Genomic DNA, 55,760 nt, shown 5'->3' on the forward strand with positions numbered 1-55,760 from the left:
GAGCCATTGGCCGTCGATGGACTCGACCAGCGGGCCGCCGGCTTCGCCGCGGGGCTCGGCCCAGCCGGCGGACTTTTCCTGCGAGGGGCCGCAGGGCTCGAAGCGGTGCTTGCCCAGCCCCTCTTCCGCCTCGGCCAGCGTTTGGGACCAGGCAGGTTCGATGCGATAGACGATGACGTTCTTGAATACGGACACGGAAACCCTTTTTCCACTGGTTTGCACAACCGGCCATTGTCGGGCACCCCGTTCCGGGCACGGTCGTAAAATCGAAAGCTTTTGCGACTTCTCCCCCCGTCGCACCCCCCACACCGCTCCCAAAGGAATCAGGAAATGAGCTCGATCCCCCCCTCGCTGGACGACCGTGACGGCAAGATCTGGATGGACGGCGAACTCGTGGACTGGCGCGACGCCAAGATCCACGTGCTGAGCCACACGCTGCACTACGGCTGCGGCGCCTTCGAGGGCGTGCGCGCCTACAAGACGGCGGACGGCAGCACCGCGATCTTCCGGCTGGCCGAGCACACCGAGCGCCTGTTCAACAGCGCCAAGATCCTGCGCATGAAGATCCCCTTCTCGCAAGAGCAGCTGAACGAAGCCCAGAAGCAGGTCGTGCGCGAGAACAAGCTGGAGAGCTGCTACCTGCGCCCCCTCATCTGGATCGGCTCCGAAAAGCTCGGCGTGAGCCCCAAGGGCAACAAGATCCACGCCATGGTCGCGGCCTGGTCCTGGGGCGCCTACCTCGGCGAGGAAGGCATGCGCCGCGGCATCCGCGTGAAGACTTCCAGCTACACCCGCCACCACGTCAACATCACCATGACGCAGGCCAAGTCGGTGAGCAACTACACGAACTCGATCCTGGCCAACATGGAAGCGCTGGACGACGGCTACGACGAAGCGCTGCTGCTCGATGCGAGCGGATTCGTCTCCGAAGGCGCGGGCGAGAACATCTTCGTGGTCAAGGGCGGCGTGGTCTACACGCCTGACCTGTCGGCCGGTGCCCTGAACGGCATCACGCGCAACACGATCCTGCACATCTGCAAGGACCTTGGCATCGAGCTCGTGCAGAAGCGCATCACGCGCGACGAGGTCTACATCTCCGACGAAGCCTTCTTCACCGGCACCGCCGCTGAAGTGACCCCCATCCGCGAACTCGACCGCATCGAGATCGGCAACCGTGGCGACGGTGGCTCGCGCGGCCCGATCACCGAGAAGATCCAGTCGGCCTTCTTCGACATCGTGAACGGCAAGAATCCCAAGTACGCCCACTGGCTCACGAAAGTCTGAATCCCATGTCTACCAATGCAGTCGTCGAACTCCTGGCCAAGGAGCTCAACCATCAGGGCGGCGTGTTCTGCCCCAGCCCCAAGGCGGACATGCAGCTCTGGGACAACCATCCCAAGGTCTACTTGGACGTGGCGCGCACCGGCGAAGCCAAGTGCCCGTACTGCGGCACGGTGTACCGGTTGAAGGCCGGCGAGACGGTTTCATCGCGCCACTGAACTGACGTGACGCTTCGCGGCCTGCTGTGGCGCTTTGCTGCGGCCTACATGGTGCTGCTGGTCGTCGTTGCCTTGGCGCTGAACCTTGCGGGCGCCAGTTCGAGCACGAGCGGCAACGTGGCCGCCTTGCTCGGTGCCGTGATGTGGGTGTGCATGGACTTCGGCAAGAAGAACGGCCGCTACTTCACGAGCGAAGAAAAAAAGCGCGCCATCGCGGGCATGCTGGTCATCGACATGGCCATGCAGGCCGTGTTGACCGTCTCGGTCGGCCTGTCCTCTGGCGCGCCGGCCCTGTCGCTGGGGCCGATGTCGATGGTGCTGCTGTTCATCGGCGTCCTGCACGCCCTGGTGATCTGGGCTTTCGTCGGCATCGCCGGCAAGCAGTACGCCGCGGCCGAGGCCAAACGCAACAGGAACGGCTGAGGCCGAGGCCGATCAGGGCGCCAGTACCAGCGGCAATTTCTTCTGCCCGCTGATCCATTCGCCGCGCAGGCCCGCGCCATCGGGCGCGAGCCGCAGGCGCGTGTCGCTGGATTCCTCCAGCAGCAGCACGCCGTCCCGGTACTTGCCAAAAACAGAAAGCGGCTTGCGGTAGCGGTCGTAGAAATACGTGGCGGCGGCGGAGCCGTCGTTGCGCAGCGGCTCCAGTCGCAACGTGACCGGCAGCTTGCCGTCGATGGACCCGTGCAGCACCTGGTCGAACGGCGATGCCGGCGCGGGTGCCGCGCCTTCGCCCAGCAGCAGTGCGCGCCCATAGGGCGTGAGCGACGGCCCGAGCTGCGCGGGAGTGAAGCGGGTGCTGAAGCCGTCGAGGTCGTCCAGCGCGCGCATTGCGTGGTTGCTGCAGCGACCCTGCGAGAACATCACGCCCTTCGCATCGATCTCCATGCGGCCCATGGCCTCGATCTTCTGGTAGGCCGGGTCCTGGCGTGAGGTCAGGCATTCGGTGTAGAGCGCGATCTTGTCCTCGCGCTCCTCGTCCTTGCTGCGCGCCTTGCTCCCGAGCGCCGCAATCTCCTTGCGCAGCCTGGCGGCGTTGTTCGCATGGACCTTGCGCGCGATGTCGGCAAGCCCCTCGGCCGTGAAAAGGTCGCCCGGCGAGAGATGGCGCCCGGTTGCCGCGTCGAACGCGTGTCCGGCGGTGAAGCTCTCGCAGTACGCGCCGCAGCCTTCCCCTTCGACACGCAGCGACAGCACCCGGCCGTCGTTGCGCAGCACCACGTAGCCGAGGTTCGGCATGCGCTGCCAGTTCTGAGCTTCGATGCCGCGCAACCCGTCCCCTGCGCGCGCCGGCGCCATGGCCTCGAAGGTGTCGATGAAGAGAAACTGGTTGATCCGATCGGTGGCCTTGGCGTCGTCGGTGCGCACCCAGGGGAAGCGCTGCGCTTCCGGGCCCGTGCCGTGAACGAGACCCTGCACGACGGCAGGTGCCGCGTGCACGCCGAAAGCGCAGGCCAGGAGGAAGGTGGCGAGGATGCGTCGCATGGGTTATGCCGTCGGGTTCGTGTTCGGGTTCGGCCGCCGCGAGGGCCACAGGTCGCGCCAGGGCGCGGGGTCGTGCGTTTCCTGGGCCAGACGCAGGTACACCATCGCGATCCAGAGCAGCGCCAGGCCGATCTGCGCATCGCGCATGGCCGAGTTCACGCTCGATGCGATCAGCGCGATCAGCGTTGCGGCCAGGGCATAGCGGCCCGCGATGTCGGGGCGCTTCCACGCCTGCCAGACGGCCGCCACCATGATCGCCAGGAGGCTCAGCAGCGCGGGCAGGCCGCCCTGCGCGCCCACCCAGAGGAAGTCGTTGTGCGGCATGTTCGACTCCGCGAACATGGCCGGGCCGCGCTTGTGCCACTGCTCGGTCCACCCGCCGATGCCCCAGCCGGTGAGCGGCCGGTCGGCGATCATGCGGCCGGTGTCGCGGTACATGTAGTAGCGGATGACCCAGCTGCCCTTGAAGACGGCGCCGGCCTGCGCCTCTTCGAGCTCCTGCACGCCGGTCTCGACCTTGTGCTGCAGCTGCGGCAACTGGTAGAGCCCGGCGCCCAGCACCACGGCGCCCAGCACCAGCGCGCTCACCAGCATCTTCAGGTGATTGCGCCACTGGTGGATGCACACCACCGGCACCACCAGCAGCAGCGCGAGCACCGAGGTGCGCGAGGTCAGCGGCAACGCGACGACCAGGCCCAGCCCGAGCATCAGCACGAAGGCCGGAATGGCGCGCAGCGGCTTGTGCGCGGCAATCTGCGCCAGGCCCCACACCGCGGCCGTGGCGGCGACCACGCTGAACAGCAGCGCGTTGCTGATCGACTTGTTGCCCACCTCCATGACCACCGCGCGCAACGGAGACCAGATCGGAAAGCCGATGGCGTAGTAAAGGACGATCAGCAGGATGTTCAGCGCCGCGATCAGCAAGAAGCCGCGCAACGCCCAGATCGCCTCTTCGCGCGTGAGCGCCATCGCCATCAGGATCGTGAGGCCGATGCGCAGGCCGTGGAACAGGTTGGAGCCGGTCTCGGGGTAGTGCCGCCCGAAGGCCAGCACGAGGAGCGTCCAGGCCAGGTAGGCGACCATCGGCCACCACAGCGGGTTGGCGCGCAGGCGCGCGAAGCGTTCGCCATAGCCGCCGGCCAGCAGCATGGTGGCGAGCAGCAGCAGCGCGGAAAGGTAGGTGACGCCGACCGGCATGAACACCACCAGCCCCCAGAACATGGCCGCGGGCCGAACGATGTGCGATCTCTGCATAGGGGCGGGATTTTAGGTTGACGGGCTTGGTACTCCCCCAGGCTTCGCGCACTTGGTGTCGCTTCTCCTTCCCCCTCGCCGGGGGCGATGCCTGCGGCCCGGCGAAGCCGGTTCCGCGGCATCCCGCGAATCGGATCGGGGGGTCAGTGCGCGGGAGCTGCGACCGGCAGGCGGATCACGAAGCTCGCACCGCCTTCCGGCGCGTCTTCGCAGCGCACCGTGCCGCCGTGGCGCTCGGCGATCGACTTCACCAGCGCGAGCCCGAGGCCCACGCCGCCGTTGCGCTCGCTGGCGCCAGGCAGGCGGTAGAAGGGCTCGAAGATGCGCTCGCGCAATGCCGGCGGCACGCCGGGGCCGCGGTCGTTCACGCGCACCGTGGCAAAGCCGTTGGCGCTGCCCAGCTCCACGCTGATCTCGCCGGCGCCGTAGCGGCGGGCGTTCTCCAGCAGGTTGCGGATCGCGCGGCGCAGGAGGCGCGAGACGCCGGGCACGGTGAGCGCCGCGTTGTCGGTGCCCTCGGCCAGGTCGAGTTCGGCGTTCACCTGCGAGCATTCCTCGGCGGCCAGGCCCGTCAGGTCGACGGCCTCGACGGTGCCCATGTCGGCCTCGCTCGCATCGAGCCGGCTGGCCAGCAGGATCTCGTCGATCAGCTGGTCGAGTTCGCCGATGTTGCGCGAGATTTCTTCGCGCGCCTTGGGGCTCGGGTGCTCGCCCATCAGCTCCAGCCCCATGCGGATGCGGGTGAGCGGCGAGCGCAGTTCGTGCGATGCGTTGGCCAGCAGCGACTTGTGCGAGCGCACCAGCTGCTCGATGCGTTCGGCCGACGCGTTGAATCGTTTGGAGAGATCAGCCACTTCGTCCTGCCCTTCTTCGGTCACGCGCACCGAGAGATCGCCTTCGCCCCATCGCTGTACGCCGCGCTGCAGCGACTCGAGCCGCTGCGTGATGCGCCGCACGATCGGGTAGACGCCCAGCGCCACCGCCACGCCCACCAGCGCGATCATCCAGCCCAGGCCGAAGGGCGTGCGCCACGGCGCGAAGCCGCCGCTGCCGGTGGGGCGCTCGCGCGGCGCCACGCGCAGCGTGATGGCCTTGCCGTCGCTGAGCGTCACGTCGAATTCCAGTCCCTGGCCCGGTACGCGCAGCGCGGTGCCCGAGCCGATCGTGCGGTCCTGCGCATCGAGCACGACCACGTTGCGCGGCACCGGCGCCAGGCGCTCGCGCTCGGCCTCGGCGGCCTCGCGCACGATCCAGTTGGCCATCAGCGTCAGGATGACCACGCCGCCCACCACCGCGAGCCAGATGCGCACGTAGAGGTGGCGCGAGTACAGCTTGTGCAGCATCCCTCGGCGCACTCGTCAATCCTGCTGCTTGGCGAACACGTAGCCCACGCCGCGCACGGTGAGGATGCGCTTGGGGTTCTTGGCGTCGACCTCGATGGCCGCCCGGATGCGGCCCATGTGCACGTCGATCGAGCGGTCGAAGGCTTCGAGCTCGCGGCCGCGCACGGCTTCCATGATCTGGTCGCGCGTGAGCACGCGGCCCGCGCGCTCGGCCATCGCGACCAGGAGGTCGAACTGGTAGGAGGTGAGGTCGGCCAGCGCGCCGGCCACCGACACGGTGCGCGCATTGCGGTCGATCTCCAGCGTGCCGAAGCGCATCACCGTGGAGGCTTCGCTCTCGGTGGCGTTCTCGCTGCGCCGGCGCAGCACGGCGCGGATGCGCGCGAGTAGCTCGCGCGGTTCGAACGGCTTTGGAAGGTAGTCGTCGGCCCCGATTTCCAGGCCGATGATGCGGTCCATCGGGTCGCCCTTGGCCGTGAGCATCAGCACCGACACCTTGGAGATCGGGCCGGGCAGGGAGCGGATGCGGCGGCAGACTTCCAGCCCGTCGGTGTCGGGCAGCATCAGGTCGAGGATGACGAGGTCGGGGGCGTGCTGCTGCAGTTGCTCCAGGCCGCTGGCGCCGTCACCGGCGTGGTTGAAGGCGAAACCCGACTGCGTCAGGTACTCGCCCACCATCTGCGCCAGGCGGGCGTCGTCTTCGATCATCAGGAGTTGGGGGGTGCTCATGCGCTTCATGGTCGTCCACAGGGAGCAAGCGGGCTTGAACGCTCCGTAAAGTTGGGTAAACCTCAGGCATGCGTGTCAACCTGAGGTGCTGCGAAAAGCATAGCGCCAGGGCCAGCGACTGCGGCCGGTACCTCGGGTTTTTCTTCGAGAAGGGCCTGCAGGGCGCCGGCCTCCACGTTCGGGTCGGATGCGCGCGCCCGCGCGAGGATCTCCCCGGCCAGCTGCCGCAGCATGACCGTGGAATCCTGGATGCGTGTCTTGAAGGCGGCATCGTCCAGCGTGTCCTTCAGGCTGCGGTTGAGTTCGGCGAACCACGGCATCGCAGCCTGGTCGAGCATCACGGCCGGGTTGCTCTTGTCGCTCGATGCCGACCACTCGCGCATCAGCCGCTGCACCGCCAGGTTGAGCTGCTGGCAGTGCTGCAACTCGTCCTTCAGGGCGCCGAGCGCCGTCAGGTCGGTCAAGCGCCGCTGGAAGAAGATCTGCGCGAGCACGCCCCAGTAGTAGGCGTAGTCCCAGATCACCTTCACCGGCAGCACCTCGGGGTCGCCGAAGAGCGGGTACTGGTCCTGGTAGAGGGCGAGCGTGCTCACGTAGAACGAGTGGTAGAGCTGGTCGTAGACCTGCGCCCGCGCCTCCAGCGGACGGCCCGCGCGGTCCTGCGCGATGAGGTCGGTGATGTAGGTGTTGCCGATCGCGATGAAGTCGCTGCCGGGCGAATAGAAGGGGTCGAGAAAGAGCCCCGCCTCGCCGGTCATCGCCCAGCGGTCGCCCGAAAACACCTGCTTGCAGCCGTGCGAGAAATGCTTGAGGAACGCGAAGTCCTGCAGCAGGTGGCGCTTGCCGTCCAGCGCCTCGTACAGCCGCGGCTGGTAGGTGGCGAACCACGCCATCGACTTTTCGAAGGTGTCGATGGTGTCCAGCGGATGCAGCTTCGGGTCGGCCACGATGCCCACCGAGTGCGAGCCCGAGGCCAGCGGAATCAGCCAGGCCCAGTAGCCCGCGCCCACGAAATGGTTGGTCGAGAGCCAGCGCGCCTGCGGGTTGCAGCGCTCGCGCCATTCGGCGTTGTCGCTCCAGTCGTCCACCGCGATGCGCTCGCCGATGCGGAACCACACCGCGTTCACGTCGTGCGCGTTGGGCTCGGCCAGGCCGAGTTTGCGCTTGAGCATGCCGGCGCGGCCGCAGGCGTCGATGAGCCAGCGCGCCTGCGTGACGTGCTTTTCCTCGCCTCGGGTCCACTCGATGCGGTGGGGCGCCCCGGGATTTTCGGAGTTGCTGGCCAGGTCGATGCGCCGCACCAGCGCGCTGTCGATAAAGCGCACGCCGCAGCGGGCGGCCTCTTCGGCCAGGAAGTTCTCGAAGATGCCGCGGTCGATCTGGTAGCTGGGCACCGCGAGATAGCGGCTCGCGCCGATCTCGGTGACGTTGTCGATGTCGCTGCGGCCTTCGCTGAAGAAGAAGCGAAAGCCGAACTTGCGAAGCTGCGCCTCGTCCATGTGCGCCTTCAGGCCCAGCACCGTGTCGAAGTAGTGCGCCCCGATCTCTACCGACGACTCGCCCACCTTGTGGGCGGCGTGCGGCACCGGGTGCGTACGCCGCTCCAGCACCAGGACCTTGAGGTCGCCGAAGCGCTGGCGCAGTTGAATGGCCAGCGTGAGCCCGGCCAGACCGCCCCCCATGATCACCGCGTCAAAGGAATCCAGCGCAGTGTCGGTCATGGTGTGTCGGTCCTTCAGGTCAGCAAACTTAGGGGGGAGGCCGCAGTTGCAGTCGCAACGACAGGGTCGGCGAGAGCTGCAACTCGACCGGCGGGGCCGCGTCATCGTCCAGGTGGGCGAGCGCTTCGAACAGGCCGAGCGCCTGCGCCATCGGGTTGATGCCGGAAAGCGACTTTGCAGCCTCCGAGCACGGCAGCGTGTAGGTGGAGGCCGCATCCCCGCCATTGCGCGCGCGGTCGGACAGCGACCATTCGAGCGCGGCCACGGTGCGTTCGCTGCGTTCCGGCGCGATCACCATCGCCACGGCCAGCAGCCCGCGGCTGTCGGTCACCGAGGTCAGCGGGCCGACGGTGGGCGTGTCGTAACCCACCACGAGCACCGGGCTGTGGTCGGCGGCGCATTGCACGGCTGCCTCGAGCAGGCCGGTGGCAAAGCTGAACTCGAAGGCCGAGACCGAATTGCTGGCCGCCATGCAGCCCGTGCCGATGGTCCAGTAGCCCACCGCCGCGTTGTGCACCGAGTTGTGAAAGCGCGTGGGCGACAGCACCGTGGGGTCGGTCGCCAGCGTGCTGCACATGTAGTCGTTGATCGTGAGGTCGCCGTGCGCGGAAATGAACACGCAGGGCACGTCGGCCGCGTTGCGGCCGGAGGCGCTCATGGCGGCGGCGGCCACTTCGAGCGCCAGCGCCACGGTGTCGGGGGCGCGGCGGCGCTCGGCCGGGGCCAGCACCTGCGGCGCCGGGCGCTTGGCCGGCGGATCGGTCAGCGTGCCTTCGCCGCGGAAGGCCGCGCGCGCGGCGTCCCAGCCGGGGAGGGTGGGCGTCCAGAAGGCGGGGCCTTCGATGTAGAGGGTCGGGGGCGTTGCGGTGGCGCTCATGCCGCGTCCGCCTTGCCGAACACCAGGGAGCAGTTGTTGCCGCCGAAGCCGAAGGAGTTGGAGAGCGCGTAGCGCACCTCGCCGTGCGCGGGCGCGAGCCTGATCTGCGGACCGAAGCCGTCGTCGATCGCGCGCGTGTTGACGGTGCCGGGCTTCAGGCCGCGCTCGATCGCCAGCAGGCTGATCACAGCCTCGACGATGCCCGCGGCGCCCAGCGTGTGGCCCATGAAGCCCTTGGTGGAACTGGCATGGGTGGTGGGGGGGAAGCGCCTTGCCACCAGCGCACCTTCGACTTCGTCGTTCTTCTGGCTCGCGGTGCCGTGCATGTTGATGTAGTCGATGGCCTCGGGCGCGAGGCCGGCGCGGGCCAGCGCCTCGTCCAGGGCGCGCTCGGCGCCCAGGCCCTCGGGGTGCGGGGTGGACATGTGGTGCGCGTCGCTCGCCTCGCCGTAGCCCAGGAGGTGCAGCGGCGACGCCGAAGCGCCCGTCTGCACGCGCTCGACCAGCGCGAAGCCCGCCGCCTCGCCCAGGCTGATGCCGTTGCGGCCCGCGTCGAACGGGCGGCAGGGCTCGTCGGACACCAGCTCCAGCGAGTTGAAGCCGAACAGCACGCTGCCGCAGAGCGTGTCGGCCCCGCCCACCACGGCCGCGTCGGCCAGGCCCAGGCGGATCAGCCGTTCGGCCGAGGCGAACACCTTGGCGCTCGACGAGCAGGCGGTCGAGATCGTTTCGCTCGGGCCTTCCAGGCCCAGCACCTGCTGCACGAACATCGCCAGCGAATGGGGCGTGTGCACTTCGGCGCGGCGCTGGTCCTGCGGGAACATGCCGCCTTCGTCCAACTGGGTGTAGGCCAGCTCGGTCTCCCCGATGCTGGAGGTCGAGGTGCCCAGGATCAGCGCGACGCGCGAGGCGCCGTACTTTTCGCGCGCCGCGGCCACCGCCTCGACGAAGCCGTCGGCCTGAAGGCCCAGCCAGGCCAGCCGGTTGTTGCGGCAGTCCCATGAAGCCAGCGCCTCGGGCAGGCGGATGTCTTCGAGGCCGTCGACGCGGCCGATCCAGGTGGGCAGCGGCGCATCGCCGAAGTCGTTGGCGCGCAGGCCGCTGCGCGAGTTTTCGAGCGCCTCGGCGAGCGGCGCCTTGCCGACGCCGACGGCCGAGGTGGCCGTGTAGGCACTGATCTGTAGGGGGGAAATACGGGAAAGCACGATGGATCTTGGGGCTGACGGCAAGCGAAAGAACGTCAATGTGACGACTAGCGTAATTTTCACGCAATGAATGTCATGCAGCCTACCAGCAGAGGGCGCGCCCCAGCGTCGGCTGTTGCCCACAGGTGCAGCCTAAGGCGCGGGCCCTATTGACGGTCGGCGGCGCCTGTGTTCGTGGTCGCCTTCGCGGCGAACCGCGAGGCCAGCGCCACCAGCACCAGCACGGGCAGCCCCAGCAGGGCGGTGCTGGTGAAGAACTGGCTGTAGCCGTAGGCATCGACGAAGGCGCCCGAATAGCCGGCAATGAACTTCGGCAGCAGCAGCATCAGCGAACTGAACAGCGCGTACTGCGTGGCCGAGTAGCTGACGTTGGTCAGGCTCGACAGGTAGGCGATGAAGGCCGCCGAGGCGATGCCGCCGGCCAGGTTGTCGGCCGAGACCACCGCGATGAGCGCCGTAAGGTCGTGCCCGCGCGAGGCCAGCCAGGCGAACAGCAGGTTGCTCGCGGCACTGAGCACCGCGCCCAGCATCAGCACCCGCATCACGCCCAGGCGCATCGACAGCACGCCGCCCACGAAGGCGCCGGCCAGCGTCATGACCACGCCGTAGATCTTGCTGACCGTGGCCACCTCGTCCTTGGTGAAACCCATGTCCACGTAGAAAGGGTTGGCCATGATGCCCATCACCACGTCGCTGATGCGGTAGATGGCAATGAGCGAGAGGATCAACGCGGCCTGCCACTTGTAGCGGCGGATGAAGTCGGCAAAGGGGTCGTAGAAGGCCTTGTCGATCCAGGCCGCGAAGGGCACCAGGCGCGGGGGCGCGGGCACGCGCAGCCCCCTGCGGGCGGCCCACAGCATCAGCAGCACGTAGAGCACCAGCACCGGAAAGAACACCGTGCCCAGGAAGCGCAGCAGCCCGGTGTCCGCCGGCCGCAGCTGGAACAGGGCCACGAAGAGGAAGGTGCCGATGAACATCAGCACGCCGTACACCGGCAGGCCGGTGGCCGAGAACAGCGCCCGGCTGGCGGCGATTTCCGCGGCCGAATGCCGGCCTTCGTTCGGCGCGGGCTCGGCCGACAGCAGCACCGTGAGCACGCCCACGCCCATCGAGGCGGCCATCACCAGGTAGGCGGTCTTCCAGGCGCCGTTCTGGTAGGCGGCCGCGCCGCTCGCCGCACTCGCGGCCCCCGCAGCGACGGCGGGCGCCACCTCGGCCCAGGCCGCGACCCACAGCACGCCGGCGCCGGCCCAGATCATCGCGAGGCGGTAGCCCGTCTGGTAGGCGGCGGCGAGCGCGGCCTGCTTGCGCGTCTCGGCCGATTCGATGCGGAAGGCGTCCAGCGCGATGTCCTGCGTGGCCGAGCCGAAGGCCGCCAGCAGCGCGCACCACACCAGCGTCGCGAGCCCGTCGCGCGGATCGTTCAGCGCCATGCCCACCAGCCCCGCGATCACCATGCACTGGGCCAGCAGCAGCCAGCCACGGCGCCGCCCGAGCAGCGTGGTCAGCGGCGGCAGCGGCAGCCGGTCGACCAGCGGCGCCCAGACCCACTTGAAGCCGTAGGCCAGGCCCACCCAGCTCAGGTAGCCGATGGTGGTGCGGTCCACGCCCGCTTCGCGCAGGCGAAAACTCAGGGTGCCCAGCACCAGCAGCAGCGGCAGCCCGGCCGAGAAGCCCAGCGCCAGCATGCGCAGCGTGGCAGGCTCGAGATAGACCTTCAGGACCTCGCGCCAGGGCGGTTTGGGAGCGATGGGGGTTTCGGGCGAGGGGGCGGACATGAGCCCCGGATTGTCCATGAGCCGCCGGGGTCATCGGCCTGTCCCTTTGTCTTCATTTGTTCCTATGATCCGCCCCCATGTGCACACGCTGCGAAAGCTCCACCTCCGCCCTTTCCCCCGCCTCGCCCTGGCAGCCGCGTAGGGCCTTCCTGCTCGCCGCGGCCGGCGCGGCCACCGCAGCGCTCGGCGCCCCGGCCTTGGCGCAGGTCAACGTGGGCAACGCATCGGTGGCGCGCAACCTCGTGCCGGCGGACAAGATCGAGGCGGCCGGCGTCCAGCAATACGGCCAGTTGCTCGCGCAGGCCCGTGCCAAGAATGCGCTCGCCGGCGACAACAACGCGCAACTGCAGCGGCTGCGTGCCATCGCGCAGCGGCTCATTCCGTTCGCCACGCCCTGGAACACGCGGGCGCGCGAATGGAAGTGGGAGGTCAACCTGATCGGCAGCAAGCAGATCAACGCCTTCTGCATGCCCGGCGGCAAGATCGCCTTCTTCACCGGCATCCTGGAGCAGCTCAAGCTGAGCGACGACGAGGTCGCGATGGTGATGGGCCATGAAATGGCCCACGCGCTGCGCGAACACGCCCGCGCCCGCATGGCCAAGAGCGCCGGCACCGGAGCGGCGCTGTCCATCGGCGCGCAACTGCTGGGGCTCGGGCAGGTCGGCGATCTTGCGGCGCGCGCCGGCACGCAGCTCATCACGCTCAAGTTCAGCCGCAGCGACGAGACAGAGGCCGACCTCGTGGGGCTCGAGCTCGCGGCGCGCGCGGGCTTCGATCCGAAGGCCTCGGTGTCGCTGTGGAACAAGATGGCGACCGCCTCGAAGAACCAGGGCGGATTGAGCTTCCTGTCGACGCACCCGAGCGGGACGGACCGGATCGCCAAGCTCGAGGCGAACATCCCGAAGGTCGAGAGCCTTTACCGCAACGCCAAGCGCAGCTGAGGTCGGCTCCCTGCGCGACTCCCGCTCGCCTGGGAGCGGGTGAGGGCAGTGGCATTCATATAAGAGAGTGGCCGCGTTTTATCGGCGGCACCTCTCCCTCACCCCAACCCTCTCCCCGAGGGGAGAGGGAGCAAATCCCTCCACTCCCGGTCTGCGCTGCAGCCCTCGTCCCGGCTGGCACATTGCTTGCATCTCGACTTGTACACAAGTTTGGATGCCTGATGATGGTGCATGAAACCGACCCGCTGACCGCCGCTGCCTGGATCGCGAAATTCGCGGCGCCCATCGCCGGTGCCGAAACCGCCGACACCCCGGGCGTGGCCCTGCCGCTCGCCGGTCTGCGTTTCGCGGTCAAGGACAACATCGACGTGGCCGGCGTGCCCACCACCGCCGCCTGCCCCGCCTTCGACCGCAAGCCGACAGCGCACGCAGCCGTGGTGCAGCGGCTGCTCGAAGCCGGTGCATCCCTTGCCGGCAAGACCAACCTCGACCAGTTCGCCTGCGGCCTGAACGGCACGCGCTCGCCGTATGGCGAAGTGCCCAACGCCTTCGATGCGCGCTACGTCTCCGGCGGCTCCAGCTCCGGCTCCGCCTATGTGGTGGCTGCGGGTGAAGTCGACTTTGCCCTCGGCACCGACACCGCCGGATCGGGCCGCGTGCCCGCCGGCCTGAACAACATCGTCGGCCTGAAGCCTTCGCGCGGCCTGCTCAGCACCTTCGGCGTCGTGCCCGCGGCGCAGAGCGCGGACTGCGTATCCATCTTCGCGCGCACTGTGGCGCTCGCTGTCGAAGTGATGCTCGCCGCCGCCGGCCACGACCCGCGCGACCCGTACTCGCGCGACATCGCGATGCGCCGCCGCCCGCTGCCCGCGCGCTTCTGCTTCGGCGTGCCCGACACCCTGAGCTTCTTCGGCGATACCGCGGCCGAAGAAGCCTTCCGCGATGCGCAGGCGAAGCTCGTCGCGCTGGGCGGCACGGCCGTCACCATTTCCTATGCGCCGCTCGCCGAGGCCGCCGCGCTGCTCTACGAAAGCGCACTCGTCGCCGAACGCTACGCCGCGGTGCGCGGGTTCTTCGATGCACACGCCGACGAGGTGATCGAGCCGGTGCGCAGCATCCTGGCGAGCGGAAAAGGCTATGTGGCCGCCGACGTGTTCGAGGCGCAGACGCGCCTGCGCGCCATCGCGCAGCAGGTCGAGCCGATGTGGCGCGACATCGACGTGCTGCTGGTGCCCACCGCGCCCACGCACTACACGCGGGAAGCGATGCGCGCCGACCCGGTCGCGCTCAACCGCAACCTCGGCGCGTACACCAACTTCGTCAACCTGCTCGACTACGCGGCGCTCTCGGTACCGAGCAGCCTGCGCGCGGACGGCCTGCCATGCGGCATCACGCTGATCGGCCCGAGCGGCAGCGACCTCGCCCTGGCCGAACTGGGCCAGCGATACCACCACGCGAGCGGCCTCGCGCAGGGCGCGACCGGCCGGCCGCTGCCCGCGCCCCGCCCCGTGCCCGGCCTCGCGGCACCGGCGCCGCAGACGCTCGCCATCGCCGTGGTCGGCGCCCATCTCACGGGCATGCCGCTCAACGGCCAGCTCACCGAGCGCGGCGCCACGCTGCTGCGCACCACGACCACATCGCCCGCCTACCGGCTCTTCGCGCTTCCCGGCACCACGCCGCCCAAGCCCGGCCTGCAGCGCAGCGCGGAAGGCGGCGGCGCCATCGCGCTGGAGGTGTGGGCGATGCCCATCGCGCAGGTGGGCAGCTTCCTCGCGTTGATCCCGCCGCCGCTGGGCCTGGGCAGCGTCGAGCTGGCCGACGGCAGCTGGGTGAACGGCTTCATCTGCGAAGGGCACGCGCTGGCCGGGGCGCAGGACGTGACCCATCACGGCGGCTGGCGTGCCTACGTCGCGAGCCGCGCCACCGCTATTTCCAACTGACCGACTGATCCAGGAGTCCCGATGAGCACACTCGAAAAATCTTCCGCTTCGCGCCGGCAGCTGTTGCAGGCCGGGATCGGTGCAGCGGGCCTGGCCGTGCTGGGCGCGCCGGCCATCGTTCGCGCGCAGGCCGCGCCCAAGCTGCGCATCGGCTTCTGGCCCGTGGCCGCGGGCCTGCCCTTCTTCGCGGCGGTGGACCGCGGCTACTTCAAGGAAGCGGGGCTCGACGTGGAGCCGCTCAAGTTCGCCGGCGCGCAGCAGGTCATGGAGGCGATGCTCGCGGGCCGCTGCGACGGCAGCGCCAACGGCACCGGCTCGGCCAACCTCGCCATCGGCGAGATCGCGCAGCCCGGCCTCTTCAAGATCTTCTGCACCAACCCGAGCAACGCGAAGTTCGTGCTCGACGAGTTCATCGTCGCCAAGGACAGCCCCGTCAAGACCATGGCGGAGCTGGCCGGCAAGAAGATCGCCTCGGGCCCCGGCATCCAGAACGTCACGCTGTGCAAGACCATGCTGGAGCGCGCGGGCGCCAAGGGCGCGGTGGTGAGCGAGCTGCCCATCGGCCAGCACGTGGCCGCGCTCGTCGCGGGGCAGGTCGATGCCTGCTACACGCTGGAGCCCACCGGCACCGTCGGCCGCATGAACGGCACCACGCGGGTGATCGAGGCCGGCGTGGTGGCCAAGTACATCCTCGGCGACCCGATGGCGCCATGGCACGGCGGTGCGGCCAGCCTCACGACCGAATCCATCAAGAAGAACCCCGAGGTCGCGAAGAAGTACATCGCGGCGTATGCGCGCGGCGTGGAGCTGGTGCGCACCAAGCCCGACGATGCGCGCCAGCACATGAAGGGCTACACCGCCATCGAAGGCAAGCTCACGGCCGAGGTGCCCCTCGCCTCGTACATGCTCTACAACGAGTTCAAGCCGAGCGACGTCGCGTACTTCCAGAAGTTCTACGACCTGTTCACCGAGAAAGGCATCTTCGAGAAGAAGGTGCTGGTGGACGCGCTCCTCTACAAGGCATGACCATGGCCGACGCAAGCACGACCACGGCCGCGCCGTGGACACCGCCGGCCAGTCTCAACGCCGTCGCGCCCAGGGCGCCGTTGCGCGAGCGCCTGCTGCCCTTCATCGGCCCCGTGGTGCTGTTCATTGTGTGGGACCTGGTGGTGCGCCTGGGCTTCATCAAGCCCATCCTGCTGCCCACGCCGGCCGACACCATCGCCGCGCTGATCACCGGCCTGGCGGGCGGGCCGCTGCTCACCGACTTCGCGATGACGGTGTGGCGCACCTTGCAGGCCTTCCTCATTGCGGCGGTGGTCGGCGTGCCCCTGGGCGTGCTGCTCGGGAGCAACGAGAAGGCGTACCGCAGCGTCGAGTTCCTGATCGACTTCTTCCGCTCGACGCCGTCGTCCGCGCTGATTCCGCTGTTCCTCCTGATCTTCGGCGTGAGCGACGTCAACAAGATCGCCATCGCGGCATTCGGCGCGCTGCTCATCGTGGTGTTCAACAGCGCCTACGGCGTCATCAACGCGCGCAAGCAGCGCGTGATGGCGGCCAAGGTCATGGGCGCCTCGGGCTGGCAGGTCTTCAAGGACGTGCTGATCTGGGAGAGCCTGCAGCCCAGCTTCGTCGGCCTGCGCTCGGCGGTGTCGATGGCGCTGGTGATCGTCATCGTGGCCGAGATGTTCATCGGCTCCGACACGGGGCTTGGCCACCGCATCATCGATGCGCAGCAGGTGCTCAACGTCAAGAGCATGTATGCGGCGATCCTGGCGGCCGGTGCGCTCGGATATGCGCTGAACATTCTTTTCCTTGTCGCCGAACGCCGCATCGTGCACTGGAGCGGAAGGTAATGGACCACCCCCAGGCTTGCTCGCTTCGCGTAGCCGCCAACCCCCTGCGAGGGGGCGCAGCCTGCGGCCCGGCAAAGCCGGTTCCGCGGCAGCTCACGTACAGACCCGACCAGGAGCGCAACCATGCGAGCTTCAACTGAAACCGTGTTGAACGGCCCGGTGTACGCCGACGTGCCCAAGCCGGTCTTCAAGCCCGGCCCGGCCGGCACGCACATCACCATCCGGGGCCTCACCAAGTACTTCGCGGGCTGGCCGCTGTACGAGAACTTCGACCTCGACATTCCCAAGCACAAGATCGTCTCGGTGTTCGGTCCCAACGGCTGCGGCAAGTCCACGCTCATCAACATGATCGCGGGGCTGGTTCCGATCGACGCGGGCGAGATCCTGTTCGACGGCAAGCAGCGCAAGGACACCAAGATCGGCTACGTGTTCCAGAACTACCGCGAGGCGATGTTCCCGTGGATGCGCACCATCGACAACATCGCCTACCCGCTGAAGCTCGAAGGGCGCAGCAAGGCCGAGGTCGACCGGCGCATGGAAGAGCTCGTGGCGTCCTTCGACGTGAAGTTCGACCTGAAGCGCTTTCCCTACGAACTCTCGGGCGGCCAGCAGCAGACCGCATCGATCATGCGGGCGCTCGCGCCCAACCCCGAGGTGCTGTTCCTGGACGAACCGTTCTCCGCGCTCGACTTCGAGATGACGCTCTTCATCCGCGAGAAGCTGCAGGAGGTGTTCATGCAGACCGGCACCACGATGCTGCTGGTGTCGCACGACCTGGAGGAGGCCGTGTACCTGGCCGACGAAGTGCTGCTGCTGACCAAGCGGCCCACCAGGGTGGCGGAGATCTTGCGTTATGGCGATGCCCGCCCGCGCACCGTGGAGACGCTGAGCACCGAGAGCTTCGTGGCCATGAAGAAGCTCAGCCTCGACATCTTCCAGCGCGAAGTCCGCCGATAGGGCATCGACAGAAGGAGCCGCCCCATGACACCCATGCAGATCGAAAGCTACGTCGACGCCGCAGCCGCGGCGCTCGCGCTGCCCCTGTCACCCGCGCACCGCCCCGGCGTGCTGCGCTACTTCGCGCTCGCGGCCGACTTTGCCGCGGTGGTCGAGTCCGTGCCGCTGGCCATGTCGGCCGAGCCGGCGGTACATTTCTCGCCGGTCTCGCCGCAGGAGAAAGAGGCATGACCGCGGCGCAGCTGCTGGGGCGCGACGCCACCGCCATGGCCGAAGCGGTGCGCACCGGCGCTGCGAGCGCCACCGCGTTGGTGCAGGCCAGCCTCGACCGCGTGGAGGCCACCGACGGCAAGGTCAACGCCTTCACTTCGGTGCTGGCCGAGCGCGCGCTGCGCCGCGCGGCGCAGGTCGACACGTCGCTGGCATCGCCGAGCGGTCCGCGCACCCGCGAGTTGCCGCTGCTCGGTGTGCCCTTCGCGGTGAAGAACCTGTTCGACATCGCCGGCCTGCCCACGCTCGCCGGCTCGAAGATCGAACGCCAGACGGCCCCCGCGCGCGCCGACGCCGCGCTGGTGCGCCGGCTCGAACGTGCCGGCGCGGTGCTGGTGGGCGCGCTCAACATGGACGAGTACGCCTACGGCTTCACCACCGAGAACAGCCACGAAGGCCCCACGCGCAACCCGCACGATCTCACGCGCATCGCGGGCGGCTCGTCGGGCGGCTCGGGCGCGGCCGTGGCCGCGGGCCAGGTGCCGCTCGCGCTGGGCTCGGACACCAACGGCTCGATCCGTGTGCCAGCCTCGCTGTGCGGCGTGTTCGGGCTGAAGCCCACTTTCGGCCGGCTGCCGCGCACCGGCAGTTTCCCCTTCGTGTCGAGCCTGGACCACCTCGGCCCCTTCGCCCGCTCCACGCGCGACCTGGCATTGGTCTACGACGCAATGCAGGGGCCCGAAGACATCGCGCTCCCGCACGACCCCGGCTGCGCACAGCGCGCCGCCGAGCCGGTGTCGCCCGTGCTGGCGCATGGCACGCGCGGGCTGCGCATCGGCGTGCTCGGCGGCTATTTCCACGAACGTGCCAGCGCCGAGGCGCTGGCCGCGGTCGAGCAGGTGGTCGATGCGCTGGGCGCGGGCGTGGCCCGGGCCAGCGTCGAGCTGCCGCTGGTCGAGGCCGGGCGCGCCGCGGCCTTCCTCATCACCAACGCCGAAGGCGCAGCCCTGCACCTGGACGACCTGCGCCGCCGCGCGCACGACTTCGAGCCGCTGTCGCGCGACCGCTTCCTGGCCGGCGCGCTGCTGCCCGCCGCCTGGGTGTCGCGCGCGCAGCGCGTGCGCCGGGTGTACGCCGAAGCGGTGGCGCGCCTGTTCGGCCGCTACGACATCCTGCTGGCCCCGGCCACGCCCAGCGCGGCCACGCCCATCGGCGCCGAGACCTTCGAGGTCAACGGCCACACGCTGCCGGTGCGGCCCAACATGGGCCTGCTGACGCAGCCCTTCTCGTGCATCGGACTGCCTGTGTGCGCGGTGCCGGTGTGGGGCGCCCACGCGAGCCTGCCGATCGGCGTGCAGGTGATCGCCGCGCCCTGGCGCGAAGACCTCGTGCTGCGCGTGGCCGCGGCGCTCGAAGCCGCTGGCGTGGCGCACGCCCCGGTCGCCGCACTGAGCCAGGAGAAGACCCCCGCATGAACGCCACCGACATCAACCTCCCCGACGTTCTGGCCGAAGTCAAGGCCGCCTTCGCCCGCTATGAAGACGCGCTGGTGAACAACAAGGTCGAGGTGCTCGACGAGCTCTTCTGGAACAGCCCGACCACGCTGCGCTACGGCGCTACCGAAAACCTCTACGGCTACGACGAGATCCGGGCCTTTCGCGCATCGCGCCCCTCGCAGGGACTGGCGCGCGAACTGCTCGTGACCGTCGTCACCACCTACGGGCGCGACTTCGCCACCGCCAACTGCGAGTTTCGCCGCGAGGGCGCAACGCGCACCGGCCGCCAGAGCCAGACCTGGATGCGCACGCCCGAGGGCTGGCGCGTGGTCTCGGCGCACGTCAGCCTGCTCGGCTGAGACACGCACCGCCCGCGCGCCACAGCACATCGCTTTTTCTTCCAGTCCTTCAACTTGTATCCAGCAACGGAGTACGTCATGACCAGCTCTTTCAATCGCCGCGATTCCCTCAAGACCCTGGCCGCTCTGGGCGCCGCCGGCTCGCTCGGAAGCTGGAGTGCGCTGGCCAGCGCACAGGCCAAGCCATTGACCGTCGGCGTGATCTACGTCGGCGCGCGCGACGACTACGGCTACAACCAGGCGCACGCCATGGCGGCCGCCGAGATCAAGAAGCTCCCCGGCATCAAGCTGGTCGAGGAAGAAAACGTGCCCGAGACCGCGGCCGTGCAGAAGACCATGGCCGGCATGATCTCGCAGGACGGTGCGAAGCTGCTCTTCCCCACGTCGTTCGGCTACTTCGATCCGCACATCCTTGCCGTGGCGCCCAAGTACCCCGACGTGCGCTTCTCGCATTGCGGCGGCCTCTGGACGGAAGGCAAGCACCCCAAGAACGCGGGCAGCTTCTTCGGCTACATCGACGAGTGCCAGTTCTTGAACGGTGTGATCGCCGCGCACATGACCAAGAGCAACAAGATCGCCTTCGTCGCCGCCAAGCCGATCCCGCAGGTGCTGCGCAACATCAATGCCTTCACGCTCGGTGCGCGCTCGGTCAAGCCGAACATCACCTGCAGCGTGATCTTCACGGGCGACTGGTCGATGGCCGTGAAGGAGGCTGAGGCCACCAACAGCCTGGCCGACCAGGGCTGCGACGTGTTCACCATGCACGTGGACGGCCCCAAGGTGGTGGTCGAGACCGCAGCCAAGCGCGGCAAGATGGTCTGCGGCTACCACGCGAGCCAGGCCAAGCTCGCGCCGAACGCCTACCTCACGGGCGCCGAGTGGAACTGGCTCACGGCCTACAAGACCATCATCGACGCGGCCCAGGCTGGCAAGCCGCACCCCAACTTCCTGCGCGGCGGCCTGAAGGAGGGCTACGTGAAGATGTCCGCCTACGGCCCGATGGTGCCGGACGCCGCGAAGAAGCAGGCCGACGACATCAAGGCGAAGATGATCGCGGGCACCTTCGACATCTTCAAGGACGGGATCAAGGACAACAAGGGCGCAATCGTGGTGCCGGCCGGCAAGGTCCTGAAGCAGACTGACCTGGAGCTGGAGAAGATGAACTACCTGGTCGAAGGCGTCATCGGCCAGGCCTGAGTTCCAGCTTCATGCCCATGCCATCGCCCATGCGCAGTGCGCTCAAGGAATTCGCCCTGCCGGTGTTCGCCATCGCGGCGGCGCTGCTGGTGTTCGGCGTGCTTGTCGCCTTCGCGGGCGTCGACCCGGTGGAAGTGTGGGCGACGCTCTTCAAGGGCGCCTTCGGCGACTGGTTCTCCTGGCAGAACACCCTGCAGCGCGCCGCGCCGCTGATGCTCACCGCGCTGTGCGTGGCGCTGCCCGCGCGCGCGGGGCTGATCGTCATCGGCGGCGAAGGCGCGCTGGTGCTGGGCGGCCTGGCCTGTGCCGCGCTTGCGCATGCGGTGCCGCTGCCGGGCAATGTCGTGGGCACGGCCATCGTCTGCATCGCCGGTGCGCTCGCCGGCGCGCTGTGGATCGTTCTCGCGGGGTGGCTGCGCCAGTACCGCGGCATCAACGAAACCATCAGCAGCCTGCTCTTGGCCTACATCGCCATCGGCATCTTCAAGCACCTGGTCGAAGGGCCGCTGCGCGATCCGGCGAGCCTGAACAAGCCATCGACCTATGCGCTCAACGACGGGCTGCTGATCGGCGGCATCGGCGGCTCGGACGTGCATTGGGGCCTGGCGATCGGCGTCGTGGCGTGCCTGGGGCTCGGCTGGTGGCTGCGCGCGACCGCCTCGGGTTTTTCGGTGCGCGTGGTGGGCGGCAATCCGCGCACCGCGCAACTCGTGGGCCTGCCGGCCACGCGGCTCATTCTCGGCAGCTGCGCGCTGGGCGGCGCGTGCGCGGGGCTCGCGGGTGCGGTCGAGGTGGCGGCGGTGCACACCAATGCCAACGCCTCGCTGATCGCGGGGTACGGCTACGCGGGCATCCTCGTGTCGTTCATCGCGCGGCACAACCCGGTGGCCATCGTGCCGGTGGCGATCCTGTTCGGCGGCTTCGGCGCGGCGGGCAGCCTGCTGCAGCGGCGGCTCGGGTTGCCCGATGCGTCGGTGCTGGTGCTGCAGGGCATTGCCTTCGTGCTGATCCTCGCGAGCGAGGGCTTGCGCATGGTCGACTGGAAGGCGCTGCGCGCGCGCCTCTTCCGCGCTTCGGGGCGCCCGGCATGACCGCCGACCAGTGGATCGCGCTCGTGGCCGGCATCGTCGGCGGTGCGTTGCGCGTGGGCGCGCCCTTTCTCTTCGTGAGCCTGGGCGAATGCCTCACCGAGAAATCGGGGCGCATCAACCTCGGGCTCGAAGGCGTGCTGGTGCTCTCGGCGATGGCGGCCTTCGGCGGCGCCTACCTCACCGACTCGGCGTGGCTCGGCGTGCTGATCGGTGCGCTGGCAGGCGCGGTACTCGCGCTGCTGCATGGCCTCCTGTGCTCGCTCGATCGCGTCAACGACGTGGCGACCGGCATCGCGTTGATGCTGCTCGGCACGGGCCTCGCGTTCTATCTCGGCAAGCCGCTGATCCAGCCGCAGGCGCCGCAGATCCCTGCGATACCGCTGGGCTTCTGGAGCGACAACACGGTGGTGCGCTCGGCGCTGCAACTCAATGCGCTGGTGCCCATCGGCGTGGCGCTCGCGGTGCTGCTCTGGTGGGGCTTCGCGCGCACGCGTGCGGGCCTGCTGGTGCGCATGGCCGGCGACTCGGCGCAGGCCACGCGCGCGCTCGGCTACTCGGTCTCGGGCCTGCGCATCGCGGCGACCACGGCCGGCGGTTTCATCGCCGGCCTCGGCGGCGCGTCGCTCACGCTGTTCTATCCGGGCAGCTGGAACGAGGGCATCTCCAGCGGCCAGGGCCTCATCGCCGTCGCGCTCGTGATCTTTGCGCGATGGAGTCCGCTGCGCTGCGTGGGCGCGGCCTTTCTCTTCGGCGGTGCGGGCGCGATCGGCCCTGCGCTGCAGTCCATCGGCATCGGCTGGGGCTACCACCTCTTCAACACCGTGCCCTATGTGCTCACGCTGGTGATCCTGGTGCTCACCTGCAAGCCGGGCAGTGCAGCCATCGGCAGCCCCGGCGAACTTTCATCGACAAGGAACTGAACACCATGAGCGGTCTGGGTGGCCTCAACAAATCGGCGCACGGCGTGGTCGTCGGGCTGGTGCAACTGCAGTTGCCGAACGTGAAGACGCCGGCCGACCTGGCCGCGCAGGCGCGGCGCATCTGCGAGATGGTGGGCAAGGCGCGCCGCAACCAGTCGACCATGGACCTCGTGGTGTTCCCCGAGTACGCCTTGCACGGCCTCTCGATGGACACGAACCCCGAGATCATGTGTTCGCTCGACGGCCCCGAGGTCGCGGCCTTCAGGAGCGCGTGCATCGAGCACCGCATCTGGGGCTGCTTCTCCATCATGGAGGCCAACCCCGGCGGCAACCCGTACAACAGCGGCCTCATCATCGACGACCAGGGCGAGATCAAGCTCTACTACCGCAAGCTGCACCCGTGGGTGCCGGTCGAGCCGTGGGAGCCGGGCAACCTGGGCATTCCGGTGTGCGACGGGCCGAACGGCAGCAGGCTCTCGCTCATCATCTGCCACGACGGCATGTTTCCCGAGATGGCGCGCGAGGCCGCGTACAAGGGCGCCGACATCATCCTGCGCACGGCCGGCTACACCGCGCCGATCCGCCACGCCTGGAAGATCACCAACCAGGCCAACGCCTTCTGCAACCTTGCCTACACCGCGAGCGTGTGCCTGTGCGGCAGCGACGGCAGCTTCGACTCGATGGGCGAGGGCATGTTCTGCAACTTCGACGGCACGGTGCTGGTCGAGGGCGGCGGGCGCGTCGACGAGATCATCACCGCCGAACTGCGGCCCGACCTCGTGCGCGAGGCACGCACCGGCTGGGGCGTGGAGAACAACATCTACCAGCTCTACCACCGCGGCTACGTCGCGGTGAAGGGCGGCGCGCAGGACTGTCCCTACACCTACATGCACGACATGGCCGCTGGCACCTACAAGCTGCCATGGGGCGCCGACGTGAAGGTGACCGACGGCACGAGCTGCGGCTTCGCGCCGCCGGAACGCAACTACCGAGGATGAGCACCGCCATGACAACCGTCGCCGCCGAGCCCTACGCCTGGCCCTACAACGGGGACCTGCGGCCCGAGAACACCGCGCTGGTCGTCATCGACATGCAGACCGATTTCTGCGGCAAGGGCGGCTATGTCGACGTGATGGGCTACGACCTCTCGCTGGTGCAGGCGCCGATCCAGCCGATCGCGCGCACGCTCGCCGCATTGAGGCCACTGGGCTTTCACATCATCCACACGCGCGAAGGCCATCGGCCCGACCTCGCAGACCTGCCGGCCAACAAGCGCTGGCGCTCGCGGCAGATCGGCGCCAACGGGGTGGGCATCGGCGACGACGGGCCGTGCGGCCGCATCCTCGTGCGCGGCGAGCCGGGCTGGGACATCATTCCCGAGCTGGCGCCTCTGCCCGGCGAGGTGGTGATCGACAAGCCCGGCAAGGGCTCGTTCTATGCGACCGACCTGGAGCTGATCCTGCGCACTCGCGGCATCGAGAACCTGATCCTCGCGGGCATCACCACCGACGTGTGCGTGCACACCACGATGCGCGATGCCAACGACCGCGGCTTCGAGTGCCTGCTGCTTTCGGACTGCACGGCCGCCACCGACCACGGCAACCATCTCGCCGCGCTGAAGATGATCACGATGCAGGGCGGCGTGTTCGGCGCACACACCACCTCGCAGCAACTGCTGGCCGCGCTGGGCTGATCGCAATTGATGAGCACCCCTTCCCACGCCATCGGCGCGCTGCCTGCGGGCAGCGGCGCCCTCGCGCTCGACACCTACGAGCTGACCAAGCGCTTCGGCGCCTTCACCGCGATGGACCGCGTGACGATGCGCGTCGAGCCCGGCACGGTGCATGCGCTGCTCGGCGAGAACGGCGCGGGCAAGAGCACGCTGGTGAAGTGCGTGGCCGGTTTCCAGCGCGCGGAGGAGGGCAGCATCCTCATCGATGGGCGCGAGCAGGACATCGCCAATCCCATCGTCGCGCGCGCGCTGGGCATCGGCATGGTCTACCAGCACTTCACGCTGGCGCCGGGCATGACGGTGGCCGAGAACCTGTTGCTCGCTGGCGGCAAGACGCCCGCGCTGATCGACTGGAAAACGAAGCGCGCGGAGCTGAAGGCGTTTCTCGCGACCACGCCCTTCAGCCTCGACCTGGACGTGCGGCCATCGGAGCTCGCGGCGGGCGAGAAGCAGAAGCTCGAACTGCTCAAGCAGCTCTACCTGAAGCCGCGCCTCCTGATCCTGGACGAGCCCACCTCGGTACTCACGCCGCAGGAGGCCGACGAGGTGCTGGGCCATGTGCGCGAGTTCGCGCGCAGCGGCCTGTGCACCGTGCTCATCATCACGCACAAGTTCCGCGAGGTGATGGCGTATGCGGACAGCGTGACCGTGCTGCGCAGGGGCAAGGCGGTGCATCACTGCCGCGTGGCGGACACCAGCCCGGCGCAGTTGGCGCAGGCCATGATGGGAGGGGAAGATGCAGCGGTTGTCGCACCGGCGTCATCGCCTGCCGCCAGGAAGCCCGTGGCCGATGCGGCACCCATAGCGTTGAAGGTCGAGGGCCTCAAGGCCCAAGGCGACCGCGGCACGCTCGCGCTGCATGACCTGAGCCTGTTCGTGCGGGCCGGCGAGATCCTGGGCGTGGCGGGCGTCTCCGGCAACGGCCAGCGCGAACTGGTCGAGGCCCTGGTCGGGCAGCGCCCGCGACTGGCCGGCCGCGTGACCGTCATGGGCCAGCCCTACAACGCACGCCGCGCCGAGAACCGCAGCCTCAAGGTGCGCAGCCTTCCCGAAGAGCCGCTGCGCAACGCCTGCGTGGGCGACCTCAGCGTGGCCGAGAACATGGCGCTGCGCGACTTCGACAGGACGCCCCTGTCGCGCGGCGGCGTGCTGAACTTTCCGTTCTGGCGCAGCCGTGCGCGCGAGTGGATCGCCGAATACGGCGTCAAGACGCAGGGCGAGGGCGCACCGATCCGCAGCCTCTCGGGCGGCAACGTGCAGCGCGCGGTGCTCGCGCGCGAACTGGCCGGCGACATCAACGTGCTGATCGCCGCGAACCCCGTCTTCGGGCTCGACTTCGCCGCCGTCGCGGAGATCCACGAACGCATCGTGCAGGTGCGCGAAAAGGGCGGGGCGGTGCTCTTGATCAGCGAAGACCTCGACGAGTTGCTCGAACTGGCCGATCGCATCGTCGTGATGAGCGAGGGGCAGATCGTGTTCGAGACCCCGGCCGCCGGTGCCGAGCGCCACGTGATCGGCGCGCACATGGGCGGTGGACATCACGAGCCGGAGCCAGCATGCGCATAGAAGAAGCCAACCCCTTCGCCTACGAGTTCGAACTGAAGAGCACGGCGCTGGTCCTCATCGACATGCAGCGGGACTTCATCGAACCGGGCGGCTTCGGCGAGACGCTGGGCAACGACGTGTCGCTGCTCGAGGCCATCGTCCCCGCGACGAAGGCGGCGCTGGCGGCGTGGCGCCAGGCCGGCGGCCTGGTGGTGCATACCCGCGAAGCGCACAAGGCGGACCTCTCCGACTGCCCGCCCGCCAAGCGCAACCGCAGCAACCCGACCCTGCGCATCGGCGACGAAGGCCCGATGGGCCGCATCCTCGTGGCCGGCGAGCCCGGCAACCAGATCATCGATGCGCTCGCGCCGGTCGAGGGCGAACTCGTCATCGACAAGCCCGGAAAGGGCATGTTCTATGCGACCGGCCTGCACGAGTTGCTGCAGCAGCGCGGCATCACGCACCTGCTGTTCGGCGGCGTCACCACCGAGGTCTGCGTCCAGACCAGCATGCGCGAAGCCAACGACCGCGGCTACGACGGCCTGCTCCTCGAGGACTGCACCGAGAGCTACTTTCCAGCCTTCAAGGCGGCGACGCTCGACATGATCCGCGCGCAGGGCGCCATCGTCGGCTGGACAGCGCCGAGTGCGGCCTTGCTCGCCGCGTTGAACCACACGGCATGAAGCCGGCGCCAGCGACTACCATCCTCCACGTGTCTACCGTCCGAACCCGCCCAGCTTCCGCCGCGCCTGCAGCCGATGCGGCCGTTTTTCGCACGCGCGCCGACGAGGTCTACGCGCAGCTCAAGCGCGACGTGGCCGAGTTCATCCTCGTGCCCGGCGACCGCTTCACCGAGAACGAGATCAGCGACCGGCTCGGCGTGTCGCGCACGCCCGTGCGGCAGGCGCTGTTCCGGTTGCAGCAGGAAGGCTTCGTCGAGGTGCTGTTTCGCAGCGGCTGGCGCGTGCTGCCCTTCGACTTCGACCAGTTCGAGCAGCTCTACGATTTGCGCATGGTGCTGGAGACCACCGCGGTTCACCGCATCTGCGAAGCCGACCACCGCGTCGACCGCAGCCTGCTCGACACGCTGGCCGGCATCTGGCTCGTGCCGGTGGCCGAGCGCAGCACCGACACCGCCCAGGTCGCGCAGTGGGACGAGGCCTTCCATTGCTCGCTGGTGGCCGCCGCAGGCAACGCCGAGATGGCACGCGTGCACAGCGACGTGACCGACCGCATTCGCATCATCCGCCGGCTCGATTTCACGCAGCAGCCGCGCATCGAAGCCACCTACGAGGAGCACGCGAAGATCCTGAAGGCGATTCGCGCGAACCGGGGGGATCAGGCGGCGATGCTGCTGCGCGCGCACATCGAGACGAGCCAGGCGGAGGTGCGCAAGATCACGTTGCACCAGGTGCATCTGGCGCGGCATGCGGGGAAGACGCGGCCCTGAACAGCCACGACTTCCCGCACGCTCACGGAGCGCCGATAGGGACGAATGCCATTTTTGGATCGTCCGTCAGAGCGACGGCGACCATTCCATCTGGCGTGACCACCAGTTGGCGAGGCACCAGTCCACGCGCATAACCCACGAACTTGAACGATTTCAGCAAGGTCCCGTTCGGGGCGTGAAGCCAGATATCAGAGGCCGAATAGAGTCCATTGATGCCACAGATCACGCGACCATCGCTGGTGACTTCGACGTTGTTGGGGTAAGCGTCTCCACCCGGAAGACTTGCAATGAAACCCAGACTGGCTGGATCTATGGACGAGCAGCGATATGGCGCACCTGATGCCGCATAGAGCGCGGTCCCGCCCGCATTCACTGCGATGTCCTGTCCGTTCGAAGCGCCGTTGATGAAGCCCGCTCCTGCGGTGTATTTCACCGTCAGAACACCGTTCGCCATTGCCGAGTAGTCGACATCGTATGCGCCGACGCTGGCGGGGCTCAAACCTGTGGTCTGTACGAAAACCCTTCTGCCATCGGATGAAGCGGTGAAATTCCAGTTGCTGCTGAAGGGCTGCGGCAACGCGGCAAACCGGCTGCCATCTATATACGCGGTGCCGTTGCCTGTCAGAACGACATTCTTGCCATTGACACGGATCGCCAGCAGGGTTTGTGGATAGGACTCGCCGGGCTTCAGCATCAACGGCCACGTCGCAATCTTCAATGCGCTGGCGAGGTCGATGACAACGATGGGACCGCTACCTTTGTCGAGCACGTACAAGAGACCCCCATCGGGCGCCACGCTCATGTCCGACAGCCAGGCGCCCACGTTTTCGATGGTGCCGACTTTCGTGCCGAGGTGCGCGTTGTAGATGTCAATGAAGGTGCCGCCGTTGTGCGCGTACACGTAAGGCCGGATCTTGTCGGCGACGATGTTCGTATAGCTTGCGGGCAGCGGGGTCAAGGCGGTCAATCCGCCTTCGGCACGCCATAGACCGACACGGATGACCGCGTCCGCCACCCCGGGATGAGACGTCTTCAGCGTGACGGTCGCATAGCTGATGACGCCCATCGGCACCTGTTGGGGATCCGCGGTGAGCACGAGGCTCGGGCTGGTGCCGGTGGTCCCGCTGCCCGTCACGGAAAGCCACGAGGCGCTGGACGTGGCGGCCCACGGCAATGCGCCTTCGAAGTTGTCGGTGACCCGCAGCGTTCTCGTGAGCACCGATCCGCCGGGGGTGCTTGCGAAGCCGATGCCGGATTCGGAAGGAACGAGCTGCCGCTTGTCCCGGTTCAGGACCAGGGTCAGAGGCAGCGTGGCCGTGCCGCCATTGACTGTCGCTGTCACCGTCGCAACGCCCGAATGGGTGCCGGGCGTGGCGGCATTGAGAGCCGGCGAGAAGCTCAATGAAGTTCCGTTCGCGTCGACGGTGCCGGAGGTAGGGGTGGCGGTGACCCAGGCGGGCAGTGGTGCGGAGAGGGTCCATGGCCACTTGTTGTCCCTGTTCAGGCTCATCGATATCGACTGCGAGGCCTCGTCGCGCCCGTTGGGACCACCCAGCGTGACGGTCGTGGACAGGGCCGACAACTTTGGAGGTGGGGGCGGGACCGGAAGCGCGGCCCGGGCAGCCAGAGCGCCTGGATCGACGGGCAGTCGTGACGACGCAGTGCTCGCTGTCAAGCCGCTGATCGGCGCAAGGGTCGGCGCTTGCAGCGGGACGGTCGCACCGTTCGCGTCCGTGAATGAAAGTGCCGTCGCGTTGTTCGCATCGGCAGGACTGGAGGCGGAGGCAGCTGGCGCCGCACCGGCAACTCCTGAAGAACCTCCGCCGCCGCCGCCACCGCATGCAGCCAGCGCCAGACAAAAGCCAACGATGGCTGTGAATTTCAGCGTCATTTCCCTCTTCCCTCCTCGTCTCTATCGCTCGGAGCCGCGCAGCGATGCGATGCGATGCATGCTGCATGCACGGCGGTTAATACTTATTACAGAAAGTATCGCAGTTTTCCGAGCAATGAATGCCTTGGTCGTCGCGTAAAGGCCGTGTCATCGTGGGGCGCTCGCCCAATGCGACGCGCACGAGAACCGCCGGGGCGATGGAGTGCAAGAGAGCGCTGTGTCACTCCATTCCGGGCCGGTATGGGGCTCCGGGCGATCAAGGGGGCGCGGCACTGCCTCCGCCCCGCTCTGGTCCACCCCCGGCGCAGAGGGAGGAGAGACGCCGCGTTCAGTCTGCGGTGATATTGCCTCGCTTCACCACCCCCGCCCAGCGATCCGCATCCTTCTTCACCAGCGCCCCGAACTCCGCCGGCGTCGAGCTCGCCGGCACCATGCCCTGCGACTCGAAAGACTTCGCCACCTCCGGCTGCTTCAGCACTGCCCCGATCTCCTTGTTGAGCCGCGCCACCACGTCGGGCGGCGTGCCCTTGGGCGCGAGTACGCCGTACCACATGTCCACGTTGTCGGCGGTCACGCCGGCCTCGGCGAGCGTCGGCACGTCGGGCAGTTGCGGCAGGCGCTTGCTGCTGCCGGTGGCGATGGCCTTGAGCTTGCCGACCTGGATGTGCTGCAGCGCCACGTGCACCGGCAGGAACATGTAGTCGATGCGTCCGCCCAGGAGGTCGGTCACCGCGCCGGCCGTGCCCTTGTACGGCACGTGCAGCAGGTCGGTGCCGGTGCCCTGCATCAGGAGCGCCATCGACAGGTGGTGCGGCGTTCCCACGCCCGGCGTGGCGTAGGTCAGCTTGGCCGGCTCGGCCTTGGCGGCGCTCACCATCTGCGCGACCGACGACGCCTTCTGCACGTTGGGGTTGGTCACCAGCAGCAGCGTGCCCCACGAGGTGAGCGACACCGGCGCGAAGTCGGCCACCGGGTCGTAGCTCAGCGATTTGTAGAGGCTGCGGTTCATCACCAGCGTGTTGACCTGCACCATCAGCGTGTAGCCGTCGGGCTTGGCCCGCGCGACCTTCTCGCTGCCGATGTTGCCGCTCGCGCCGGCGAGGTTTTCCACGATCACGGGCTGGCCCAGCAGCGCGGGCAGGCGGGCCGAGAGCTGGCGTGCGACGAGGTCGATGCCGGTGCCCGGCGTGTAGGGCACGACGAGCGTGATGGGCTGGTCGGGCCAGGCATGGGCCGCGGCGGCGCTGGCTGCAACGAGCAGGGTGGCGAGGGTCTTGGCAATGAATCGCATGGGTTGTCTCCGTCTTGTTCTGTGAAGGAAAGGGCGGCGCTCAGAGGTACGAGGCGCGCGCCTTCAGCGCCACCGGGTCGTAGCCGGCCACGCGCTTGTAGTTGTCCGAGATGGCCTGCAGCTCGGCGTGGCTCACCACGTCATCGATCTGTCCGAAGCGCCGGCCGCCCGAGCGCTCGAACACCTCGCGCAGGATCGCATCGGGCGGGTTGCTGCGGTTTGTGAGCACCACGTTGGTGGTGGCCTTCACGCGCTCGCGGTCGTAGTCTTCGAGTGCTGCGGTGCTCACGCCCAGGTCCTTGAGCGCGCCCGCGAGAAAGCGCGCGTCGATGATCGCCTGCCCCGCGCCGTTGGAGCCGCGCGGCACCATCGGGTGCGCCGCGTCGCCCAGCAGCGTGAGGCGGCCGTGCGTCCAGCGCGGCAGCGGGTCCTGGTCGACCATCGGGTACTCCAGGATGGTGTCCGAGGCGCGGATCAGCGCGGGCACGTCGAGCCAGTCGAAGTGCCAGTCGGCGAAGGCAGGGAGAAAGTCCTCGAGCCGGCCGGCGCGGCTCCAGTCGCGCATCGCGGGCTGGGGCGCGTGGATCTCGGCGACCCAGTTCACAAGCTGGTGGCCCTCGGCGTCGATGTCGTTGCGGATCGGGTAGATCACCATCTTGCCGACCGCGAGCCAGCCCGCGCGCACCATGCTCGCGCCAGAGAGAAAGGGCTTCCATCGCGCGGTGCCGCGCCACATGTTCACGCCCGAATAGCGCGGCGCGCCTTCGTTGGGGTAGAGCTGCTTGCGCAATGCGGAGTGAATGCCGTCGCAGCCGATGGCCACCGCACCGCGCACGGCAGGCGCATCGGCGAAATGCACGGTGACGCCGCCCGCGTCCTGCGTGACGCCGGTACAGCGGTGGTTGCACACCACGCTGTCCGCGCCGAGGCGCTTGAGCGTCTCGTCGAGCAACACGGTCTGCAGGTCGCCGCGATGGATCGAGAACTGGGGCCAGTCGTAGCCCGCGTGCTCGCCCGCCGCTTCCTGGAAGATCAACTGGCCATGCTCGGTGAAGAAGATCGACTCCTTCGTGCGAACGCCCACCTTGTCCAGCTGCGGCAGCAGGCCGAGCTCGGTCAGCTCGCGCACCGCGTGCGGCAGCAGGTTCACGCCCACGCCCAGCGGCTTGAGCTCGGGCACGGCCTCGTACACGCGGCACGGAATGCCGGCCTGGTGCAGGCTCAGCGCGAGGGTCAGGCCGCCGATGCCGGCGCCCAGGATGATCACTTGCTTGTCGTTCATGGCTCTCGAAAGGGTGCCGTTTCTCTCGGGTCGTATTGGGAACGGAAGTTCGCCATTTGTGAAATTTAGATGTGCAATGGATTTATCATGAATCCTTATGAACCTCTCGACCCGCCAGATGCGCGCCTTCCTGCAGGTGGCGCGCCTGGGCAACTTCACGCGCGCGGCCGAGCAGGCGCACATCACGCAGGCGGGGCTGAGCATCCTGATCCGCGAGATGGAGCGGCAGCTGGGCTGCCGGCTCTTCGACCGCACCACGCGGGTGGTGACCCTCACGCCGCCGGGCCGGCGGCTGCTGCCGGTGGTGGAGCGGCTCGTCACCGACCTGGATGACGTGGCCGCGCAACTCGGCGCCGAGGGCGACGCGGCGCGCCAGACCCTGCGCATCGCGGCCACGCCGCTGGTGTCGTCGCACCTGCTGCCGCAGGTGTTCACCACGTTCCGCCAGGCGCATCCGCAGGTAAGCCTGCGCCTCTTCGATGCCGACCTGCGCGACGTGGAGGCGATGGTCGCGGCGGGCGATGCCGACATGGGCCTCGGTTTCTTCTTCAAGGCCGCGGCGGGCCTCGCGCGCACGCCGGTCGGGCGCTTTCACCTGATGCGCGTGGCGGCGTCCACAGGGGAGGCCGATGAAGCGCCGGCCATCGGCACTGCACCGTGGTCCGCGTTGCGCACCGCCGAACTCATCGGCCTGCCACCGGGCAACCCGATCCAGAAGGTGATCGACGAGCACCTGGTGGCCACCATCGGCCGCGCCGATGCGCAGCGGCCCACCTTCAATTTCTTCGGCACGCTGATCTCGATGGTCGAGGCTGGCTTCGGCACCGCGGTGATGCCGACCTTCGCGCTCGCGGCCTGCAGGCGGCACCGCGTTCGCACCGACGTGCTGGTCAAGCCGAAGGTGGGTCTGGACTTCTATCGCATCGCCAAGCGCGGCGCGCACGAGACCGAGGCGATGCAGGCCTTTGTCGCGACGCTCGAGAAAGCACTGCCCGCGCTCTCGCGTTAGTCCGCTCCGGAAGGCTCGGTGAGCCGCTTGCGCAGGAATTCCGCGAAGGCATAGGCGATCACCGGCAACTGCCGTCCGCGCAGGCTCGCCAGCACCAGTTCGCCGCGCGGAAATCCGCGGTCCTCGATGTCGCGGGCCACGATGTTGGGGTCTTCGGTCCGGGTACCGATGGCCATCTGGAACGAGATCGACTGGCCGTCGTACAGGCAGCCGCGCAGGAACTCGAAGCTGTTGCTCTCCACCATGGCCCGGATCGGGGTGGAGCTGCGCGCGAGAAAACGCTCGAGCAGCTGGCGCCCGCCCGTGTCGCGGTTCGGCAGCACGACCGGGTAGTCGGCGCAGTCGCGCAGGCGCAGTGCCTTGGACTTGGCCAGCGGATGGCGCCTGTGCATGATCGCCATGAGCTTCTGCTCGACCGCGCACACACGCTCGATGTCGGCCTCCGGCGCGAGGTTGAACACCAGCGCGAGATCGGTCTCGAAGCTGCGCAGCGCGCTAGCGGCCTGCACGTGATCGCCGATGCGCGCATCGAAAGCCACCAGCGGATGCGTCTGGCCGAAGTCGTTGATGGCGGCCGGCAGGAAGCGCGGCGCGAGCGCCTGGCTCGCGACCAGCCGCACCGAGCCGCGCCGCAGGCCCTGCAGCTCCTCGATCTCGGAGCGCACGCGGTCCAGCTCCGACGCGCGCCCCCGGATGTAGCGCACGAACAGCTCGCCTGCCGCGGTGAGCCGCATGCCGCGCGGCAATCGCTCGAAAAGCGGCGTGCCCAGTTCCTCCTCGAGGTCCTGGATGCGGCGGTTGACGGCGGAGGGCGCGACGTGCAGGCGCTCGGCCGCCTGCCGGATCGAGCCGGCCCGGGCGACCTCGTCCGCGTAGCGCAGGAAGCGAAGGTGGTTCATGCCTCAGCCGTTGCACGAAGCGCGCCAGAAACACGCGCGGCCGTCACCGCAACCGTTGCCGCAACGGCAACGCACAGCACGCGAATCGGTACGGATGAGGCGCACCTCTTGGCACGGCCGCTGCATGCCTTTGAGGCATGACACGCCGAACCACACCTTCGCGCACCAATGCAGCGCAAGCGCCCGCCCGCTTCGGGCCGGCGCCCCACAACGCCTGGACGCTGGCGGCCGGCCGGGTCAGTCTGGTGCGTGCGCCCAAGCGGCCGCGACCCGTGCAGATGGAAGCCGAGCCGCAGCCGATCGAATTCGACCTCGCGCGCAGCGCGCTCGTCGTGGTCGACATGCAGAACGACTTCTGCCACCCCGAGGGCTGGTTCGCGCAGAAGGGCATCGGCATCCGCGCGGCGCGCAAGCCGATCGCGGCCATTGCTCGGCTGCTGCCTGCATGGCGCGCGGCCGGCGGCACCGTGGTGTGGCTCAACTGGGGCATCCGCGCGGACCGCCTCAACCTGTCGCCCACGGTGCAATTCAAGGGCAAGCGCAGTGCCGACGGCATCGGCTATGCGGAGCATTCGCCCATCGACCACGGCCCCTCGCTGGTGCAGGGCGAGTGGGGCGCGCAGGTGATCGACGAACTGGCCGTCGAGCCCGGCGACATCACCGTCCACAAGCACCGCCTGAGCGGCTTCTGGGACAACGAGCTCGACAGCGTGTTGCGCCAGCAAGGCATCACCACGCTGCTGTTCGCGGGCATCAACACCGACCGTTGCGTGTTCTCGACGCTGCAGGACGCGAACTTCCTCGGCTACGACTGCGTTCTGCTGAAGGACGCGTGCGGCACCTCGTCGCCCGCCTACGTCACGCGCGGCATTCATTTCATCGTGCAGCAGCTGCACGGGTTCGTGGCGACCGCCGAGTCGCTGCTTGCTTCGCTCTCTTCTTTTTCCTCTCCCTCCAAGAAACGCTAGGAGTCCTTCGCATGCCGCTGTCTTTCTTCTCCAGCCCGCGCCTCGTGCGCTCGCTCGCTTCGCTGGGCGCCGCCGCAGGGTTGGCCCTGGTGGCCACTTGCGCCGCCGCTCAAGTGCCGGTCAAGCTCGTGCTCAACTGGAAATACGAAGGACCGCAGGCCTGGTTCTTCGTTGCCCAGGACAAGGGCTACTTCAAGGCCGAGGGCCTGGACGTCCAGATCGACCAGGGCGAGGGCTCCGCCGCCTCGATCCCGAAGGTGGCGGCCGGTGCTTACCAGGCCGGCTTCGGCGACCTCAACGCGCTGATCGACCTGGCATCGAAGCGCCCGGCCGACGCGCCGGTGGCGGTCTACATGATCTACAACACGCCGCCCTTCACGCTCGTGGTGAAGCAGGACAGCCCCATCAAGGCGCCCAACGACCTGGAAGGCAAGACGATCGGCGGCCCCGCCAACGACGGCGCGCTGAAGCTGTTCCCGGCCTTCGCCAAGCTTGCCAAGGTCGATGCCGCCAAGGTGACCGTCACCAACATGGCGCCCAACCTGCGCGAGCAGATGCTCACCCGCGGGCAGATCGACGCCGCCTTCGGCTACGTGACCACCGTGAGCTTCAGCGCCAAGGCGATGGGGCTCGATCCGGCCAAGGACCTGCGCTTCATCCGCTATGGCGACCACGGAATGGACCTGTACTCCAACGCCGTGTTCTTCTCGCGCGCCTTCGCCAAGGCGAACCCCAAGGCGGTGCAAGGCTTCGTGAAGGCGCTGAACCGGGCGGTGAAGGAAGTCATCGCCGACCCGGACATGGGCATCGACCACGTCATGAAGCGCGAGCCGCTGCTCAAGCGCGAGGTCGAGAAGGAAAAGCTGTTCGCCACGCTGCGCAACGACATGAGCCACCCTGAAGTGGCCCGCATCGGCCTGGGCGACGTGGACGACGCGCGGCTGAAGAAGTCCATCGACATCGTGGTGGACGCCAACCAGCTGCCGCGCACGCCGGCACCGGCCGAGGTGTTCGACCGCAGCTTCCTGCCCGCGCGCGCCGAGCGCCCCTCCAAGACATTGAACGAATCGAACTGAAAGCGAGAAACGACATGGACCTGCAACTCAAAGACAAGGTGGCGCTCATCACCGGCCCGGCCAAGGGCATGGGACGCGCCGTGACGCTGGCCTTCGCGCGCGAAGGCGCGAAGCTCGTACTGGCCGGGCGCGACACCGGCGCCATCGAACCCGTGGCCGCCGAAGCCCGCGCGCTCGGCGTGCAAGCCGTGGTGGTGCCCTGCGACCTGACCGCAGGCGCGCAGACCGAGGCCTTGGCCGCGCATGCGCTGGAGGCCTTCGGCCGCATCGACGTGCTGGTGAACGTGGCCGGCGGCTCGGGGCCCATCGGCAAGACCGGCTGGGAAACCACCACGGAGGAGTTCGACGAGATCGTGCAGCTCAACATGACCGGCTGCTTCAACACCATGCGCGCCGTGCTGCCCTCGATGATCGAACGCAGGAGCGGCAAGGTGGTGAACGTGGGCGGCACCTTCGGCATGCGCGGGCGCGCCGGCCGCATGGCGTACTCGGCCTCCAAGTGGGGCCTGCGCGGCATCACCAAGAGCTTTGCGCTGGAGGCCGGGCCGTACGGCATCAACGTGAACTGCGTGGCGCCCGGCATGGTCGACGGGCCGCGCTTTCGCGAGAAGGTGTGCGCCAACATGGCCGAGAAGCTGGGCATCACGCTGGAAGAAGCGATGACGCGGCACGCGGCCGACTACGCGCTGCGCCGCGTCTCCACCGATGCGGACGTGGCCAACGCCTGCCTCTTCATGGCGAGCGACGTGTCGCGCCAGATCACCGGTGTCGACCTGCCCGTCGATGGCGGCTGGGCGATGCTCTGAGGAGGCCACGATGAAAGAAGTCGACCTCGTCATTCGCGGCGCGCGCGTCGTTTCCGCGGACCAGATCATCGAAGCCAGCGTGGCCATCGCCGGCGAGCACATCGTGGCCGTCGGCCATGACGACACCATGCCGCCAGCGCGCCAGGAGATGCGCGCGGACGGCCTCTACCTGCTGCCGGGCGCCATCGACAGCCATGTGCACTTTCGCGATCCCGGCTACCCGAACAAGGAAACCTGGAAGACCGGCTCGGCCGCTGCCGCCATGGGCGGCGTGACCACCGTGTTCGAGATGCCCAACACCAATCCGTCGACCGGCACCGTCGAGGCGCTGCGCATCAAGCAGAAGGCGGCCGAGTCGTCGTACTGCGACTTCGGCATCCACGGCCTGCTGGGCGACGACACGGTCGATCGGCTCGAAGAGCTGCTCGATGCGGGCGTCACCAGCTTCAAGGCCTTCGTCGGCAACACCTTCGGCAACCTGCCCGCGCCCACCGACGGTGCGCTGCTCGAAGGGTTCGAGACGCTCGCGCCGCTGGGCATCCGCACGGTGGTGCATGCGGAGAACTCGTCGATCCTGCAGCGCCGCCAGAAGAAGATGCAGGCGGCCGGCCGCATCGATGCCATGGCCCACCTGGCCGCGCGGCCGGCCGTGGCCGAGATCGAGGCCATCGGCCGCGTGCTCACGCTGGCCGAATGGACCGGCGCGCGCGTGCACATCGCGCACCACAGCGCGGCCGATTCGCTCTTCCTGCTGCGCGAGGCCAAGCGCCGCGGCGTCGACGTGACGGCCGAGACCTGCCCGCAGTACCTGCTGCTGAACACCGGCCACATGCTCAAGCTGGGCGGCGTGATGCGGCTGAACCCGCCGATCCGCGAGGCGCGCCACAACCAGCCGCTGTGGGACGCGCTGATGGACGGCACGCTCGACATGATCGCCACCGACCACGCGCCGCACACGCCGGAGGAGAAGACGCGCGAGAGCATCTGGGACTGCGACTGCGGCTTTCCGGGCGTCGAGACCCAGATGCCGCTGATGCTGACCGAGGTGAATCGCGCGCGCGCCACCCTGATGGACTACGTGCGCTGGAGCGCGGTGAACCCCGCCAAGGCCTGGGGGCTGTACGGCACCAAGGGCGTGATCGCACCGGGCGCGCACGCCGACATCGCGATCGTCGACATGCAGCGCTCGGGCACGCTGTCGCAGAACAGGCTGCAGAGCATCAGCAAGATCTCGCCGTGGAACGGCCGCGCGGTGCAGGGCTACCCGCTGCACACGCTGCTGCGCGGGCGCTTCGTGATGCGCGAGGGCAAGCTGGTGACCGATGCGGTCGGCTGGGGGCGGTCGGTGAAGGGCGTGCAGAAAATGCCCGCTCCCAAGCCGCGCAACACCGAGCACTACAGCAGCGCGATCCTGCAGACGCCGTCCGGCGTGCCCGCGACGGCCGTGCCGGCAGGCGCGGTGGACTGGGACGCGGCATGAGCACCGCACGCGTGCAGCAGGTGCAGGTCTGGCGCATTCCGTGCAGCGGTCCGGGCGACCTGGGCGGCGTGAAGGCGCTGATCGATGCGGGCGAGATCGTCGCGGCCGACATCGTGGCCGTGATGGGCAAGACCGAAGGCAACGGCTGCGTCAACGACTTCACGCGCGAGTACGCATCGACGGCGTGGTGCCATCTGCTCGCCCCCGCGCTTGGCTGCACGCCCGAAGCGGTGCACGGGCGCGTGGCGCTGGTGATGTCGGGCGGCACCGAGGGTGTGCTGTCGCCGCACTTCACCGTGTTCGCGCGGCGCTGGGTGTCCGCTGCATCCGCCGTCCAGGGCAAGCGCATGGTGGTCGGAATCGGGCAGACGCGCGACTTCCTGCCGGAAGAAATGGGCCGCGCCGCGCAGATCGACGCCACCGCCGAAGCCGTCGCCGAGGCCATGCGCGATGCCGGTATCCGCAGCGCGGACGACGTGCACTTCGTGCAGGTCAAGTGTCCGCTGCTCACGTCGGGAAAGGTGTCGGCTGCGCTGGCGCGCGGCGCCTCGCCGGTCACCCACGACAGCTACGAATCGATGGGCTATTCGCGCGGTGCGTCGGCGCTCGGCGTGGCGGTCGCGCTCGGTGAAGTCGCACGCAGCGAGATCAGCGACGCCAGCGTGATGAGCGACTGGCGGCTGTTCTCCGCGCGCGCCTCGGCGTCGGCCGGCATCGAGCTGGAGGGCAACGTCGTCATCGTGCTCGGCGAGGCGGAGGGCAGTGCGTCGGCGCTTCGCATCGCCCATGCGGTGATGCGCGATGCGATCGACGCCGAGAGCGTGCGTGCATTGCTGCGCAATGCTTTCGGCCTCGATGCGGAACGCGATGCACAGGCGCTGTCCGCGCGCCTCGTGAACCTGCTTGCGAAGGCCGAGGCCAGCCCCGACGGCCGCGTGCGCGAGGCCCGCCACACGATGCTCAACGACTCCGACATCCACTCGACCCGCCATGCGCGTGCCGTGGTGGGCGGCGTGCTGGCTTCGGTGGCCGGCCACACCGCGCTGTATGTGTCGGGCGGCGCCGAGCACCAGGGGCCCGCGGGCGGCGGGCCGGTGGCCGCGATCCTGCGGATGGACGACGACACGGCTTTTTCTTCTTCTTGAAAGACCTCATGGGCAACGCATTCATCCAACTGTCCGACGTGATGCTGCGCTACGGCGGCGGCACCATCGCCCTGGACCACACGACGCTGGACATCGACAAGGGCGACTTCGTCGCGCTCGTGGGCCCGAGCGGCTGCGGCAAGTCGACCATCCTGAAGCTGGTGGCGGGCCTGCTGCGGCCGAGCGCGGGCGCGGTGATCGCCGGCGGGCGCGAGGTGGGTGCGGCCGGCACCGTGGCTGCGGCGGGCGCGCATGCGTCGCCGGCGCCGCGCCTTCGCATCGGCCTGGCCTTCCAGAATCCGACCATGCTGCCGTGGCTCACGATCCGCGAGAACGTGATGATCCCGCTGAAGATCGTCGAGCCCTTCCGTCAGCACTACCGCAGCAAGAAGCGCGGTGAATACGCCGAACGCGCCGACGCGTTGCTCGCGCAGGTGGGCCTCAAGGGCTTCGGCGACAAGCGGCCGTGGCAGCTGTCGGGCGGCATGCTGCAGCGCGCCTCGTTGTGCCGCGCGCTGGTGCACGAGCCCGAGCTGCTGCTGCTCGACGAGCCCTTCGGCGCGCTCGACCAGTTCACGCGCGAAGAGCTGTGGGACATCATGCAGACGCTCTGGATCGCCAAGCGGCCGACCGTGCTGCTGGTGACGCACGACCTGCGCGAATCCGCTTACCTGGCCAACCGCATCTGCGTGATGAGCGCGCGGCCGGGGCGCATTCTCGAGACGCGCGACGTGGGCTTCGCGCGGCCGCGCACGCTGGAGAGCAGCTACGCGCCCGAGTTCGCGAGCCTGGTGCAGCAGTTGCGCATGCGCATCGCCGAGGCGCGCCGCGAGAGCGATGCCGTGCCGGCGGCGCCGGCATCGGCACCGACACAGGCGCACGCGCTCGAAGAGGTGGCCGCATGATCGCGCCGCTCACCCGGCAACGCCTGCTGTCAGCGGGCGCACTGGTCGGCTTCTTCGTGCTGTGGGAGGTGGTCTGCCTGGCCTTCGGCGTGTCCGACCTGATCCTGCCGCGTCCGAGCCAGATCGCGCTGGTGCTTGTCCAGAAGATGCCGCTCCTGTGGCCGCACACCGTGCAGACGCTCTACACCACGCTGGCCGGCTTCGTGCTGGGGGTAGGCGCGGGCATCGTCATCGGCGTGGTGATCGGCTCGTCGAAGCTGGCCTACGACGTGACCTATCCGCTGCTGGTGGGCTTCTCCAGCATTCCGAAGGTGGCGGTGGTGCCGCTCTTCGTGGTGTGGTTCGGCGCGGGCACCGTGCCGGCGATCCTTACCTCGATGGTGATCAGCATCTTCCCGGTGGTGGTGAACGTGGCCACCGGCCTCGCGAGCACCGAGCCCGAGCTGGAAGACGTGCTGCGCGTGCTCGGCGCGAGGAAGCGCGACATCCTGTGGAACGTGGGGCTGCCGCGCGCGCTGCCTTATCTTTTCGCCTCGCTCAAGATCGCGATCACGCTCGCTTTCGTGGGCACTGTGCTGAGCGAAACCGTTGCAGCCAACCAGGGCATCGGCACGGTGATGATGATTGCCAGCGGCAACTTCGACGTGCCGATGGTGTTCGCCGGGCTCTTCCTGCTCGCGGCGATGGGCGTGGCGCTGTATGCCATTTCTTCGCTGGTCGAGCGGCGCACGACGGGCTGGGCCCAGCGCAAGACCGACATGGCGATGGCATGAACGTCATGAACGATCTCATCCAGATCACCGCCGGTGGCCTGCGCTTCGTGGCGCAGATGCACCCCGACGCACCGCTCACCGTGGCGGCCTTTCGCAAGCTGCTGCCTTATCGCCAGAAATTGATCCACGTGCGCTGGAGCGGCGAAGGCTGCTGGGTGCCGATGGGCGATTTCCAGCTGGGCGTGGGCTTCGAGAACCACACCAGCCACCCCTCGGTGGGCGACATCCTGTTCTACCCCGGCGGCTACAGCGAGACCGAGATCATCCTGGCCTACGGCGCCTGCAGCTTCGCCAGCAAGATGGGCACGCTCGCGGGCAACCACTTCCTCACCATCGTCGAAGGGCGGGACCAGTTGCGCACGCTCGGCACCAAGGTGCTGTGGGAAGGCGCGCAGGACGTTCTCTTCGAAGCCATCTGATCTTCAACCCACGAAAGCCTCCCATGTCCTCTCCAGTGTCCCGCCGCGCGGCGGTCGTCGCGGTGTCCGCCGCATTGGGCGCATCGCTCGCGGCGCTTCCGGTGCGCGAATCGCGCGCGCAGCCGCTCACGCCCATCAAGTTCGTCCTCGACTGGAAGCTTCAGGGCATCCACGCCTGGTATTACCTGGCCGAAGACCGGGGCTACTTCGCGGCCGAGAAGCTCGCGGTGACGATCGACCAGGGCGACGGCTCCGCGGCCACCGTGACCAAGGTGATGGCCGGCGCCTACGACGCGGGCTTCGGCGACGTCAATGCGATCGTGCAGAACGCGGCCGCCAGGCCCGGTGCCGCGCCCGTGATGGTCTACATGATCTACAACCGCGCGCCCTTCGCCCTCATAGTCAAGTCCGGCAGCCCCATCAGGACGCTGAAGGACCTGCAGGGCCGCACGCTGGGCTCGCCGGCCGGTGGCGCGGCATTGCGCATGTTCCCGCTGATGGCGGCCAGCAACGGCGTGGACGCGAGCAAGGTCAAGTGGACGAACATGGCGCCCAACCTTCAGGAGCAGATGATGCTCAAGGACCATGTCGAAGGCTCGGCCGTGTTCTCCGTGACGAGCTACATGAACCTGGTGGCGCAGGGCGTGGACCCGGACAAGGACATCCGCTGGTTTCACTACGGCGACCACGGCGTCGACCTGTACGGCAACGGCGTGCTGGTGTCCCGCCAGTTCCTGAACGACAAGCCGCAGGCCGTGGCCGGGCTCGTGCGCGCCGTCAACAGGGGATTGCGCGACACCGTGGCCGACCCCGATGCGGCGATTGCCGCGCTGATGAAGCGCGAGCCGCTGCTCAACGCGGCGCTGGAGAAACGGCGCCTGCTCTACACGCTTCGCACCGTGATGCTGACGCCCGAGGTCGCAGCCAGCGGCATGGGCGACGTGAGCGATGCGCGCATGGCGCGCGCCATCGGGCAGGTCAAGGAGGCGTTCGAACTGGCGAACGCACCTGCGGCTGGCGAGGTCTTCGACCGGCGCTTCCTGCCTCCGCTGGCGGAGCGCAAAATCGCCGCGCCGTAGGCCCAGCGACAGACATACACAACCCGACGACGAAAGAAACGCCATGCCCGCTCCGATGCACGACGGCCCGCTCGACTGCGCATGGCTGCTGGCCGATCCCGGCGCGCAGCCTGCGCAGTCCGGTGTACGCATCACGCTGGAAGGCGACCGCATCCGCTCGATCGTTCCGCTGGCCGACGAAGGCGGTCGTGCCGGCGGGCGGCGCCTGCTCGCGGTGCCGGCGCTGGCCAATGCGCACGACCATGCACGCACCTTTCGCAGTGCCACGCTCGGCGCCTTCGGCCAGCCGCTCGAGAGCTGGTTGCCGTTCCTGGGAGTGGTGCCGGGCATGGACCCCTACCTTTGCGCGGCGACCTCGTTCGCGCGTTCGGTGCGGCACGGTGTCGCGAACCTGATGGTTCACTACACGCGCGTGCAGGGCGGCATGGCCTATGTCGACGAAGCCGAGGCGGTGGCGCGCGCGGCGCGCGATGTCGGCGTGCGCATCGGTTTCGCCATCGCGATGCGCGATCGCCACGGCATTGCCTACTGCGACGATGCGAGCGTGCTCGCGGCGCTGCGCCCGGGCATCCGCGATGCGGTCGCCGGGCGGCTCGCGGTGAAACCGGTGGCGCCTGCGCAGCAGCTCGCGCTGGTCGACGAGGTGGCGCGCATGGTGGAGGAGGGCGGCCACGGCGAGCACGTGACCGTGCAGTACGGCCCGACCGCGGTGCAGTGGTGCAGCACGCCGCTGCTCGAGGCGATTGCGCAGGCGTCGGCCGACACGGGCCGCCCGGTTCACATGCACCTGCTCGAGACGCGTTACCAGCGCGACTGGGCCGATGCCAATCACCCCGGCGGCATCGTCCGCTTTCTGGACGACATCGGACTCCTGACGCCGCGCCTCACGCTCGCGCACTGCGCCTGGGCCCGGCCCGAGGACCTGGCGCTGATCGCCGAGCGTGGCGCGACCATCGCGGTCAACACGAGTTCCAACCTCGGGCTCAAGTCGGGCATCGCGCCGGTGCCCGAGATGCTGAAGCATGGCTGCCGCATCGCCATGGGCCTGGACGGCATGGCCTTCGACGAAGACGACGATGCACTGCGCGAGATGCGGCTGGCGTATTCGCTGCATCGCGGCTGGGGCTACGACACCACGATGACGCGCGAAGACCTGTGGGCCTTCGCATCGCGCAACGGCCCGCGCAGCGTGCGTGGCATGCGAGGTGGCCTGGCCTCGGGTGGGCGCATTGCGCCCGGCGCCACGGCCGACCTGGTGTTGCTGGACTGGGACGCGCTCGACGACGACGCACTGTTCGCCGATACCGACCCGCTCGATCTGCTCCTCGCGCGCGCCAACGGTGGCCACATCGCCAAAGTGCTGGTCGGCGGGCACCTGGTGGTCGATGCGGGCCGCGTGCAGGGCGTCGATGAGCCCGCATTGCGCGCCGAACTGCTGGCGCGCATGCGCAGCGCTCTGGCTGCAGACCATGCCGGGGCCACCTCGTGGCGCGACACCGTCAGGGCGCTGGCGGACGACCTAGGGCCGTTCTATCGCCGCGGCCAGATGATGGGCGGCTGTTGCTAGGCAGCCCGCCCCGCAAGCTCAGAGCGTGAAGTCGTAGTCCACCGTGATCGGCGCGTGGTCGCTGAACTTGATGGTCTTGAAGATTTCCTCGGTGCGCGCGAGCGCGGCGGTCTTCGGCGTGGCCAGGTGGTAGTCCAGCCGCCACCCCACGTTGTTCGCGTAGGCCTGGCCGCGGTTGCTCCACCAGGTGTAGGCCTCGGCGGTGGTGTCGGGCTTGAGCATGCGGTAGACGTCCACCAGCCCCGCGCCTTCGGCGCCGGCGTCCAGCAGCTTCGTCATCCAGGCGCGCTCCTCGGGCAGGAAGCCGCTGTTCTTCTGGTTGCCGCGCCAGTTCTTCAGGTCGATCTCCTTGTGGGCGATGTTGATGTCGCCGCACAGCACGAACTCGCGCTCCTTCTTGAGCGCGATGAGGTAGGGGAAAAAGCCCTTCAGGAAGCGGAACTTGGCCTGCTGCCGTTCCTCGCCCGAACTGCCGCTCGGGAAGTAGCAGCTGATAACCGAGAACTTGCGCCGGGGCGTGTCGAAGCGCAGTTCGAGGTAGCGGCCTTCGGCGTCGAACTCGGCATCGCCCCAGCCCACGATGACCTGGCTCGGTGCGTGCTTGGTGTAGATCGCCGTGCCGGCGTAGCCTTTTTTCTCGGCGAAGTGGAAGTGGCCCTTCAGGCCGGCCATTTCCTCGAAGCGGCCTTCGATGTCGCTCGCCTGGACCCGGATCTCCTGCATGCAAATACAATCCGGCGCAAGTTCGGCCACCCAATCGGCGACGCCCTTGGTGGCCGCCGAACGCAGGCCATTGAGATTGAGACTGGTCAGTTTGAACACAAGGAATTTCCCGATGGCTGTAGATGGTGAAAAAAGCAGCGCGGTGGCGCAGGACTTCGTCCAGTTCGCGCTCGACGCCGGCGTGCTTCGCTTCGGCGAGTTCAAGACCAAGGCCGGTCGGATGAGTCCTTACTTCTTCAATTCGGGGCTGTTCGACGACGGCGCCAAGATCGCGCGGCTCGCGGGATTCTATGCAGACCGGCTGATCGAGAGCGGCCTGGAATTCGACATGATCTTCGGCCCCGCCTACAAGGGCATTCCGCTGGGCGCCACGGTGGCCGCCGAGCTGGCCCGGCGCGGTCGCAACTACCCCTTTGCCTACAACCGCAAGGAAGCCAAGGCGCACGGCGAGGGCGGCAACCTGGTGGGTGCGCCGCTCAAGGGCCGCGTGCTGATCGTCGATGACGTGATGTCCGCCGGCACCGCGGTGCGCGAGTCGATCGCCGCCATCGAAGCCGCCGGCGCCACGCCGCATGCCGTGGCCATCGCGCTCGACCGCCAGGAAAAAGCCACCGAGAACGGCGTCGACGTGGACCACAGCGCAGTGCAGTACGTGCGCAACCAGCTGGGTCTCTCGGTGATCGCCATCGCCACGCTGGACGACCTGCTGAGCTACCTCTCGGGCAATGCCGCGGCCGACCTGGGCGCGCACCGCGAACGCGTGCTGGCCTACCGCACGCGCTACGGCGCGAACTGAGGAGCAACGATGATGCGCACACGCGACCACGGCAAGCCCACCCGCCTGCTGGCGGTGGCGTCGTTCTCTCTTCTGGCGGCGACCCTTTTGTCCGGTGCGGCGCACGCACAGAAGGACGCACCCGCCGGCGGCATCTACACCTGCACCGACGCGCGCGGCCGCACGCTCACGGCGGACCGGCCGATTGCCGATTGCAGCGACCGCGAACAGCGCGAGCTGAGCCCGAGCGGCCTCACGCGCCGCAAGATCGAACCCACGTATTCGGCGCGCGAGATGGCCGAGCGCGAAGACCGCGCCCGCGAAGCCGCCGTGCAGGCTGCCAAGGCGACCGACGAGCGCCGCCGCGAACGCGCGCTGCTGGTGCGCTACCCCAGCGCCGCTTCGCACGACCGCGAGCGCAACCAGGCGCTGTCGCAGGTCGACGCGGTGATCCAGGCGGCGCAGAAGCGCATTGCCGAACTGAGCGAGGACCGCAAGAAGATCGACGAGGAGCTCGAGTTCTACAAGGCCGACACGAGCAAGGCGCCGGGCGCCACGCGCCGCAAGCTCGAGGACAACACGCAGAGCATGGCGGTGCAGAACCGCTTCATCACCGAGCAGGAAGAAGAGAAGAAGCGCGTGAATGCGCGCTTCGATGAAGAGCGCGCGAGGTTGAAGCCGCTCTGGGGCCCGGCCCCGAGCGCAGCCGCCGCAGCACCGCGCTGAACCCGCCGGGGCGGTGGCAGCCCCGGGGTTCGTCGAACATCAGCCCAGCTTGGCTTTCAGAAGCTCGGTGACCTGCGCCGGGTTGGCCTTGCCGCCGCTGGCCTTCATCACCTGGCCCACGAGACCGTTGAGCGCCTTTTCCTTGCCGGCGCGGTACTCGTCGACGTTCTTCTGGTTCTTCGCGATGACCTCGTCCAGGATCGCGTCGAGCGCGCCGGTGTCGGCCATCGGCTTGAGGTCCTTGGCTTCGATGATCGCGTCGACGTCGCTGCCTTCGCCGGTCCACAGTGCATCGAACACCTGGCGCGCCGCGTTGTTCGGCAGCGTGCCGTCGGCGATGCGCTTGACCAGCTGGCCGAGCTGCAGCGCGCTGACCGGCGCGGCCTCGATGCCGATCTCTTGCGCATTGAGGCGGCGCGCCATCTCGCCGGTGATCCAGTTGCTCGCGAGCTTGGGCGTGGCGCCGGCCTTCACCGCATCGTCGAAGTAGCGTGCGAGCGCGGTGCTCTGCGTGAGCTGCGCCGCGTCGTATTCCGAGAGGCCCTGGTCGCGCACGTAGCGCTCGGCCATTGCGCGCGGAAGCTCTGGCATGTCGCTGCGCACTCGCTCGATCCAGTCGGCCGCGATCACCAGCGGCGGCAGGTCCGGATCGGGGAAGTAGCGGTAGTCGGCCGAGTCTTCCTTGGCACGCATTGCGCGCGTCTCGCCGGTGTCGGGGTTGAAGAGCACGGTGGCCTGTTCGATCGCACGGCCGTCTTCGATTTCCTCGATCTGCCAGCGGATCTCGTAGTCGATCGCCTGCTGCATGAACTTGAAGCTGTTCAGGTTCTTGATCTCGCGCCGCGTGCCGAGTTTCTCGCCGGGCTTGCGCACCGACACGTTGGCGTCGCAGCGGAAGCTGCCTTCCTGCATGTTGCCGTCGCAGATGCCGATCCACGTCACGATCTTGTGCAGCTCCTTCGCGTAGGCCACGGCCTCGGCGGTGGAGCGCATGTCGGGCTCGGTCACGATTTCCAGCAGCGGCGTGCCGGCGCGGTTCAGGTCGATGCCGCTCTGGCCGATGAAGTCCTCGTGCAGCGACTTGCCCGCGTCTTCCTCGAGGTGGGCGCGCACGAGGCGCACGGTCTTCTTCTCTTCGCCGAGGAAGAACGACACCGAGCCGCCCTGCACGACCGGGATCTCGAACTGGCTGATCTGGTAGCCCTTGGGCAGGTCCGGGTAGAAGTAGTTCTTGCGCGCGAATACGCTGCGCGGCGCGACGTGCGAGCCGAGCGCCAGACCCAGCTTGATGGCGCGTTCGACCGCGCCCTTGTTCATCACGGGCAGCGTGCCCGGAAGCGCCAGGTCCACGGCGCAGGCCTGCGTGTTGGGCTCGGCACCGAAGGCGGTGGAGGCGCGGCTGAAGATCTTGCTCGCGGTGGAAAGTTGCGCGTGCGTCTCGAAGCCGATGATGACTTCATAGCCGCGCACGAGCGGACCGGTCGGGCGGCCTTGTTGCTGTGCTTCGAAGGTGTTCACGGTCTCGCTCATCTCAAAAGCCCTCCGGCGTGCGCGTGTGCCAGTCGGTGGCTTGCTGGAAGCGGTGCGCTGCGTTGAGCAGCTTCGCTTCGCCGAAGTAGTTGCCGATCAGCTGCAGGCCCACGGGCATGCCGGCGTCGAAGCCTGCAGGAACGCTCATGCCGGGCAGACCGGCCAGCGATGCGGGCAACGTGAAGATGTCGGCGAGGTAGTCGGCCACGGGGTCGTCGCCGTGCGCGCCGATCTTCCAGGCGGTGGTCGGTGCGGCGGGGCCGGCGATCACGTCGCATTGCGTGAGCGCCTGCTGGAAGTCGTCCGCGATCATGCGGCGCACCTTCTGCGCCTGCAGGTAATACGCGTCGTAGTAGCCGTGCGAGAGCACGTAGGTGCCGATCATGATGCGGCGCTTCACTTCGTCGCCGAAGCCCTCGGCGCGCGTCTTCTCGTACATGTCGGACAGGTCCTTGTACTGCTTGGCGCGATGACCGAACTTCACGCCGTCGAAGCGGCTCAGGTTGCTCGACGCTTCGGCCGCAGCCAGGATGTAGTACACGGGAATCGACAGCTCGGTGCGCGGCAGCGAGACCTCGACGCGCTTCGCGCCGAGCTTCTCGTACTGCGCGAGCGCCGCATCGATCGCGGCGCGCACGCCTGGGGCCACGCCTTCGCCGAAGAACTCCTTGGGCACGCCGATGCGCAGGCCCTCGAGCGAGTCGTTCAGCGAGCGGCCGAAGTCTTCGGCGGGCTTGTCGATCGAGGTCGAATCGCGGTCGAGGTCGGGCCCGCAGAAGGCCGACAGCAGCAGCGCGCAGTCTTCGGCCGAGCGGGCCATCGGGCCTGCCTGGTCGAGGCTCGATGCGAAGGCCACCATGCCGTAGCGGGATGCGCGGCCGTAGGTCGGCTTGATGCCGGTCACGCCGCAGAACGACGCGGGCTGGCGGATCGAGCCGCCGGTGTCGGTGCCGGTGGCCGCGGGGGCCAGGCGTGCGGCGACGGCCGCCGCGCTGGCGCCCGAGGAGCCGCCCGGAATGCGCTCGCGGTTCCAGGGGTTCTGCACCGGCACGGCCTTGTCGTGGCCCACGGCGGGCACGGCGACGTTCTCGTTGGCCGAGCCCATCGCGAACTCGTCGCAGCTCAACTTGCCCAGCGTGACCGCGCCGGCCTCGGCCAGGCGGCGCACCACAGTGGCGTCGAAGGGCGAGCGGTAGCCCGCGAGCATCTTCGAGCCGGCGGTGGTGGCGAAATCGGTGGTGACGAAGATGTCCTTGTGCGCGATCGGCACGCCGGCCAGCGCCGGGGCGTTGCCCTTGGCGATCAGGGCGTCGGCGGCGCGGGCCTGGGCCAGCGTGACTTCTTCATCGACGTCGACGAAGGTGCCGAGCGATTCGTGGGCCTTCATGCGGCCGAGGAACGCCTGCGAGGCTTCGACGGCCGAGACCTTGCGTTCGGCCAGGGCGCGGGCCAGGGCGACCACGCCCATCTGGTGCAGTTCGCCGCTCATTGCTCGATCACCTTGGGCACGAGGAAGAGACCGGCTTCGACGGCCGGTGCGCTTTTCTGGTTGGCTTGGCGGTTGTCGGGCTCGCTCACCACGTCGTCGCGCAGGCGCAGCGTGATGTCTTCGATCGCGGCCACCGGATGGGCCAGGGGCTCGATGCCGGTGGTGTCGACCGAACGCATGCGTTCGACCAGGTCAAAAAAGCCGTTGATCTGGCTGAGCATGCGCTCGCTTTCATCGGAAGCGAGTTGCAGCCGCGCCAGGGAGGCGATGCGTGCGATATCTGAAGCGTCAAGGGACATGGGTCGGACCGGTCAAAAAACCGAAGGTAATCGCACGCCGAAGAGGGTGCTAACACGGGAATCAGAGGGGATTCAGGTATTATCCCGCCTTTGCCGCAACCCCCGCGAACGCGCCGGCTTTTGCGCCAAAAACGATCAATTCACCCCGTCAAACGACCCAAAAATAGAGCGACGACCTGCCGATGCGCAGGCCGTGCTCAGAGGATTCCGCACATGTTTGGAGCTTTCCGTCGGTACTTTTCCACCGACCTTGCGATCGACCTCGGCACCGCCAACACCCTGATATTCGCCCGCAACAAGGGCATCGTGCTGGACGAGCCGTCGGTCGTCGCGATCCGCCACGAAGGCGGCCCGCACGGCAAGAAGGTGATCCAGGCCGTCGGCCGCGAGGCCAAGGCCATGCTGGGCAAGGTGCCCGGCAACATCGAGGCGATCCGCCCGATGAAGGACGGCGTGATCGCCGACTTCGTGATCACCGAGCAGATGATCAAGCAGTTCATCAAGATGGTGCACCCGCGCACGCTGCTCACGCCGAGCCCGCGCATCATCATCTGCGTGCCCTGCGGCTCGACCCAGGTCGAGCGCCGCGCCATCAAGGACGCGGCCGAAGCCGCCGGCGCCACCTCCGTCTACCTCATCGAAGAACCCATGGCCGCGGCCATCGGCGCGGGCCTCCCCGTCAGCGAAGCCTCGGGCTCGATGGTGGTGGACATCGGCGGCGGCACCACCGAAGTGGGCGTGATCTCGCTGGGTGGCATGGTCTACAAGGGCTCGGTGCGCGTGGGCGGCGACCGCTTCGACGAAGCCATCATCAACTACATCCGCCGCAACTACGGCATGCTGATCGGCGAGCCGACGGCCGAAGTCATCAAGAAGAACATCGGCTCGGCCTTCCCGGGTTCCGAAGTCAAGGAAATGGAAGTCAAGGGCCGCAACCTCTCCGAAGGCGTGCCGCGCAGCTTCACCATCAGCAGCAACGAAGTGCTGGAAGCCCTGACCGATCCGCTCAACAACATCGTCTCGGCCGTGAAGAACGCGCTGGAGCAAACGCCGCCCGAGCTGGGCGCCGACATCGCCGAACGCGGCATGATGCTCACCGGCGGCGGTGCGCTCCTGCGCGACCTCGATCGCCTGCTGGCCGAGGAAACGGGCCTGCCGGTGCTCGTGGCCGAAGACCCGCTGACCTGCGTGGTGCGCGGCTGCGGCATCGCCCTCGAACGCATGGACCGTCTGGGCAGCATCTTCACGAGCGAGTAAAAGGCGAAAGCCATCATCGGCCGGCCTCTGCTTGCATAGGCCGGCTTTTTGTTATTTGATTCCGAACCACCGCCGGGTCTGAATTCATGCCTCTGGGCACGCTCGATCGCACAGCGCCACCCCTGTTCAACCAGGGGCAGTCGGCACTCAGCAAGCTGATCTTCTTCGGCGCGCTTTCCCTGTTCCTCATGGTGGCCGATGCACGCTTTCACCTCGTGCAGCCGATCCGCGCGGGCCTCGGTGCAGTGCTTTACCCGGTGCAATGGGTGGCGCTCAAACCCGTGCAGATCATGATGGGCGGCGGTCGCTATCTCGAAGACCTGCAGACCGCCCAGCGCAACGAGGCCGACGCCCGCAAGGCGCTCATGATGCAGGCCGAGCGCGCGAGCCAGGCCGACACGCTGGCGCAGGACAACGCGCGCCTTCGCGAGTTGCTCGAACTGCGCCAGACCACCACCACCCCGGGCCGCGCGGCCGAGGTGCTCTACGACGCGGCCGACCCCTACACCCGCAAGATCGTCATCGACCAGGGCCTCGCGCAGGGCGTGGCGGCCGGCTCGCCGGTGATCGATGCGCGCGGCGTGCTCGGCCAGGTCACGCAGGTGCTGCCCTTCACGAGCGAGGTCACGCTGGTGATCGACCGCGACCTGGCCATTCCCGTGCAGAACACCCGCACGGGCGTGCGCAGCGTGGCCTTCGGCGACGCCTCGGCGCACGGCGGCGGACTGGAACTGCGTTTCATGGCCGCCAATGCCGACCTGCAGGAGGGCGACCTGCTTTCGACCAGTGGCGTCGACGGCATCTATCCGCCGGGTCTGCCGGTCGCCAAGATCGAGCGCATCGAGCGCCGCGCCGATTCGGCCTTCGCGCGCATCTATTGCCTGCCGCTCGCGAGCGTGACCGCCGCCCGCTACGTGCTGGTGCTCGAGCCCACGGGCGCGCCGACCGCGCCGCCGCCCCCCGCGGCCGCGACCACGCAGAGAAAGCGCGCCGAAGGCAAGCCGGGCGCCGGCAAGAACGAGAAGAAACCGGCCGCAGCCGCTGGAGGCACACGATGATCAAGCGCCCCGGCCAGCAGCAGCTCCTGCTGCCCGTCAGCCCGCTCTTCATGTGGGCCAGCCTCGTCGTGGCGCTGCTGATCAACATGATCCCCATCGGCCGTGCCGCGTGGATGCCCGACCTGCTGGCGCTGGTGATCGTGTTCTGGGGCGTGCACCAGCCCTCGCGCGTGGGCATCGGCGCGGCCTTCGTGTTCGGCCTTTGCATGGACGTGCACCAGGCCTCCATGCTCGGCCAGCACGCGCTGTCTTACACGACGCTGGGCTTCTTCGCGATCACCATCCATCGCCGGCTGCTCTGGTATCCGGTGCTGTCGCAGGCGCTGCAGGTGCTGCCGCTCTTTGCGCTGTCGCAACTCATCGAGGTCATCACGCGGATGATCGGCGGCGGCGTGTTCCCTGGCTGGACGGTGCTGATCTCGCCGGGCGTGGAGGCTGCGCTGTGGCCCCTGGCGAGCGCGCTGTTGCTCGCCCCCCAGCGCCGAACCCCGGAACCCGACGAGAACCGTCCCCTCTAGTCATGGTGCCCCCCGGCTTTTCACTTCGCTTCGCTGCGCGTAACTCCCCCCCCCAAGGGGGAGGCGCGGCCTGCCTTGGGGCGGCCGGCGGCGGCAGCCCTCCCGCATCCGCCACTGCACTTGACTTGCACTAGCACGCGCCTAAGCTCCCACCGCCATGACCGAAATCCGCAACGTCGCCGCCGACCTCGCGCGCTTCAAGCGCCGCGTGATCGTGATCGGGCTGGCGGTGCTGTTCGCGTTCGGCCTGCTGAGCGCGCGGCTGGTGTATCTGCAGGTCACGCGGCATGAAGACCTGGCCGAGCAGGCCGAAAGCAACCGCACGGCCATCGTGCCGGTGGTGCCCAACCGGGGCCTGATCCTCGACCGCAACGGCATCGTGCTGGCCTCGAACTACTCGGCCTACACGCTGGAGATCACGCCCTCCAAGGTGGGCGATGTCGAGGAGACCATCGACAACCTTACCCAGGTGCTCGAAGTCTCGCCGCGCGACCGCCGCCGCTTCAAGCGCCTGCGCGAAGACTCCCGCAGCTTTGACTCCATTCCGATCCGCACCCGCCTGAGCGACGAGGAAGTGGCGCGCTTCGCGGCGCAGCGCTACCGCTTTCCGGGCGTGGAGATCAAGGCGCGCCTCTTCCGCAACTACCCCAACGGCGAGACCGGCTCGCACGTGCTCGGCTACATCGGCCGCATCAACCAGCGCGAGAAGACCGCGATGGAAGACTGGGAAGAAGAAGAGCAGGCCAACTACAAGGGCACCGACTACATCGGCAAGCTGGGCATCGAGCAGAGCTACGAAAAAACGCTGCACGGCCAGACCGGCGTCGAGCAGATGGAAACTTCCGCGGGCGGACGCGCCATCCGCCGGCTCGCGAGCCACCCCGCAACGCCCGGCAACACGGTGATGCTGTCGCTGGACATCAAGCTGCAGAAGCTGGTGGAAGACATGTTCGGCGAGCGCCGCGGCGCGCTGGTGGCCATCGACCCCAAGACCGGCGAGGTGCTGGCCTTCGTGAGCAAGCCCACGTTCGACCCCAATCTCTTCGTCGAAGGCATCGACACCGAGAGCTGGAAAGAGCTGAGCGAATCGCTCGACAAGCCGCTCCTGAATCGCGCGCTGCGCGGCACCTACCCGCCCGGCTCGACCTACAAGCCCTTCATGGCCATGGCCGCACTGCAGACCGGCAAGCGCGGCGCGAGCGTGGTGGTGAACGACCCCGGCTACTTCAACTTCGGCGGCCACCGCTTCGGCAGTCCCGAAGGCAACCTGGGCGGCGTGGACATGCGCCGCTCGATCCAGCTGTCGAGCAACATCTACTACTACTCGCTGGCCAACGAGATGGGCGTGGACATGATCCACGACTTCATGAAGCCACTGGGCTTCGGCCAGATCACCGGCATCGACCTGGGCGGCGAGGTGCGCGGCGTGCTGCCCAGCACCGAGTGGAAGCGCAACGCCTACAAGCGGCCCGAGCAGAAGAAGTGGTATGCGGGCGAGACCATCTCGCTGGGCATCGGCCAGGGTTACAACGCATTCACGATGCTGCAACTCGCGCAGGCCACGGCCATCGTGGCCGACGGCGGCATCAAGCACAAGCCGCACCTCGTGCTGGCCACGCGCAACACGGTGAGCGGACAGGTCGTGCCGCTGCCGCAGCCGCCGGCCGAGAACCTCGGCTTCACTGCGGCCAACGTGGCGGTGATCCGCGAGGGCCTCACCAGCGTGGTCACCAGCGGCACGGCGCGCGGCGTGTTCGCGGGCGCGGGCTACCAGGCCGCCGGCAAGACCGGCACGGCGCAGGCCGTGACGCAGGCGCAGAACACCAAGTACAACGCCCGCGCGCTCGAAGAGCATCAGCGGGACCACGCGCTTTTCATGGCCTTCGCTCCGGTCAACAACCCGAAGATCGCCGTCGCGGTGATCGTGGAGAACGCCGGCTGGGGCGCGGGCGCCGCAGCGCCCATCGCGCGCCGGGTGTTTGACTACTGGCTGATGGACCAGTACCCGAGCGAAGCGGACATGGCCGCCATCAAGACCGGCAAGGCCGCCGCGCCGATGGGCAAGCCGCGCGTCGCGAGCGAGGTGGCGTGGCCCGCGGCGGCGACGACGCCTGCCACGGCTCCCTGATCTCTTGCTCCCTCGCCCCTTGGGGAGAGGGTTGGGGTGAGGGCGAGCGGCAATCGAGGCCGTGCGATGTTGTGAGGCCGACTGCCCTCACCCTAGCCCTCTCCTAGAGGGAGAGGGAACAACACCCAAACCTCAGGCCACCACGGTGCCGCTGACTTCACCCAGCCCGATGCGGACCGCCCCCGCCCGCTCGCAGTAGCCGCGAATGACCAGCGTGTCGCCGTCTTCCAGGAACGTGCGCTTCTCGCCGTTCGGCAGCGTGATCGGCTGCTTGCCGCCCAGCGTGAGCTCCATCAGCGAGCCGGCCTCGTCGGGCTTCGGTCCCGACAACGTGCCCGAGCCCAGCAGGTCGCCCGGCTGCAGGTTGCAGCCGTTCACCGTGTGGTGCGTGACGAGCTGCGCGGCGGTCCAGTAGGCGGCCTCGGTGGTGTTGCCGCGCGTGAGGCGGGCGGGCGCCACGCCTTCGGCGCGCATCTTCGCGGTCTGCAGCAGCACTTCGAGCGTGATGTCGAGCGCGCCGGCTTCGCGGTTGGCCGGCGCATCGAGGTACGGCAGCGGCTGCGGATCGCCCGCGGGCCGCTCGAACTTCGCGCGGTACGGCGCGAGCGCCTCCATCGTCACGATCCACGGCGACAGCGTGCTCGCGAAGTTCTTCGCGAGGAATGGGCCGAGCGGCTGGTATTCCCAGGCCTGCAGGTCGCGCGCCGACCAGTCGTTGAGCAGCGTCACGCCGAAGAGGTGGTCTTCGGCCTCGCCGATGGCGATCGGTTCGCCCAGCGCATTGCCGCGGCCGACCAGAAAGCCCAGCTCCAGTTCGTAGTCCAGGCGCTTCGACGGGCCGAAGCTCGGCTCGGCGGCATCGGGCGCCTTGGTCTGGCCTTGCGGGCGCTTGAACACCTGGCCGCTCACGCCGATGGACGAGGCGCGGCCGTGGTAACCGATCGGCACCCACTTGTAGTTGGGCATCAGCGGCTGGTCGGGGCGAAAGAGCTTGCCGATGGTGGTCGCGTGGTGGATGCCCGTGTAGAAGTCGGTGTAGTCGCCGATGCGGCAAGGCACGGTGAGCTCGGCCTCGGCCTGCG

54 protein-coding genes (1 of these 54 running past the window's edge) are annotated in these 55,760 nt (G+C 68.3%); 36 read left to right on the forward strand and 18 right to left on the reverse strand.

The annotated features are described in order from the left end of the window. A partial coding sequence (rdgC, locus tag RT97_RS19035; protein ID WP_042580380.1) for a recombination-associated protein RdgC occupies nt 1-195 on the reverse strand: 195 nt, incomplete at its 3' end. 135 nt (nt 196-330) lie between these two features. Between rdgC and RT97_RS19040 the strand changes: the two genes are divergently transcribed. Genes RT97_RS19040 through RT97_RS19050 form a run of 3 tightly spaced genes read left to right on the forward strand, consistent with a single transcriptional unit; the run spans nt 331 to nt 1,922 of the window. Then, nucleotides 331-1,284 carry a branched-chain amino acid transaminase gene (locus tag RT97_RS19040; protein ID WP_042580381.1) on the forward strand — a complete coding sequence of 318 codons (954 nt, stop codon included), beginning with the start codon at nt 331-333 and terminating at the stop codon, nt 1,282-1,284. Between the two features lie 5 nt (nt 1,285-1,289). Continuing rightward, nucleotides 1,290-1,499, forward strand: coding sequence for a zinc-finger domain-containing protein (locus tag RT97_RS19045; protein WP_042580382.1), 210 nt, complete (start codon nt 1,290-1,292; stop codon nt 1,497-1,499). A gap of 6 nt (nt 1,500-1,505) precedes the next feature. Further along, nucleotides 1,506-1,922 (forward strand): ABZJ_00895 family protein, encoded by a 417-nt coding sequence (locus RT97_RS19050; RefSeq protein WP_042580383.1) that lies wholly within the window; start codon nt 1,506-1,508, stop codon nt 1,920-1,922. Nucleotides 1,923-1,934: 12 nt separating this feature from the next. Here the strand turns inward: RT97_RS19050 and RT97_RS19055 are convergent, their stop codons facing one another. The 8 genes from RT97_RS19055 to RT97_RS19090 all read right to left on the reverse strand — a co-directional run bounded on the left by RT97_RS19055 (nt 1,935) and on the right by RT97_RS19090 (nt 11,909). Beyond that, entirely contained in the window at nt 1,935-2,984 is a 1,050-nt protein-coding gene (locus tag RT97_RS19055; protein WP_042580384.1) for a hypothetical protein, read from the reverse strand. A gap of 3 nt (nt 2,985-2,987) precedes the next feature. After that, complete coding sequence (locus RT97_RS19060) at nt 2,988-4,238, reverse strand: O-antigen ligase family protein (RefSeq protein ID WP_042580385.1); 1,251 nt, start codon at nt 4,236-4,238, stop codon at nt 2,988-2,990. Between the two features lie 143 nt (nt 4,239-4,381). Beyond that, nucleotides 4,382-5,581 carry an ATP-binding protein gene (locus RT97_RS19065; protein WP_042580386.1) on the reverse strand — a complete coding sequence of 400 codons (1,200 nt, stop codon included), beginning with the start codon at nt 5,579-5,581 and terminating at the stop codon, nt 4,382-4,384. Between the two features lie 15 nt (nt 5,582-5,596). Beyond that, the gene (locus tag RT97_RS19070) at nt 5,597-6,319 is read right to left on the reverse strand and encodes a response regulator transcription factor (RefSeq protein WP_042580387.1); all 723 of its coding nucleotides are present in this window, start codon (nt 6,317-6,319) and stop codon (nt 5,597-5,599) included. A 53-nt stretch (nt 6,320-6,372) separates the two neighbouring features. Then, nucleotides 6,373-8,031 (reverse strand): NAD(P)/FAD-dependent oxidoreductase, encoded by a 1,659-nt coding sequence (locus tag RT97_RS19075; RefSeq protein ID WP_042580388.1) that lies wholly within the window; start codon nt 8,029-8,031, stop codon nt 6,373-6,375. A 28-nt stretch (nt 8,032-8,059) separates the two neighbouring features. After that, nucleotides 8,060-8,908, reverse strand: a complete 849-nt coding sequence (locus tag RT97_RS19080; protein ID WP_042580389.1) for a beta-ketoacyl synthase chain length factor — start codon at nt 8,906-8,908, stop codon at nt 8,060-8,062. Then, nucleotides 8,905-10,113, reverse strand: a complete 1,209-nt coding sequence (locus RT97_RS19085) for a beta-ketoacyl-[acyl-carrier-protein] synthase family protein (protein WP_172672229.1) — start codon at nt 10,111-10,113, stop codon at nt 8,905-8,907. Before RT97_RS19085 ends, RT97_RS19080 begins: the two co-directional genes overlap by 4 nt. Before the next feature lie 146 nt (nt 10,114-10,259). Then, nucleotides 10,260-11,909, reverse strand: coding sequence for an AmpG family muropeptide MFS transporter (locus RT97_RS19090; protein WP_042580390.1), 1,650 nt, complete (start codon nt 11,907-11,909; stop codon nt 10,260-10,262). Nucleotides 11,910-11,968: 59 nt separating this feature from the next. Between RT97_RS19090 and RT97_RS19095 the strand changes: the two genes are divergently transcribed. The 16 genes from RT97_RS19095 to RT97_RS19170 all read left to right on the forward strand — a co-directional run bounded on the left by RT97_RS19095 (nt 11,969) and on the right by RT97_RS19170 (nt 27,585). After that, complete coding sequence (locus RT97_RS19095; protein WP_042580391.1) at nt 11,969-12,832, forward strand: M48 family metallopeptidase; 864 nt, start codon at nt 11,969-11,971, stop codon at nt 12,830-12,832. 221 nt (nt 12,833-13,053) lie between these two features. Continuing rightward, a complete protein-coding gene (gene atzF / locus RT97_RS19100) occupies nt 13,054-14,772 on the forward strand; it encodes an allophanate hydrolase (RefSeq protein ID WP_042580392.1) in 1,719 nt (572 codons plus the stop codon). A gap of 21 nt (nt 14,773-14,793) precedes the next feature. Continuing rightward, complete coding sequence (locus RT97_RS19105) at nt 14,794-15,798, forward strand: ABC transporter substrate-binding protein (RefSeq protein ID WP_042580393.1); 1,005 nt, start codon at nt 14,794-14,796, stop codon at nt 15,796-15,798. 2 nt (nt 15,799-15,800) lie between these two features. Further along, on the forward strand, nt 15,801-16,628 hold the full coding sequence (locus RT97_RS19110) for an ABC transporter permease (RefSeq protein WP_042580394.1): 828 nt from the start codon (nt 15,801-15,803) through the stop codon (nt 16,626-16,628). A 123-nt stretch (nt 16,629-16,751) separates the two neighbouring features. Beyond that, the gene (locus RT97_RS19115) at nt 16,752-17,585 is read left to right on the forward strand and encodes an ABC transporter ATP-binding protein (protein ID WP_042580395.1); all 834 of its coding nucleotides are present in this window, start codon (nt 16,752-16,754) and stop codon (nt 17,583-17,585) included. A gap of 24 nt (nt 17,586-17,609) precedes the next feature. Further along, entirely contained in the window at nt 17,610-17,816 is a 207-nt protein-coding gene (locus RT97_RS19120) for an AtzG-like protein (RefSeq protein WP_042580396.1), read from the forward strand. Then, nucleotides 17,813-19,270, forward strand: coding sequence for an AtzE family amidohydrolase (locus RT97_RS19125; RefSeq protein WP_042580397.1), 1,458 nt, complete (start codon nt 17,813-17,815; stop codon nt 19,268-19,270). Before RT97_RS19120 ends, RT97_RS19125 begins: the two co-directional genes overlap by 4 nt. Continuing rightward, nucleotides 19,267-19,650 carry an oxalurate catabolism protein HpxZ gene (gene hpxZ, locus RT97_RS19130; protein WP_042580398.1) on the forward strand — a complete coding sequence of 128 codons (384 nt, stop codon included), beginning with the start codon at nt 19,267-19,269 and terminating at the stop codon, nt 19,648-19,650. Before RT97_RS19125 ends, hpxZ begins: the two co-directional genes overlap by 4 nt. Nucleotides 19,651-19,728: 78 nt before the next feature. Beyond that, on the forward strand, nt 19,729-20,847 hold the full coding sequence (locus RT97_RS19135) for a BMP family ABC transporter substrate-binding protein (protein WP_042580399.1): 1,119 nt from the start codon (nt 19,729-19,731) through the stop codon (nt 20,845-20,847). A gap of 29 nt (nt 20,848-20,876) precedes the next feature. Continuing rightward, nucleotides 20,877-21,938 (forward strand): ABC transporter permease, encoded by a 1,062-nt coding sequence (locus RT97_RS19140; RefSeq protein WP_042580483.1) that lies wholly within the window; start codon nt 20,877-20,879, stop codon nt 21,936-21,938. Then, nucleotides 21,935-22,858: an ABC transporter permease gene (locus RT97_RS19145; RefSeq protein WP_042580400.1), complete on the forward strand. Its 924-nt coding sequence runs from the start codon at nt 21,935-21,937 to the stop codon at nt 22,856-22,858. Before RT97_RS19140 ends, RT97_RS19145 begins: the two co-directional genes overlap by 4 nt. 5 nt (nt 22,859-22,863) lie before the next feature. Further along, nucleotides 22,864-23,856 carry a formamidase gene (locus RT97_RS19150; RefSeq protein ID WP_042580401.1) on the forward strand — a complete coding sequence of 331 codons (993 nt, stop codon included), beginning with the start codon at nt 22,864-22,866 and terminating at the stop codon, nt 23,854-23,856. A gap of 8 nt (nt 23,857-23,864) precedes the next feature. Next, entirely contained in the window at nt 23,865-24,551 is a 687-nt protein-coding gene (gene biuH, locus RT97_RS19155) for a biuret amidohydrolase (protein ID WP_437184102.1), read from the forward strand. 9 nt (nt 24,552-24,560) lie between these two features. Next, entirely contained in the window at nt 24,561-26,156 is a 1,596-nt protein-coding gene (locus RT97_RS19160) for an ABC transporter ATP-binding protein (protein ID WP_042580403.1), read from the forward strand. Further along, nucleotides 26,147-26,818 (forward strand): cysteine hydrolase family protein, encoded by a 672-nt coding sequence (locus RT97_RS19165; protein ID WP_042580404.1) that lies wholly within the window; start codon nt 26,147-26,149, stop codon nt 26,816-26,818. The genes RT97_RS19160 and RT97_RS19165 overlap by 10 nt, the downstream gene beginning before the upstream one ends. After that, on the forward strand, nt 26,815-27,585 hold the full coding sequence (locus RT97_RS19170) for a GntR family transcriptional regulator (protein ID WP_042580405.1): 771 nt from the start codon (nt 26,815-26,817) through the stop codon (nt 27,583-27,585). The genes RT97_RS19165 and RT97_RS19170 overlap by 4 nt, the downstream gene beginning before the upstream one ends. A gap of 22 nt (nt 27,586-27,607) precedes the next feature. Here the strand turns inward: RT97_RS19170 and RT97_RS19175 are convergent, their stop codons facing one another. From RT97_RS19175 to RT97_RS19185, 3 genes are all read right to left on the reverse strand, one after another. Further along, nucleotides 27,608-29,476, reverse strand: coding sequence for a BACON domain-containing protein (locus RT97_RS19175; RefSeq protein WP_155403846.1), 1,869 nt, complete (start codon nt 29,474-29,476; stop codon nt 27,608-27,610). Between the two features lie 328 nt (nt 29,477-29,804). Beyond that, entirely contained in the window at nt 29,805-30,767 is a 963-nt protein-coding gene (locus tag RT97_RS19180) for a tripartite tricarboxylate transporter substrate binding protein (protein WP_042580407.1), read from the reverse strand. A gap of 40 nt (nt 30,768-30,807) precedes the next feature. Beyond that, nucleotides 30,808-32,049, reverse strand: a complete 1,242-nt coding sequence (locus RT97_RS19185; RefSeq protein ID WP_042580408.1) for a flavin-dependent oxidoreductase — start codon at nt 32,047-32,049, stop codon at nt 30,808-30,810. 97 nt (nt 32,050-32,146) lie between these two features. Here RT97_RS19185 and RT97_RS19190 point away from each other — a divergent pair, with 97 nt between their 5' ends. Then, nucleotides 32,147-33,058 (forward strand): LysR family transcriptional regulator, encoded by a 912-nt coding sequence (locus RT97_RS19190; protein ID WP_042580409.1) that lies wholly within the window; start codon nt 32,147-32,149, stop codon nt 33,056-33,058. Here the strand turns inward: RT97_RS19190 and RT97_RS19195 are convergent. Continuing rightward, nucleotides 33,055-33,957, reverse strand: coding sequence for a LysR family transcriptional regulator (locus tag RT97_RS19195; RefSeq protein WP_042580410.1), 903 nt, complete (start codon nt 33,955-33,957; stop codon nt 33,055-33,057). The two genes, RT97_RS19190 and RT97_RS19195, sit on opposite strands and share 4 nt — an antisense overlap. 137 nt (nt 33,958-34,094) lie before the next feature. On the opposite strand from RT97_RS19195, the gene RT97_RS19200 reads away from it, so the two are divergent. From RT97_RS19200 to RT97_RS19245, 10 genes are read left to right on the forward strand one after another with little or no spacing between them, the layout of a single operon-like run. Then, nucleotides 34,095-34,925, forward strand: a complete 831-nt coding sequence (locus tag RT97_RS19200; RefSeq protein ID WP_052810705.1) for a cysteine hydrolase family protein — start codon at nt 34,095-34,097, stop codon at nt 34,923-34,925. 11 nt (nt 34,926-34,936) lie between these two features. Beyond that, on the forward strand, nt 34,937-36,001 hold the full coding sequence (locus RT97_RS19205; protein ID WP_042580411.1) for an ABC transporter substrate-binding protein: 1,065 nt from the start codon (nt 34,937-34,939) through the stop codon (nt 35,999-36,001). A 14-nt stretch (nt 36,002-36,015) separates the two neighbouring features. Further along, nucleotides 36,016-36,807 (forward strand): SDR family NAD(P)-dependent oxidoreductase, encoded by a 792-nt coding sequence (locus RT97_RS19210; protein ID WP_042580412.1) that lies wholly within the window; start codon nt 36,016-36,018, stop codon nt 36,805-36,807. Nucleotides 36,808-36,817: 10 nt separating this feature from the next. Next, the gene (gene allB, locus RT97_RS19215) at nt 36,818-38,287 is read left to right on the forward strand and encodes an allantoinase AllB (RefSeq protein ID WP_042580413.1); all 1,470 of its coding nucleotides are present in this window, start codon (nt 36,818-36,820) and stop codon (nt 38,285-38,287) included. Further along, on the forward strand, nt 38,284-39,432 hold the full coding sequence (locus tag RT97_RS19220; protein ID WP_042580414.1) for a ring-opening amidohydrolase: 1,149 nt from the start codon (nt 38,284-38,286) through the stop codon (nt 39,430-39,432). The genes allB and RT97_RS19220 overlap by 4 nt, the downstream gene beginning before the upstream one ends. 8 nt (nt 39,433-39,440) lie before the next feature. Further along, nucleotides 39,441-40,337, forward strand: coding sequence for an ABC transporter ATP-binding protein (locus RT97_RS19225; protein ID WP_042580415.1), 897 nt, complete (start codon nt 39,441-39,443; stop codon nt 40,335-40,337). Beyond that, nucleotides 40,334-41,110 carry an ABC transporter permease gene (locus tag RT97_RS19230; protein ID WP_042580416.1) on the forward strand — a complete coding sequence of 259 codons (777 nt, stop codon included), beginning with the start codon at nt 40,334-40,336 and terminating at the stop codon, nt 41,108-41,110. The genes RT97_RS19225 and RT97_RS19230 overlap by 4 nt, the downstream gene beginning before the upstream one ends. Before the next feature lie 5 nt (nt 41,111-41,115). Continuing rightward, complete coding sequence (locus RT97_RS19235; protein ID WP_042580485.1) at nt 41,116-41,529, forward strand: DUF3830 family protein; 414 nt, start codon at nt 41,116-41,118, stop codon at nt 41,527-41,529. Nucleotides 41,530-41,552: 23 nt separating this feature from the next. Beyond that, nucleotides 41,553-42,608 carry an ABC transporter substrate-binding protein gene (locus tag RT97_RS19240; protein WP_080898361.1) on the forward strand — a complete coding sequence of 352 codons (1,056 nt, stop codon included), beginning with the start codon at nt 41,553-41,555 and terminating at the stop codon, nt 42,606-42,608. 43 nt (nt 42,609-42,651) lie between these two features. Next, complete coding sequence (locus RT97_RS19245) at nt 42,652-44,175, forward strand: amidohydrolase family protein (protein WP_253278269.1); 1,524 nt, start codon at nt 42,652-42,654, stop codon at nt 44,173-44,175. 18 nt (nt 44,176-44,193) lie between these two features. Here the strand turns inward: RT97_RS19245 and RT97_RS19250 are convergent, their stop codons facing one another. Beyond that, nucleotides 44,194-44,997 (reverse strand): exodeoxyribonuclease III, encoded by an 804-nt coding sequence (locus tag RT97_RS19250; protein WP_042580417.1) that lies wholly within the window; start codon nt 44,995-44,997, stop codon nt 44,194-44,196. A gap of 13 nt (nt 44,998-45,010) precedes the next feature. Here RT97_RS19250 and pyrE point away from each other — a divergent pair, with 13 nt between their 5' ends. Further along, nucleotides 45,011-45,694, forward strand: coding sequence for an orotate phosphoribosyltransferase (gene pyrE / locus RT97_RS19255; protein WP_042580418.1), 684 nt, complete (start codon nt 45,011-45,013; stop codon nt 45,692-45,694). Between the two features lie 12 nt (nt 45,695-45,706). After that, nucleotides 45,707-46,399 (forward strand): DUF4124 domain-containing protein, encoded by a 693-nt coding sequence (locus tag RT97_RS19260; protein ID WP_042580488.1) that lies wholly within the window; start codon nt 45,707-45,709, stop codon nt 46,397-46,399. Nucleotides 46,400-46,438: 39 nt separating this feature from the next. Here RT97_RS19260 and gatB read toward each other — a convergent pair whose 3' ends face one another. The 3 genes from gatB to gatC are packed head-to-tail and all read right to left on the reverse strand — an operon-like array spanning nt 46,439 to nt 49,717. Next, on the reverse strand, nt 46,439-47,929 hold the full coding sequence (gene gatB / locus RT97_RS19265) for an Asp-tRNA(Asn)/Glu-tRNA(Gln) amidotransferase subunit GatB (RefSeq protein ID WP_042580419.1): 1,491 nt from the start codon (nt 47,927-47,929) through the stop codon (nt 46,439-46,441). A gap of 1 nt (nt 47,930) precedes the next feature. Beyond that, nucleotides 47,931-49,418 (reverse strand): Asp-tRNA(Asn)/Glu-tRNA(Gln) amidotransferase subunit GatA, encoded by a 1,488-nt coding sequence (gene gatA / locus RT97_RS19270; RefSeq protein WP_042580420.1) that lies wholly within the window; start codon nt 49,416-49,418, stop codon nt 47,931-47,933. Beyond that, nucleotides 49,415-49,717 (reverse strand): Asp-tRNA(Asn)/Glu-tRNA(Gln) amidotransferase subunit GatC, encoded by a 303-nt coding sequence (gene gatC / locus RT97_RS19275; RefSeq protein WP_042580421.1) that lies wholly within the window; start codon nt 49,715-49,717, stop codon nt 49,415-49,417. The genes gatA and gatC overlap by 4 nt, the downstream gene beginning before the upstream one ends. A gap of 213 nt (nt 49,718-49,930) precedes the next feature. On the opposite strand from gatC, the gene RT97_RS19280 reads away from it, so the two are divergent. The 4 genes from RT97_RS19280 to mrdA all read left to right on the forward strand — a co-directional run bounded on the left by RT97_RS19280 (nt 49,931) and on the right by mrdA (nt 54,678). Continuing rightward, nucleotides 49,931-50,974, forward strand: coding sequence for a rod shape-determining protein (locus tag RT97_RS19280; protein ID WP_007833435.1), 1,044 nt, complete (start codon nt 49,931-49,933; stop codon nt 50,972-50,974). A gap of 86 nt (nt 50,975-51,060) precedes the next feature. Further along, nucleotides 51,061-52,032 carry a rod shape-determining protein MreC gene (mreC, locus tag RT97_RS19285; protein WP_042580422.1) on the forward strand — a complete coding sequence of 324 codons (972 nt, stop codon included), beginning with the start codon at nt 51,061-51,063 and terminating at the stop codon, nt 52,030-52,032. Beyond that, complete coding sequence (mreD, locus tag RT97_RS19290) at nt 52,029-52,550, forward strand: rod shape-determining protein MreD (protein ID WP_042580423.1); 522 nt, start codon at nt 52,029-52,031, stop codon at nt 52,548-52,550. The genes mreC and mreD overlap by 4 nt, the downstream gene beginning before the upstream one ends. A 157-nt stretch (nt 52,551-52,707) precedes the next feature. After that, on the forward strand, nt 52,708-54,678 hold the full coding sequence (gene mrdA / locus RT97_RS19295; RefSeq protein ID WP_042580424.1) for a penicillin-binding protein 2: 1,971 nt from the start codon (nt 52,708-52,710) through the stop codon (nt 54,676-54,678). Between the two features lie 132 nt (nt 54,679-54,810). On the opposite strand, the gene fahA is transcribed toward mrdA, so the two are convergent. After that, a protein-coding gene (fahA, locus tag RT97_RS19300; protein WP_042580425.1) for a fumarylacetoacetase crosses the window boundary here: on the reverse strand, nt 54,811-55,760 show its 3' portion. It continues 322 nt past the right edge of the window; the window shows 950 of its 1,272 coding nt (coding positions 323-1,272); the start codon falls outside the window, past its right edge; the stop codon is at nt 54,811-54,813.

The organism is Variovorax paradoxus, assembly GCF_000834655.1.
Taxonomy (GTDB): domain Bacteria; phylum Pseudomonadota; class Gammaproteobacteria; order Burkholderiales; family Burkholderiaceae_C; genus Variovorax; species Variovorax paradoxus_F.

Bases quoted from the DNA above. Each gene is read 5' to 3' on its own strand.
- RT97_RS19040 (WP_042580381.1), top strand. From the start codon at position 331: ATGAGCTCGATCCCCCCCTCGCTGGACGACCGTGACGGCAAGATCTGG.
- RT97_RS19045 (WP_042580382.1), top strand. From the start codon at position 1,290: ATGTCTACCAATGCAGTCGTCGAACTCCTGGCCAAGGAGCTCAACCAT.
- RT97_RS19055 (WP_042580384.1), bottom strand. From the start codon at position 2,984: ATGCGACGCATCCTCGCCACCTTCCTCCTGGCCTGCGCTTTCGGCGTG.
- RT97_RS19060 (WP_042580385.1), bottom strand. From the start codon at position 4,238: ATGCAGAGATCGCACATCGTTCGGCCCGCGGCCATGTTCTGGGGGCTG.
- RT97_RS19065 (WP_042580386.1), bottom strand. From the start codon at position 5,581: ATGCTGCACAAGCTGTACTCGCGCCACCTCTACGTGCGCATCTGGCTC.
- RT97_RS19070 (WP_042580387.1), bottom strand. From the start codon at position 6,319: ATGAAGCGCATGAGCACCCCCCAACTCCTGATGATCGAAGACGACGCC.
- RT97_RS19075 (WP_042580388.1), bottom strand. From the start codon at position 8,031: ATGACCGACACTGCGCTGGATTCCTTTGACGCGGTGATCATGGGGGGC.
- RT97_RS19080 (WP_042580389.1), bottom strand. From the start codon at position 8,908: ATGAGCGCCACCGCAACGCCCCCGACCCTCTACATCGAAGGCCCCGCC.
- RT97_RS19090 (WP_042580390.1), bottom strand. From the start codon at position 11,909: ATGGACAATCCGGGGCTCATGTCCGCCCCCTCGCCCGAAACCCCCATC.
- RT97_RS19095 (WP_042580391.1), top strand. From the start codon at position 11,969: ATGTGCACACGCTGCGAAAGCTCCACCTCCGCCCTTTCCCCCGCCTCG.
- atzF (WP_042580392.1), top strand. From the start codon at position 13,054: ATGATGGTGCATGAAACCGACCCGCTGACCGCCGCTGCCTGGATCGCG.
- RT97_RS19105 (WP_042580393.1), top strand. From the start codon at position 14,794: ATGAGCACACTCGAAAAATCTTCCGCTTCGCGCCGGCAGCTGTTGCAG.
- RT97_RS19110 (WP_042580394.1), top strand. From the start codon at position 15,801: ATGGCCGACGCAAGCACGACCACGGCCGCGCCGTGGACACCGCCGGCC.
- RT97_RS19115 (WP_042580395.1), top strand. From the start codon at position 16,752: ATGCGAGCTTCAACTGAAACCGTGTTGAACGGCCCGGTGTACGCCGAC.
- RT97_RS19120 (WP_042580396.1), top strand. From the start codon at position 17,610: ATGACACCCATGCAGATCGAAAGCTACGTCGACGCCGCAGCCGCGGCG.
- RT97_RS19125 (WP_042580397.1), top strand. From the start codon at position 17,813: ATGACCGCGGCGCAGCTGCTGGGGCGCGACGCCACCGCCATGGCCGAA.
- hpxZ (WP_042580398.1), top strand. From the start codon at position 19,267: ATGAACGCCACCGACATCAACCTCCCCGACGTTCTGGCCGAAGTCAAG.
- RT97_RS19135 (WP_042580399.1), top strand. From the start codon at position 19,729: ATGACCAGCTCTTTCAATCGCCGCGATTCCCTCAAGACCCTGGCCGCT.
- RT97_RS19140 (WP_042580483.1), top strand. From the start codon at position 20,877: ATGCGCAGTGCGCTCAAGGAATTCGCCCTGCCGGTGTTCGCCATCGCG.
- RT97_RS19145 (WP_042580400.1), top strand. From the start codon at position 21,935: ATGACCGCCGACCAGTGGATCGCGCTCGTGGCCGGCATCGTCGGCGGT.
- RT97_RS19150 (WP_042580401.1), top strand. From the start codon at position 22,864: ATGAGCGGTCTGGGTGGCCTCAACAAATCGGCGCACGGCGTGGTCGTC.
- biuH (WP_437184102.1), top strand. From the start codon at position 23,865: ATGACAACCGTCGCCGCCGAGCCCTACGCCTGGCCCTACAACGGGGAC.
- RT97_RS19160 (WP_042580403.1), top strand. From the start codon at position 24,561: ATGAGCACCCCTTCCCACGCCATCGGCGCGCTGCCTGCGGGCAGCGGC.
- RT97_RS19165 (WP_042580404.1), top strand. From the start codon at position 26,147: ATGCGCATAGAAGAAGCCAACCCCTTCGCCTACGAGTTCGAACTGAAG.
- RT97_RS19170 (WP_042580405.1), top strand. From the start codon at position 26,815: ATGAAGCCGGCGCCAGCGACTACCATCCTCCACGTGTCTACCGTCCGA.
- RT97_RS19175 (WP_155403846.1), bottom strand. From the start codon at position 29,476: ATGACGCTGAAATTCACAGCCATCGTTGGCTTTTGTCTGGCGCTGGCT.
- RT97_RS19180 (WP_042580407.1), bottom strand. From the start codon at position 30,767: ATGCGATTCATTGCCAAGACCCTCGCCACCCTGCTCGTTGCAGCCAGC.
- RT97_RS19185 (WP_042580408.1), bottom strand. From the start codon at position 32,049: ATGAACGACAAGCAAGTGATCATCCTGGGCGCCGGCATCGGCGGCCTG.
- RT97_RS19190 (WP_042580409.1), top strand. From the start codon at position 32,147: ATGAACCTCTCGACCCGCCAGATGCGCGCCTTCCTGCAGGTGGCGCGC.
- RT97_RS19195 (WP_042580410.1), bottom strand. From the start codon at position 33,957: ATGAACCACCTTCGCTTCCTGCGCTACGCGGACGAGGTCGCCCGGGCC.
- RT97_RS19200 (WP_052810705.1), top strand. From the start codon at position 34,095: ATGACACGCCGAACCACACCTTCGCGCACCAATGCAGCGCAAGCGCCC.
- RT97_RS19205 (WP_042580411.1), top strand. From the start codon at position 34,937: ATGCCGCTGTCTTTCTTCTCCAGCCCGCGCCTCGTGCGCTCGCTCGCT.
- RT97_RS19210 (WP_042580412.1), top strand. From the start codon at position 36,016: ATGGACCTGCAACTCAAAGACAAGGTGGCGCTCATCACCGGCCCGGCC.
- allB (WP_042580413.1), top strand. From the start codon at position 36,818: ATGAAAGAAGTCGACCTCGTCATTCGCGGCGCGCGCGTCGTTTCCGCG.
- RT97_RS19220 (WP_042580414.1), top strand. From the start codon at position 38,284: ATGAGCACCGCACGCGTGCAGCAGGTGCAGGTCTGGCGCATTCCGTGC.
- RT97_RS19225 (WP_042580415.1), top strand. From the start codon at position 39,441: ATGGGCAACGCATTCATCCAACTGTCCGACGTGATGCTGCGCTACGGC.
- RT97_RS19230 (WP_042580416.1), top strand. From the start codon at position 40,334: ATGATCGCGCCGCTCACCCGGCAACGCCTGCTGTCAGCGGGCGCACTG.
- RT97_RS19235 (WP_042580485.1), top strand. From the start codon at position 41,116: ATGAACGATCTCATCCAGATCACCGCCGGTGGCCTGCGCTTCGTGGCG.
- RT97_RS19240 (WP_080898361.1), top strand. From the start codon at position 41,553: ATGTCCTCTCCAGTGTCCCGCCGCGCGGCGGTCGTCGCGGTGTCCGCC.
- RT97_RS19245 (WP_253278269.1), top strand. From the start codon at position 42,652: ATGCCCGCTCCGATGCACGACGGCCCGCTCGACTGCGCATGGCTGCTG.
- pyrE (WP_042580418.1), top strand. From the start codon at position 45,011: ATGGCTGTAGATGGTGAAAAAAGCAGCGCGGTGGCGCAGGACTTCGTC.
- RT97_RS19260 (WP_042580488.1), top strand. From the start codon at position 45,707: ATGCGCACACGCGACCACGGCAAGCCCACCCGCCTGCTGGCGGTGGCG.
- gatB (WP_042580419.1), bottom strand. From the start codon at position 47,929: ATGAGCGAGACCGTGAACACCTTCGAAGCACAGCAACAAGGCCGCCCG.
- gatA (WP_042580420.1), bottom strand. From the start codon at position 49,418: ATGAGCGGCGAACTGCACCAGATGGGCGTGGTCGCCCTGGCCCGCGCC.
- gatC (WP_042580421.1), bottom strand. From the start codon at position 49,717: ATGTCCCTTGACGCTTCAGATATCGCACGCATCGCCTCCCTGGCGCGG.
- RT97_RS19280 (WP_007833435.1), top strand. From the start codon at position 49,931: ATGTTTGGAGCTTTCCGTCGGTACTTTTCCACCGACCTTGCGATCGAC.
- mreC (WP_042580422.1), top strand. From the start codon at position 51,061: ATGCCTCTGGGCACGCTCGATCGCACAGCGCCACCCCTGTTCAACCAG.
- mreD (WP_042580423.1), top strand. From the start codon at position 52,029: ATGATCAAGCGCCCCGGCCAGCAGCAGCTCCTGCTGCCCGTCAGCCCG.
- mrdA (WP_042580424.1), top strand. From the start codon at position 52,708: ATGACCGAAATCCGCAACGTCGCCGCCGACCTCGCGCGCTTCAAGCGC.